Source organism: Fructobacillus papyrifericola (genome assembly GCF_018437235.1).
Classification (GTDB): domain Bacteria; phylum Bacillota; class Bacilli; order Lactobacillales; family Lactobacillaceae; genus Fructobacillus; species Fructobacillus papyrifericola.
This window is the reverse complement of the sequence record NZ_JAAMFJ010000002.1, coordinates 170,005-226,013: the sequence shown is the minus strand read 5'-3', so window position 1 is coordinate 226,013 and position 56,009 is coordinate 170,005. Positions and strand designations below refer to the sequence as shown.

Genomic DNA, 56,009 nt, shown 5'->3' with positions numbered 1-56,009 from the left:
TGATTCCAAACCGTTACCCAATCCTCTACATGGATTACGTTGAGGAAATGGTACCGGACGAATCAATCGTTGCCGTCAAGAACGTGACAATCAACGAACAGTTCTTCCAAGGACACTTCCCTGGTAACCCGGTGATGCCCGGTGTCTTGATCATTGAATCATTGGCTCAGGCAGCCTCCATCTTGATTTTGTCTTCGCCACAGTTTAAGGGTAAGACGGCCTACATGACGGGAATCAACGATGCCAAGTTTAAGAAGATGGTTGTTCCAGGTGACGTGTTGAAGTTGCACGCAACCTTTGGCAAGGTTCGTGAAAACATGGGAACCGTTGATGTTGTGGCAAAGGTCGATGGAAAAGTCGCAACCAAGGCGGAGCTGATGTTTGTGGTGGCTCCCGATGAAAAGGACTGAGCAAACGGGTACGGCCGTCGACTTTCAGACGGTCAACCAAACCCTGATTGACCTCCTGGCCAACGTCGTTTGGGTGGAAGAAGGAGCGTTGAAGAGCGGTCCTTTTTCCGCTTTAACGGTTAAGGACGTACACACGATCTACGCGATTTCGATGTACGAGGAGAAGACGGCTTCCCAACTGGCCAAAGCGGTGCACCTGTCGCCATCTGCGATGACGACGGCCATCGACCGCTTGGTTGAAAAGGGCTATGTCGAACGCCGCCGTTCCAAGTCGGATCGGCGGGTGGTTAAGCTCGGTTTAACCCACAAGGGACGGGTCTTGTACCGTGCCCACCAGGCCTTTCACCTGCAAATGACCAAAGCGATGTTTAACGGCTTTACCGATAACGCCGCGGCCATTTTGGAAAAGGCCTTAGGCAACCTGCAGACATACTTGCAGGACTTGCTAGACAAGTAAGCAAAAGGATTGATGATGGAAAAGATGAAGATTGTCGCGACCGCCCGGCAGGTGCCGGAACGGGTCGTTTCAAACGATGATTTAGCTGAACTGATGGATACGTCAGACGAATGGATTTACCCACGAACGGGGATACATAACCGACACGTTGTCGAAAATGAAAACACGTCGGACCTGGCCGCTGCCGTTGCCGAAAAGCTGCTTGCAAAAGCCGGCTGGGCTGCTTCTGATTTGGACTTCATCATTGTTTCCACCATGTCACCGGATGCCCTGTCTCCCCACACGTCAGCGATTGTGCAGGGAAAGATTGGTGCCGACAAGGCCTTTGCCTTTGACATTAACGCCGCTTGTTCCGGCTTTGTCTACGGGCTCTCGGTGGCCTCTTCCTTCCTTTCTTCTCGTCGCTACCAGAAGGGGATGTTCATCGGTGCCGAAGTTTTGTCCAAGTTGGTTGATTGGAAGGACCGGACGGTTTCCGTTCTCTTCGGAGACGGTGCCGGTGGCGTCTTGCTTGAGTCAACCGACGAGGAAAAGGGACTGCTTTCAGAAGAACTGCAGGCCTATGGTGATCGCGGCGAGGCCATCTTGACAGGCCGCTTTGCCAACAAGAACGCCTTTGCCGGTGAAATTTCACCACTTGATCCCTACTTCCACCAGGACGGCCGGGGTGTTTATTCCTTTGCCACCCGCGAAGTACCAAAGGTCTTAGACAAGGCATTGGCCAAGGCGGACTTGCAGGCCGACGACGTCGACTTTTACTTGGCTCACCAGGCCAACCACCGAATTATCGAATCGATGGCGAAGAACTTTGGCCAGCCGATGGAAAAGTTCCCAACCAACATGGTGGAATACGGGAATACTTCAGCGGCATCCACGGCCATCCTATTGGATGAGCTGCAGGAATCCGGTCAAATTAAGCCGGGGATGAAAATCGCCTTCGTTGGCTTTGGCGGTGGCTTGGCCATCGGTGCACAAGTCTGGCAGCTTTAACCAGCTAGCCCGGCTAGTGCCGGGCGTTTTAATAACATTAGTAAAATGCGGTGTAGTAGGCTGCACCGTAAAAATCAAACGTATTGCAATACGAAACCTATAGGAGAACGTGCTCATGACACAAGAAGAGATTTTTGACAAGGTAAAGGACATCTTGGTTGACCAATTCGATTTGGAAGACTCAGAAGTTTCAATGACGACGAACATGACGGACGACATCGATGCCGACTCATTGGACTTGTTCGAAGTTTTGAACCAAGTTGAAGACGAATTCGACATCAAGTTGGAAGATACTGAATCAGTATCAACGGTTGCTGACTTGGTTAACAAGATCAAGGAACAAACTGACAAGAAGTAATCACTACTTCTTATTAGGCGGCGCTTGTCGCCGCATACATAAAAGTTAAAGGTAAGGCAGAAATTATGACAGTTAAAGTGGGAAACGAGATTTTTGACAAGCTCGGCATGAAGTATCCAATCGTCGAAGGTGGGATGACTTGGGCCGGAACCGGTGCTTTGGCAGCCGCTATTTCCGAAGCCGGTGGACTCGGCTTCATCGGAACGGGCTACTGGCACGGTGAAGACGTGCGCAAGGAAGTTCGTCGTGCCAAGGAATTGACGGACAAGCCATTCGGTGTCAACGTCATGTTGATGTCCCGTCACATTCGTGAAGTGTTCGACGTCATCTTAGAAGAAGGTGTCAAAGTCGTGGCCACTGGTGCCGGCGACCCATCACCATTCTTGGACGAATTGCACGCTGCCGGCATCGTGGTCATGCCTGTTGTGCCATCCGTTTCATTGGCTAAGATGATGGAACGAAAGGGTGTCGATGCCGTAATCGCCGAAGGAATGGAATCCGGTGGACACATTGGACAGATGACGACGATGGCCTTGGTGCCACAGGTTGTTGACGCTGTTAACATCCCAGTCATCGCTGCCGGTGGAATCGCCGACGGCCGCGGTGCTGCCGCAGCCTTCGCCTTGGGTGCTTCCGGTGTTCAGATGGGAACCCGTTTCCTGGCTTCACCAGAATCCGAAGTACACGAAAACTTCAAGAAGAAGATTTTGAAGGCCCGCGATATCGATACGATTGTTACCGGAAACATTGCCGGTTCCCGTGCCCGTGTCTTGAAGAACAAGATGGCCAAGGAATACGTCAAGCGCGAAATCGAAGAGGCCCAAAAGCCAGCGCCTGATTACGAAACGGTTGAAAAGCTGGAATCCGGAACACTCCGTGCCGCCGTACAACAGGGTGACAAGGATGGCGGTGCCTTCATGGCCGGCCAGATTTCTGGAATGATTAAGGAAGAAAAGCCCGTGGCAGACATCTTGAACGATGTTTGGACGGAAGCCGCTGACATTCTCGGTTTAGAAAAGTAAAACAGTAAAGTAAGGAAGTTTCTATGCGCATCGGACTGCTATTTAACGGTCAGGGTTCACAGAAGGCTGGCATGGGCCAGGACCTTTACGATCATTTACCCGCCTTTAAGAAGCACATTGACCGAGCCTCAGCCATTCTTGGCTACGACCTGGTGGACGTGTTCAACAACGAAGAACTGATTAGTCAAACAAAGTGGGTCCAGCCCGCCATCGTTGCCTTTGATGCAGCATTGGCAGCCTGTCTGCTGGAAGCGGGCGTAAAAGACGTCGTTTCCGCTTTGGGACTTTCCCTCGGGGAATACCCAGCCCTGGTTGCTTCTGGCATGCTCTCCTTTGACCAGGCCATTGCCCTGGTTAAGGACCGTGGCGCCTACATGCAGGAGGTTGGGGATGCCAATCCCGGCAAGATGGTCGCCGTTTTGGATGACAATCAGGACATGATTGTTGCCACGGTGGAGAAGATGCAACGGGAAGGATTGGCTGTTTATGCAGCCAACTTCAACACCTTTGCTCAGTTGGTCATTGGTGGTGAAGCCCTGGCGGTTGATCAAGCCGTTCAGGTTTTGACGGTTGACGGCGTGAAGAAAATGGTTCCCTTGCCCGTTTCCGGTGCCTTCCACACCCCACTGTTAAAAGATGCAGCCGATAAAATGGCTAAGCGTTTGGCAGATGAAGACGTGGCGGACGGAACTTATCCCGTCTATTCCAACACAACCAAGGAGCCCTTTACAAAGGAAACGGTCAAGCACACCTTGGAAAAGCAGATTGTGTCACCAACCTACTTTGCCGACTGCTTGAAGAATATGGTGGAAGAACAAGGGGTTGATACGCTGGTCGAAATTGGCCCCGGCGTAACTTTGTCAAAGTTTGCCCGCAAGATTGTTTCAAAGGACATCGCCCGTTATTCCGTGACGGATTGGGCCTCCCTTGAAAAAGTCGTGGCCGAATTGAAGGAAGAAGGATAAATCATGGACTTTACAAACAAGACTGTTTTGGTCACTGGTTCCTCACGAGGAATTGGCCTGGCCGTTGCCCACGCTTTTGATGACGCCGGTGCAAACTTGATTTTGCACGGCCGTTCTCCCTTGAAGGAGGAAGTGGTCAAGAGCTTTAAGCAAACGCCACGGACTTTGCAATTTGACATTGCCGATGGTGAAGCGGCCGAAGCTGCTTTGAAGGCTTTGTACAAGGAAGATGACTTTGAAGGAATCGATATTCTGGTTAACAACGCCGGAATTACCAAGGACCAGTTGGCCATGGGGATGAAGTTGGAAGACTTTGCCGCCGTGGTGAACACGAACCTGACGGGAACCTTCAACGTGACGCAGCCGGTCTTTAAGAAGATGATTCGTCAAAAGCACGGCGTCATCATTAACATGGCCTCCGTTGTTGGCCAGATGGGCAACGTTGGTCAGGCTAACTACGCCGCTTCAAAGGCTGGTGTGATTGGCTTGACCAAGTCCCTTGCGAAAGAAGGGGCCCGTCGCAACATTCGCGTTAACGCGATTGCGCCGGGGATGATTGTTTCAGACATGACGGACGCCTTGTCCGACCAAGCCAAGGAAGCAATCTTGAAGGAAATTCCACTCTCCCGCTTTGGAAGCGTGGAAGACGTTGCCGACGTTGCCCTCTTCTTGGCGGGTAACGATTACGTGACCGGACAAACGATTACGGTTGACGGTGGCCTTTACATCTAAGGTTAACTTGGAAACACGAGCAGTTGAAAGGAAACAAAATGACACGAGTTGTAGTTACTGGAATGGGTGCCATTGCACCAAACGGAAATGATACGAAGGCGTTCTTGGACGCCATCTTTGCTGGTCAAAGTGGTATCAAGCCAATCACGAAGTTTGACCCAACCGAAACGGGAATTGCCGTTGCTGGACAGGTTGACGGGTTCGATCCCGCCGCCCGCGTTGGTAAGCGTGACGCCCGCAAGTTGGACTTGTTCTCACAATACGCAATCGATGCTTCGACTCAGGCGATGGAACAGGCCGGACTTTTGGCTGATGAAGATTCAGACGAAAAGTCAAAGGTTAAAAACCCGAACCGCTTCGGTGTTATCTTGGGAAACGGAATTGGTGGTTTGACGACCATTCAAGAACAGATCATCAAGATGCACGAAAAGGGCCCACAACGAGTATCCCCATTGTTCGTTCCCGAATCAATTGCCAACATGGTTTCTGGTAACGTTTCCTTGCGCTTCGGTGCCAAGGGAACCAACATGACCATTGTCACGGCCTGTGCCTCAGCCACAAACGCCATTGGTGAAGCCTTCTGGCGCGTGCAATCCGGTAAGGAAGACATCATGTTGACTGGTGGTGCCGAAGCCACGATCAACGAAATCGGAATCGCCGGCTTCGCTTCTTTGACGGCTTTGTCAAAGGAAACGGATCCGAAGGAAGCTTCAAAGCCATTCGACGCCAACCGTCACGGTTTCGTCATGGGTGAAGGAGCCGGAATCCTGGTGATCGAATCTTTGGAACACGCCCAGGCGCGTGGTGCTAAGATTTTGGCCGAAATCGTTGGTTACGGTGCAACGGCCGATTCCTACCACATGACCTCACCAGCACCCGATGGTGAAGGGGTAATCCGTGCCTTTGAAGAGGCCATGGACGATGCCCAAATGAAGCCAGAACAAATGTCTTACATCAACGCCCACGGTACTGCTACTGGTGCAAACGATTCTGGTGAAGCCGAAGCCATTGCCTCTGTCTTCGGTGAAAATTCAGTCCCTGTTTCCTCAACAAAGGGAATGACGGGTCACTTGCTTGGTGCCGCTGGTGCCGTTGAAGCCGTTGTTTCTGTCGGTGCCATTGACCGTGGTATCTTGCCAGAAAACGTTGGCTTTGACACGCCAGACGAACACACGAAGAAGGTCAACTTGGTCAACAAGGAAAACCAAAACGTGGCGCCTGAATATGTGATGTCAGCCAACTATGGATTCGGTGGCCACAACGCTGCCGTGATCTTCAAGAAGTTTTAAGGGGAGTGCACCGATGAATTTGAACGTCAAAGAAATTCGTGAATTGATGGCCGACTTGGAAAAGTCGTCACTGAGAGACATTGCAATTCAAGATGGTGACTTTTCACTGCACCTCTCAAAAAACGAGCAGGTGGCGGCACCAGTTGCCGCTGCGGCACCGGCTCAAGCAAGTGCACCCGTTCAGGCTGCTAGCGCCAGCGCACCAGCCGCTGCCACAACGCCTGCTGAAGCCGCTGCGCCAGCCGCTCCTGCCGCCGGTAAGGAAATCAAGGCGCCAATGGTTGGAACGGTTTACTTGAAGCCAAAGCCAGACGAACCCGACTTTAAGAACGTGGGCGATCACGTCGAAAAGGGTGAAACGGTTGCCATCATCGAAGCGATGAAGTTGATGACGGAAATCAAGGCCGATGTTTCCGGTACAATTGCCGAAATTCTGGTTGAAAACGAAGAAGTGGTCGATTACGACAAGCCACTTTACCGTGTGACAACGGACTAAGATTAATTGATTAACGGATTTAATCCGTACAGGCCCCCTGCTTTGTCAAAGAAGTAAGGGGCGTACATAGGGACAAAAGGAGAGTAAAAATGTCTTTAATGAACGCCCAAGAAATTCAAGAAATTCTACCCCACCGTTACCCAATGCTCATGTTGGACACGGTTGAAGAACTCGTTCCTGGTGAAAAGTGTGTCGCCATTAAGAACATTTCAATCAACGAAGAAATCTTCCAGGGTCACTTTCCTGGAAACCCAACTTTCCCAGGCGCTTTGACAGTTGAAGCACTGGCTCAGTGTGGTGCCGTTGCCCTGCTTTCAATGCCTGAATTTAAGGGGAAGACCGCTTACTTTGGTGGCATCAAGAAGGCCCGCTACCGTAAGATGGTTCGCCCCGGTGACCAGGTCAAGCTCGAAGTGACCTTGGATCGCTTGCGTGGCCCTGTTGGGTCCGGTAAGGGCATTGCCTGGGTAAACGGAAAGAAGGCAACGACGGCCGAATTGACCTTTATTATTGGAGAATAAAATGTTCAAAAAAGTATTGGTAGCCAACCGTGGTGAAGTCGCGGTTCGAATTATCCGCACCTTGAAGGAAATGGGCATCCAAACGGTGGCCATTTACTCAACGGCTGATCAAAACGCCCTCCACGTGCAAATCGCTGATGAAGCGATCTGTGTTGGGGGACCCAAGCCACAGGATTCCTACATCAACATGAAGAACGTCATTTCAGCGGCCGTTTTGACCGGGTCTGAAGCCATTCATCCCGGTTATGGCTTCCTGTCTGAAAACGATCTCTTTGCCGAAATGGTTGGCGATGTTGGCATCAAGTGGATTGGCCCCCGTCCTGAAACCATCGATTTGATGGGAAACAAGGAACACGCCCGAAATGAAATGCGTAAGGCCGACGTGCCAGTTATTCCTGGTTCGCTTGGCTACATTCACACGGTCGACGAGGCCCGGGAAGTGGCCGATGAAATCGGTTACCCGGTTTTGTTGAAGGCCGCTGCTGGTGGTGGTGGTAAGGGAATGCGCTTCATTTACAAGCCTGAGGAATTGAAGGAAAACTTCGAAAACGCCCAGGCCGAAGCTGAGATTAACTACGGCGACCACCACATGTACATCGAAAAAGTCATGCTCGACTGCCGGCACATCGAGATGCAGGTTATCCGTGACCAATTCGGCAACGTCGTTTGTTTCCCGGAACGAAACTGTTCCTTGCAGCGTCGTAACCAAAAGGTGATGGAAGAATCACCGGCTTCATCAATGACGCCTGAAAACCGGGCTGACATGATTGATGTCGTGACCAAGGCCGTCAACGCCATTGATTACGAAAACACGGGAACCATCGAGTTCTTGCAGGACCAAGAAGGTAACTTCTACTTCATGGAAATGAACACCCGTATTCAGGTGGAGCACCCCGTGACCGAAATGGTCACGGGCCTCGACTTGGTCCGCTTGCAGGTCTTAGTTGCGGCTGGTGAAAAGCTGCCGTTGACGCAAGCAGACGTTCAGATTAAGGGCCACGCCATTGAAATGCGTTTGACCGCTGAACGTTCCGACGCCAACTTCGCCCCATCTGCTGGAAAAGTCGACTTTGTCTTCTTGCCAACCGGCGGACCTGGGGTACGAATCGACTCAGCCCTGTACTCAGGCGACATGATTCAGCCCTTCTACGATTCCATGATTGCCAAGTTGATTGCCCACGATGATACCCGTGAAGAGGCCATCGCCAAGTTGTCACGGATGATTGAAGAAACCACGGTTTCCGGTGTCTCCACTTCCCAGGATTTCCAGTTAGAAATTCTGAAAGACCAAGGGGTCTTGAATGACGAAGTGACAACCAAGTACTTGGAAAACGTCTTCATGCCAAAGTGGGAAGCAGCCCAGGCAGAAAAAGAAGAAGCTGCTGAATAATTTCTTTTCAGGCAGGATTGCCAGTAAATGAGAGGAGCGGGCTTGGCCCAAACAATATGGATTTGTTTTCTTCGAATAAAACCGAAAATAATAAGATTAAAGTCACGGACGCCGTTCGCGACCGGATTCCTGACGGGCTCTTTTTGGCCTGCCCATACTGTGGCACGCAGATTTACAACAAGCAGCTCGGGGACTTTCGCGTTTGTCCAAACTGTGACTATGGTTTCCGCCTCCAAGCCCGTGAACGCGTTGCCCTTTTCGCGACGGACTTTACCGAGTTTGATGCGGATTTGACCATTGATCAGACGGACTTTCCTGGTTACCAGGGCAAGCTCGACCGGGCCAAGAAGCAAACGGATATGAACGAGTCTGTTTTGACTGGAACGGGCAAGATTGACGGCCAGGCAGTGGCATTGGGTATCATGGATTCATACTTCATGATGGGTTCCCTTGGTTCAAAGACCGGTGAAAAGATCACCCGACTCTTTGAATACGCCACCGCACACCGCTTACCGGTCGTGCTCTTTACCGCTTCTGGTGGTGCCAGAATGCAGGAGGGGATTAACTCCCTCATGCAGATGGCCAAGGTTTCTGGGGCAGTCGCTGCCCACCAAGAAGCCGGCTTGTTGTACCTGGTTGTCTTGACCGACCCAACGACCGGTGGCGTTACCGCTTCCTTTGCCATGCAGGGGGACATTACCCTTGCCGAACCACACGCCTTGGTCGGCTTTGCCGGCGCTCGTGTGATTGAATCGACGATTCACGAAAAGTTGCCAAAGGACTTTCAGCGGGTGGAAACGCTCTTGGAAAACGGTTTTGTTGACAAGATTGTGCCCCGTCAGGAACTGACGAAGGTGATTGGCCAACTTGTTGCCTTGCACCAGGGGGAGGTTGCCGATGTTTGAGTTTGTCAAAACCATCTTTAAAAAGGATGTGAACCCAGCCGAGGTCGTGAAAAAGTCGCGTGAGGATCGCTTCATGGCCCGTGAATTAATCAACGGCTTGGTTTCCGACTTTATCGAATTGCATGGGGACCGTTTGTCGGCCGATGACGCTTCTGTCATTGGTGGAATTGGTCGCTTGAAGGACCAGGCCGTAACCGTCATTGCCATCGATAAGGGAACGGACATCAACGATAAGTTGTCCAAGCGCAACGGGTCACCACAGCCATGGGGTTACCGAAAGGCCCAACGCTTGATGAAGCAGGCGGCCAAGTTTAATCGCCCAATCATTACCCTGATTAACACCCCCGGCGCCTTTCCAGGAATGGAAGCCGAGGCCCAGGGACAGGGTGAAGCGATTGCCCAATCGATTCTCGAATCAATGAAGTTGACCGTGCCAATGATTGCCATCATCTATGGTGAGGGTGGTTCTGGTGGTGCCTTGGCCTTGGCCACGGCCGACCAGGTTTGGATGTTTGAAAACGCCACCTATTCGATTTTGTCACCCGAAGGCTTCGCCTCCATTTTGTGGAAGGATGCCAAGCGGGCGGACGAAGCGGCCGGCATCATGGGGATTACCCCTGCCGACTTGTTAGAAAAGCAGGTTATTGACCTGGTAATTCCAGAAGGACGGCACCACGCCAAGATCTTTGAGGGCATGAAAAACAAGCTCGACCAAGAGTTTAAAGCCATGCAGAAAATGTCTGGACGTGAACTGGTTGAAGCACGGCGGGCCCGTTACCGTAAATTCTAATTCGTGATTGCGCTTTAGTAAGCGTAGTGACTTTGCTATAATAGTGCTAAGGAGACCACTCCTTAGCGCTTTTATTTTGGGCTCGTCTTGGAATTCGACAGGCTGTTACGAGCGCTAGCTGCATTCCGCCATCCGGGCGTAAAGCGGGCAGACTATTTAACTGCAAAAAACAATAACTCTTACGCTGTCGCTGCCTAAAAACCAGTGATACGTGGGCATGATCGTTAGGCTAACATGGTGATCTTGCTCTTATAAATGGTTAGCTCGGGTGCCTGACGATGTCGGCGCCAGGTTCCTTAAATCAATTCGATCCCAGCCAGAGTCAAGTTCTGGACAATGGCTGCTCTGGTTGCGGTAACAATGATTGCCCTATGAATGTAGACGCTAGCGTGGCGGGCGGTTTGGACAGGGGTTCGACTCCCCTCGGGTCCATAGCAGGTAAAAAGGCCAACAACAGTATTTGTAAGTACTGCTGTTGGACCTTTTTTTATAGCAAGAAAAGTTAAGAAAATGAAGATAAATGATTCTTCTGGAATTTGATGACAAAATAAAAAAGCCTAATGGCTTAGCTGTTATTACTCTGTTTCTTTTCGTTTTGTTTCTTTTGAACGTATAATCCAAGCGGAATTCCAACACCTAATCCAATCGCAATAATAACGAGACCAGGTACGCTGAACAATACGCCAAACACATCAGCGATAAACGATATAACTAACGCGGCGATGTACAAAATAATTAACCATGGAATCCATTCCGTCCAAAGTTTCCAAGTTATCCAAAACAAAATTATAAAAATCGCTGTAAATCCAATAAATACCATTATTTTTCTAACTTCCTTTCCAGCCTATCCAGCTTGTCGTTAATCTCGGTAAGTTTTTTATTTAGTTCTTCGTCTGATTTGTCTGCCTGTTGCTGTGTGAAGAATGATGTCACGGTACTGGTTATCGTTCCAATCAATCCGATACCAACAAACATCAATACAATAGCAACACCGCGGCCAATTGCAGTAGTGGGCGATATGTCGCCATATCCGACTGTTGTAGCCGTTACGATGGCCCACCATAAGGCGTTACCATATGAAACATTTTCGGCCAATGAATAGACACCTGCCGACATTAAGATAAGCACAACCGCAAAGGACATTAGATAGATGAATCCGTTTGTATTGATGAACTTAGCCACGTTTCGCTTGAATCGTCCAGCGAATCCAACAATACGGACAAACTTCAACAACTTTAAAAGGCGAATTGTTCGAGCGATTCGGAACATCGAAAATACCGAATCAAAGGGAATAATTGCTAACAGGTCGAAAACGTTTGACTTAACGAACTGCCACTTATTTTTTGACCTGGTTAATCTTGCGATGTAATCAATCCAGAAGAATAACAAGATGAACTTATCAATTAAAAAATAGGGTTCTTTGTTGATTGATATTAGTTCGCCAATATCTAGTCCGGCTAAAGCAACAGATACGATAGCGAATGTAAATACGGTTGCGTAGTATAGTTTTTTCATTCCTGTACCTTTATATTGCTCCCAATTTTATTCATCAGCCCTATAATTAACATACTAGCATAGTTTGAAAAATATCTAACTTACGTTCCTGTAACAGCACTTTTATCCTTATCGATATAAATCGATTCCACCACCGTTTTCTTTTTAAAAATTGCTTCCTAATTGCCTGTCAAAAGTGGTACACTATCCAGCAATAGAAGAAAGGTCGGTCGTAAATGTTTCTCTTTTCATTAATTATTCTCTGCATTTTCGCCATTGCGTTTTGCTTTTTGTTTTTGACTTGGATGCCAACGATTCTTTTTTGGCTACTCCTACTCCTGATTGTGCTCTTCCTCTTCACCCACATCATCCCAATCTTGATTATCATTGCCATCATCTGGGGGATTTCTTACTACCGCCGTCGACAGCGAACGGACAGGGTTGACCAGGCCTTTCAGCAAGCTACTGCGGGGCCTCGGGACGTTAACGAGGACTCACAGAAAACTGCGTCCCATGCGCCAAACAAGGTACACAGCCGCTCGCTGGAACGGGTGCAGGCTGACTTTGAAGAAAAGAAGGCCTTAAACCTTGGGGATGGTCTCTGGATCGATCAGGCCGGCCAGGAGCTGCTGTTGGTTACAGATGGTGAGCAAAAGTCAGGCTATCTACGAGCCTCTTTTTCAGACATTAGCACTTACTTTACAAAGTTTGAATCGGATTACAGCCAAACCTTTGCCATTCACTTTGATGGCATGGCAGAGCAGGACTTTGCCAACGTGACCCTGTCAAAGCAGGAAAATGAATTGCTGGGACAGAGTCCGGCGGCCTACTTAGCCTCCTTGCTTTCCCGCTACGGTGTGCCATTGAAAAAGAATTGATTGAAAGTTAGACAGAACCTAAGGGTTCTGTTTTTTTGTGCAAAGTTCGGGATTTTGCTTTGTTTTCTTTTTATTGATTAAAACGTTCGGGCCTAGTGCTGAAAAAAGGAACAAAGCTTCTTGTTGAATGACAGGAAATAAGCGATAATTTAATTAAGACGAACGATAAAATGATATTTATAGTTTAATTCGATTAAAAACGAATGTTCTTTATCGTTTTCTGTTAATAATTGAAAAAATGATGACTGGTCGGAATTTAACGCTTCGACTAAGCGTTGGACGGACGCAATCACTAGTGAAGAGGACAGTATGACTGCAAATAAGGGAAACATCGAACTGACGAAGGTTTCAAAAGTCTATCCAAACGGGGTAGTCGGCTTGAAGGATATCAACCTAAAGATTAACCGTGGCGAATTTGTCATGATTGTGGGTCTGTCAGGTTCCGGTAAGTCGACTTTGCTACGGGCCATCAACCGCTTGCATGACGTCAGTGAAGGGCAAATCCTGATTGACGGGCAAGACATTACCAAAGCCAGTGGCGACAAGCTCCACAAAATCCGCCGTTCGGCCGCCATGATTTTTCAAAACTACAACCTCGTGAAGACCTCTTCGGTTTACCGAAACGTTATGTCCGGCCGGGTTGGCTACTACCCAGCCTGGAAGGGGGCCTTGGGCCTTTTTACCAAAGAAGATCAGGAATTGGCTGCGGCCAACCTGGACCGGGTCAACCTCTTGGATAAGTACTACGTCAAGGCCCGTGACCTTTCCGGTGGCCAGCAGCAACGTGTCGGTATCGCCCGTGCGCTGATGCAGGAACCTTCCGTGATTTTGGCTGATGAACCGGTATCAGGCTTGGATCCAAAAACGACCAAAGTCGTCATGAACGACTTGAAGAAGCTGAATGAAGAAGACGGGATGACGATCATCTTGAACGTCCACTCGATTGGCCTAGCCCTGAAGTACGCCAGCCGAATCGTTGGCTTGAAGAACGGTCAAATCGTCTACGACAAGCCAATTGCAGAAGTCGACAAGCGGGACTTTAAGGAAATTTACCGAGAAGCTGGGGATGACAGCAGCGATGCGGCAGACGATGCGGAGGAAGCGTGATGAAAGAGTCCATTCCAAAACGACCCTTTGTCAAAGAGTGGCATTTAGTCGGTTTTACAATCTTTTTGCTCCTGGTCTTTGCCGTGATTTTATCGGCACAGGCGGCCGGGGTTGGGCAGGACTTTTCAGCCGATCAATTCTTTGATCTCTGGGTGAAGATGGCCAATCCGGACTGGTCTTATTTGCCAGACATTTTGACACCGCTGGTGCAAACCATTCAAATGGCCATTGTCGGGACTTTAATTGGCTGTGTGGCCGCCATTCCCTTTGCCCTGCTGTCCGCTTCCAACATTGTTAAAAACGGCTTTGTTCGCGGGATCATCCGCTTTATCATGAACCTGATTCGTTCAATCCCGGAAATGCTTCTAGCCGCACTCTTTGTGGCCGTTGTTGGAATCGGTGCCCTGTCTGGTGTTTGCGCTCTGTCCGTCTTCTCTTTTGGGATGATGTTTAAGCTGCTGTACGAAGCCATTGAAACGGTCGATCAGGGGCCGATTGAAGCCATGCGTGCTGCTGGTGGTAAGCAAAGCCAGGTCGTGGTCTTTGCCGTGATTCCTCAGGTTTTGAACCAGTACCTGTCCTTTTTCCTCTATACATTGGAAATCAACGTGCGTTCTTCGGCCGTTCTTGGCTATCTGGGAGCCGGTGGAATTGGGCTTTACTTGAACACGACACTTGAGATGTTCCGCTATGACCGGACGTCGATCGTTATTTTGGCCATTTTAGTCGTGGTAGTTTTCGTTGATGCCCTGTCGAATAAGCTCCGGGAGGCCTTGTCATGATGGTTAAAAAACGTTCTTTCTACCAACAAAGTCGCCCCTGGCTGATTGCCGCAATCGTCTTGATTGTCATTGTCTGGGCCTTTTCTGGCCTGCAGTTTGCTGGCGTTAAGGATTCTGCTGGCCAGATTCTTGGCTCGATTTTCTCCGGACTCTTCCATCCCGATTGGTCCTATGTCTATTCTGGCCACGGTGAGGATTTGCTCTCCGCTCTTTTGGAGACGCTGGCGATTGCCTTTCTGGGGACGATTATTTCCTCCTTCATTGCCGTTCCCTTCGCCTTTTGGGCGGCCCACACGACCAAGAAGTTTTCCCTTCGGTCAACGTCCGGTAAGTTCGTCCTGACCGTGATTCGGGTATTCCCGGAGCTGGTCTTGGCGATTATGTTCATTAAAGCCGTTGGTCCCGGCGCCTTTGCCGGTGTCTTGGCCATGGGCTTGCACTCGATTGGCATGATGGGGAAGCTCTTTTCCGAGGCAATTGAAAACATCGACCGGGGCCCGGAAGAAGCGATTGTGGCGGCCGGCGGGAACCTTTTGGACGCCCTTTCCTGGGCGACTTTGCCATCGGTTTTGCCGGAATTCATTAACTTCACCCTCTACCGCTTTGAAATCGCGGTCCGTTCCGCTTCGATTCTTGGAATCGTTGGGGCCGGCGGAGTCGGTGCACCCCTGATTTTTGCGCTCTCAACGCGTTCCTGGTCACGGGTCGGCATCATCTTGATTGGAATCGTCGTGATGGTGACCGCCATTGACTGGTTGTCCGGGACCATCCGTCGCCATTTGCTGAAATAAGGATTAAAAAAAGCAGGCGACCAACTGGCCACCTGCTTTTTGACTGGAGAAGCACATGAAATTACAGGTCTTATCAACCTCTGATAGCCACACCTTCTGGTGGGCCAACAACATCATTGATCAGCAAACATCCGCGCCCTACGGCCTTTTTAGAGCGGCCTCGGCCCTATCTGTGATTGAGGGCTTGGCCCGGACCGAAGGCGACTTTGTCATCAAAGTCGAGAATGGCGATTTTATACAGGGATCGCCTCTTGGTGCTTATTTGGCCAAGCAGGCACCGGAAATGGCGGACATCCTAAGGAAAATCCCTGAGGAAATTGGCTACGATGTCCGGGTTCTCGGGAACCACGAATTTAACTATGGCCGCAAATACCTAGAGGGGCTGCTGGCCCATGATGAGACTTTGTTAAACGCCAACGTTTTAGACGCCGTCAGCAACCAGCCCTTCATTGGCCAAGCCTATCGAATCTTCGAAAAGAAGGGCAAGAAGGTGGCCGTGATTGGTCTGACGACCAAGTACGTCCCCAATCGGGAGCAGCCGGCAAACATTGAAGGACTCTACTTCGACGATCCGGTCAAAGTCGCCCGGAAACTGGTGAAGAAACTGAGCAAGAGGGTGGATGCTGTCGTCATTGCCTACCACGGCGGCTTTTCCCGGAATCTAAGCACTGACGCCTTGCTAGAAGCCGAAACGGGTGAAAATCAGGGTAACGAGCTGCTGAAAATTCCTGGTGTCTCCGCCCTAGTAACCGGTCACCAGCACCGTTGGATTGCCGGTGTATACGACGGTGTTCCAGTTAGCCAACCTGGCTACCGAGCAGAGGCGATTGGTCAGTTGACGGTGGAATTGGATGATCAAGGAGAAGGGGTAGAGGCGGCGGACAACTTTAGCGAGAATGAAGCGGTTGCTGATGCCTGGGATGCCAAGCTGCCGGCAGCACGGCTGGTCAAAACCGACGACTGGCCGGAGAGTGCTCGTTATGTGAGCGAGCTGGCAGCGTTGCAGGTGGCCATGGACGAATGGTTGGACGAAGAAGTTGGCCGGTTAGGAGTGGATCTGACTTTGGCGGATGTGGCTCAGGCTAGGCAGACCGGGCATGGTTTTGTGGATTTAATCAACCAGGTCCAATTGGCGGCCACTGGGGCCGATTTAGCAGCCACTGCTCTTTTCAACGATGAGATGCCCGGCTTTTTGAAAAAAGTCAGTCGGCGGCAGCTACTGGGTAACTACCCCTTCCCCAATACCCTGGTAACCATTGCGTTGACCGGCGCTCAGGTGAAGGAGGCCTTGGAGGTCAATGCCGGCTACTTTGACCTTGAAAACGGCCAGGTTAGCGTTAACAAGTCCTATTCTTATCCGAAGAAGCAGGACTATAACTATGACCTTTGGGCGGGTTTGAATTACCGCTTTGACTTGACGAAGCCGCTTGGCCAACGGGTCAGAGTCGAGGATGTTGCTGGGCAGCCCTTTGACTTGAAAAGGACGTATCGGGTCGCGGTGAATAACTACCGGGCCACCGGGGCGGGCAATCCCGTCTTTGCAAAGGGAAAGATCCTGGAGCGCGGTAAGTGTCCCTTGACGACTTTGATTGCCGATTTTTTGAAGGAGCACGAGGGCTTTGTTCCTGAAAAGCAGGGCAATTTCCATCTAGATGTTTAAAAAGAAAAAAGTCATTGAACACAGTTCAACGACTTTTTAATTTAGGATTTTTTGCTCAGTTTCTTATCGAGGAAGTAGAAGGCATAGCCAAAGAGCAGGAAGAAGAGGGTCAGACCAATCACGAAGACGGCGACCATTCCCCAGCCAATCAGGTTGGCGTCAATGAAGAAGTAGGGATAGTGGTGACCGTTAACGGGATAAACGATGCCAAACTGTGCCGCAACAACCGTGAAGGCGTAGTAGACCAGGGGAATGAGCAACCAGTAGAGCGGTGCCTTGAAAGAAAAACGGCCCTTTTGATCAAAGAAGTACCAATCGAGAATGGTCATGACGGGTACCACCAGGTGAACCAGGTAGGTGCCGACATAGTCGAGTAAAGAGGTCATGTGAAAGGAATAGGGTGCGAGAACGCCCCAGTAAATGACCATGGTCACCGTGATGGCCAGGGTAACGGCCCCCTTGATGTTCTGGTTCAAGGCACGGCCGGCCTGGCTAAGGGCGAAGGCAAAGTAGGCGATGCAGAGAATGTTTGAAAGGGTCGTGTAGTAGAGAAACATGGCCGGCTTGAGTTCCGTGTTGATGGCCACACCAACGAGGCCGATGAGAACGAGGGCCAGTCGGTAAATGAAAACTTTTTTGCTTTTAGTCATCTTCTTTTCCTTTAAATATGTAAATTTAATTCGTATGAAAAATTGGCATGTATAAGTATACAACGTTTTGCAGAAAAAAGCCCAGCAGCCAAAACTATAACCGCTTTTGCATATAGCAGATTTCGTGTTTGATTTTAATTTAATTTAACCTTGGTATGCTTTTTTCTGTTTCTGCGACATATTCGTAATACTATGTGTTATATTGTAATAGTTTGTTTTATTTGAGTTGCTTACAGGCGTCATTTATACACAAGCAGCTCCTCAAGTGAAAGGGAGCCAAGCACATGAACATTTTAATTATTCAGGGTCATCCGGATGATCAGTCCTTTACGCATGCCAACGCCTTGCACAGTTATGAAACGCTGCGCAACGACAGCATGAACGTTCAGGTGATTGATTTAGCCCTGGTCGACTTTGATCCGGTCCTCCGTTATGGCTACCGTCTGCACATGCAGGACCGGGCCTTTATCGAACAGGCCCAGCAGAAGATTGCCTGGGCCGACCACATCTGTTTCTTCTTCCCCGTTTGGTGGGGAGCGGAGCCTTCCGTTTTGAAGGGGTTGTTGGACCGGACGTTGACGCCAGGCTTTGCCTACGAACGGAAGGGGCCTTTACGAGTGAAGGGCTTCTTGAAGGGCAAGGAGGCGTCCTTATACATGACGGCCGATGATCCAGCCTACTACCACAAGCGTTATGGTGGGGTTGTTTCCCGCTGGCGAAAGGACATTTTAGGCCTTTCTGGAATCAAGCTGGTGAAAACCATGATCATGGGCGGTGCCCGCTGGGTAGTTGATCAAGAAAAGCGTCTCGATTACATGGAACGTTGCAGCCAACAAATTCAGGCCTATGCCTACAAAGACCTTGAAAAACCAATGGTTGAATAAGCGGTTTTCCAGTTATTTAATCGTTAAAAAAGCGGTACCCTCAATTGAGGGTACCGCTTTTCTTTATGGCTTACATTTGTTGGTAAAAACTGTGTCGGTATTGACTGGAGAAGGAGGAGACGGGGGTGCTCTCCTTTTCAAAGCTGGCTTGCTGACGAGCGGTCAGCGAGCGGGGTCTTTCGGCCGTTCGGTTTGTTTCCTGTCTTTGACCGGTTGCCCTTAGTACGCCGGTTTCCCGTTCAATGTGAAAGAGCGGGCGGGCCTTGACTTCGGTGAAGACTTTACCAATGTAGGTGCCAATGACGCCAATGGCAATTAGGTTCAGTCCACCCAGCAACCAGATGGAAATCATGAGTGAGGACCAGCCGGCAGTGGGGTTGCCAATTAACTTCTCGATAATCGTGTAGGCAATTTCGATTCCAGCAATTGATGAAACGACTAGCCCAAGATTGAACAGCAGCTTAATCGGTTTGACCGAAAAGGAAGTGATGCCGTCAATGGCGAAGTTTAGCATCTTTTTTAGTGGATACTTGGAGGTGCCGGCCTCGCGCTTGGCCCGTTCGTAGTAAACTTCACCGGACGGATAGCCGAGCAGGGGAACCATGGCCCGGAGGAAGAGGTTCTTTTCCGGCATGGCGAGCAGGGCTTCCACCGCGACTTTTGACATGAGGCGAAAGTCGGCGTGGTTGGGAACCAGTTCGACGCCAAGCCAACCGGCCAAGCGGTAGAAGGCGAGGGCGGAGTTCTTTTTGAACCAGGAATCCGTTTCGCGTGAAGAACGAACGGCGTGGACAATTTCCTTGCCTGCTAAATACTGATCGACCATTTGCCCGATGATTTCCGGACTGTCCTGCAAGTCGGCATCGAGCGTGATGGTGATGTCGGCCAACTTGATTGCTTCTTGAAGGCCGGCAATTAGAGCCGGTTGGTGACCGTAGTTGCGTGACAGCTTGACGGTGAGAATGTCTTCGTTTAGCTGTTCTTGCTCTTCCATGATCGAAAAGGTCTGGTCTTTTGACCCATCATCGACAATCAAGATGAAGGAGCCGGTTGCGATCTTGTTTTCTTGAATCAAATCGGCCTTGATTTGCTCGAGTTTTGAAAGCGTGTGTACCAGCATTTCCTCTTCGTTATAGGCGGGGAGGATGAGTGCTAGCTTTGGTGCTTGTCTTCTTTCTGCAATCATGACGAACTCCTTTCAAGGGTTTTCTTACTTAGCAGCAGAGGAGAGATCATAGAGGGTTGAGTTGCCAGAACCGCCCATGCCGCCCATTTGCATGCCAGTTGATTGACTGCTGCTCTTCGATGAGCTGTAGCTGACTTTGGTGCCGTTTTTCTTGACCCAGGAAAGGATCTTTGAGATATCACCCGTCGATGCCTTGGTGTTGCCGATAACGAAGTAACGGAGTTGACCACTTTTGACAAGCTTTTTGAATTGAGCCAAAGTCATGGTAGGATCCGTACCGTTATAGCCACCGATTGCCATGACGGCCTTCTTTGACTTGATGATGTAGCCAGAAGCCGAGTTGGAATCCGTTGTGGCAAAGAGGTACTTTGCTGATCCTTGGTGCTTTTCGGTATAGGCAAGCAATTCGGAATCAACGGAACCACCCATGTCGGACGAGCCCTTCGAAGAAAGAAGGGATGGGTTGGCGTTTGGAATGGCTGCTGACGTGTGGGACAGCGTTGGGGTCAAGGCCCAGAATCCGGAGAGAAGGGCGACCACGATGATGGAGAGCACAATCTTTAGCTTGGTTGCGATGATCTTGTTCACGAACCAAAGGCCGGCAACGGCTAGGCCAAGCAAGACGATGATAACGCTTGCCAGAGGGTAGTAGGACCAAGCGTAGTAGGCCTGGAGAGCGGTTGTTGCGACAATTGTGACGGCGAGCAAGGCCTTTGCAATCATTCCTTGCTTTTCTCCGCCTTCTTTGACCATCTTCGCAATGGCAACGGCACCAATGGCCGTCAAGGCTGCGATAGCCGGTGCCAACATGATGGTGTAGTAAGGGTGGAAGAAGGAGGCCACGGAGAAGAATCCGTAGACTGGGACAAACCAGCCGGCCCAGAGGAGGACGTCGGACTGTTCTTCTGAAATGCTGTACCACTTGCCGCCCTTCTTACGGAAGGCCCACCAACCAGCGCCCATTCCGAGGAAGGCGAATGGTAGGAACCAACCGATTTGAGAGCCAAGATCGGACTGGAAGAGGCGGAATGGTCCGGCAGAACCAATAGCGAAGGCTGAGTTGCCACCGCCGGTCATGCCGCCTTTACCGCCCTTGCCTGGGTTACCCATCTTACCGTTAGGCTTGGTGCCGCTTGGGCCACCCTTCTTTGAACCGGAAGGCTTGGTACCCGTTGGGGCACCGTTCTTAGCGCCCGTTTGACCTTGGCCAGTTGGCGCAGTACCGGTTGGTGCATTGCCGGTTGGCGCATTACCAGTCGGAGCATTACCAGTGGTGCCGGTGCCCGTTGGTGCGGCCTTACTGTTGTTCTTTGTTCCGCCTGGCTTAGTACCGGCCGGTGCAGCGCCGTTGCCAGCAGTCTTCTTCGAAGACTTGCCCATGCCGCCAAAGGTACCACCAGTTCCAGAAGTCTGTCCCAGCAGTCGTTCGGTTCCGTTGTAGCCAAAGGCCAACTCCATCAAGGAGTTGGTTTGAGAAGAACCAATGTAGGGACGACTCGTTGAGGAAGCGGAGTCAACTGCTGCCGGGTAAGCAACGGTAAAGATACCAAGGGAGGCCATGGCTGCCAGGAGCCAGAGGACTTTTTTCTTCCAGGGAAGCTTGATGGCCACCCAGTAGAAGACGAGCATGGCAGGCAAGATCATGAAGGCCTGGAGCATTTTGATGTTAAAGGCGATGCCGACCAGGGCAAAGGCGATTAAGACGAGCCAGAACTTCTTTTTGGAAACGGCCTTTGTTAGGGTGTAGACCGCTAAGAGCAAGAAGAAGACCAGAATGGCATCCATGTTGTTGGTCCGCGAGTTAGCCACGACCGTCGGTGTTAACGTCATGACCAGGGCGGCCAAGCGGCCTGCCCATGGGCCAAACTTTGGTGTAATCAGCTTGTAGAGCAGAGCGACCGATCCGATTCCCGCCAAGACGGAGGGAAGGACGATCGACCAGCCGTGAACGCCGAAGACTTTTGCCGAAAGGGCCATGAACCAGAGGGCGATTGGGGGCTTATCAACGGTGATAAAGCCGGCCGGATCAAAAGCCCCGTACCAGAAATTATGCCAGGATTGGACCATGGAGGTAATCGCGGCGGTATAGTAGGAGTTGGCTGAACCGGCGTCCCAGATTCCCCAGCCGTATAAGAAGGCGGCGAGGGCTAGAATGCCGATTAAGTACCAATCCATTTTTTTCAAAGACAGTTTTTTCATCAAACTTGCCTCCTTCAATAGGATAAATATAGTTTAAATTGGAATGCCTATATTAAAATTAAATGAGTTTCAAACGAAGATTAAATTTTTAGGCCCCGGGGATGCTTTGGCGACGCTCTTTAATAAGGAAAAGTGATTTTTTCTTTGTTAAGGACTGTCCACCCATTCAAAAGAAAAAGAAGTTCCCCCTAAAGGAACCTCTTTTTAATTGCGTATCTGTTCGCCGGCTGCTGTCTTAGCCAAACCAGCGGTTTTCAATGGTCTTCATGTAGCCGTCCTTTTCCAACTTGGCCAGTTGCTCATTGACCTTCTTTTGCAGGGTCTTGTCGCCCTTACGGAAGCCAACGACAAAGTCGGAGGTGTCGAACTGACCGGTGATGATGTTGTAGTTATCGGCCGTTCCCTGTTGCTTAATAAAGTAGCGGGCGTAGTCTTCATCGACCAAGATGCCGTCGATGCGGTCGTTGTTCAAGTCGGTAAAGGCCTTATCGAAGGTATCATAGCCCACGGCCGTCTGGTTCTTGATGTACTGCTTTAAGACTTTTGGTTGGTCAGCCAGCGCTGATTCTGCCGAGGACTGCGTTTGCAAGCCAAGGGTCTTGTCCTTCATGTCCGAGTACTTGGTGATGCCCGATGACTTTTTGGTAATCAGGGCGATCGGTGCCTTGTGGTAGGAAGTCGAGAAGTTGACTTTTTTAGCACGCTCTGCCGTCTTGGTGTAGCCGTTCCAGATGGCATCGATCTTACCGGTCTTTAATTCGGTTTCCTTCATGGACCAGTCGATGGGTTGCCAGTTGACTTTGATGCCCAGGTTTGCAAAGACCTTGTCTGCCAGGTCAATATCAAAGCCGACGATCTTCCCGTTGGCATCACGGAAGCCCATTGGGGCGAAGGTGTCATCAAGTCCGATGGTGATGGTCTTCTTCTGTTCAATCTTCTTCCATTGGTCCTTGTTTTCCCCCTTGCCCGGTCCGGCGAAGGTGTAGGTCAGACCGGCCACCAGGGCGACAATGATTAAGGCAAAGAGCCCGTTAATAATGGTTTTCTTGCGATTGCTTTTTTTCATGAAATCCTCTTCTTATTTGAAAGTACTGTATGCTAGGTCGGAGTATAAATGATGGCTATGATGTAAGTTGGACCATCCATGCTTTTCTAGTCCGCCAAAGCGGCTGGTCAGGATTTGCTTCTTTTCTGCCATCTTTAGTCCTCCTTTTCAAATAAAAAAACCCCCTAAGCAGCAATGCTTAGAGGGCGAATGTTCGCGGTCCCACCTCATGGTTGTGACAGGATTTCTCCTGACACCTCAAAACGTTTACACGTTTAGTTGGGTAACGGCAACTAGTCGATGCGGGCTACTTGATTCACACGCACACTCGCAGGTGTGGTTCGCTTTCGTTCCATTACTGACTTTTCAGCAGCCGTCAGCTCTCTTTGAATGGATTGGAAGTTACTCTCCTGTTCAACGTTTTAATTTTCATTTATTATATGTCATCTCATTTTTTAATGCAAGTTTAATCTTTTGACAAATGAAAAAGTCGCCTCCGCAAGGAGACGACTTTTTAAGCTTAATCCTTTTGCTGTAACTTCGCGTGACGAATACTGTAAGTGAAGTAGACGAAGAAGCCGATGGCCAACCAAATCGAAACTGAAATCTGGGTCACGCGTGGCAGCATGAAGATGAAGAGAATCGAGCAGGAGCCGGCCAGAATTGGCAGGAATGGGTACCAAGGCATTTTGAAGCCCGTGTTTTTAATGTCCTTGCGACGGCGGAGCTTAATGATCCCAAAGGAGATGAAAGCAAAGGCAATCAGTGTACCGGCGTTAATCAGTGACGCTAGTTCGCTCAGCGGTACCAGTCCGGCAAAGACGGCTTGAACAATCGTAGCCACGATGATGGCCTTTTCGGGCACACCGTACTTCTTTGACACCGTTCCCATGGCCTTTGGCAGCAGGCCGTCACGACCCAGTGCGTAAACCAGACGGGATCCACCGATGAACATGGTTGTCATGGCGGTAAAGATACCAAAGAGGGCACCGACCGTAATCAGCTTGTTAAACATGGACAGGTGGATGACCTGCATGGCAAAGGCGGCTGGATCATCGACACCCAGTTGCTTGTAGTTGACGATTCCAGTCAAGACGAATGAAAAAGTCACGTACATAACAACAGCGATGGCAACCGTCCCCAGGATTCCCTTGATGACGTTCTTACCGGGATCGATGGTTTCGGCTGAGTTGGCAGCCAGGGCATCGAAGCCGATGAAGGCGAAGAAGACCGTAGCGGCTGCCGTCAGGATACCACCCATACCGAAGAGCCCGCTGTGGAATTCGGCTGGGTAGAATGGCGTGTAGTTATCGGACTTGATGTAAAAGGCCCCAACGACGATGAAGAGAATGATGATGGCGACTTTGACAACCACGGCAAAGTTTTCGACCTTGGTTGAAAGGGCGGAACCCTTCATCAGGATGGCGGCGATAATCAAGACGATGAGAACGGCCGTGATGTTAATCACGCCCCCTTCCATCGGCCCGGCCTGCAAAGCCTTTGGCAGGGTGATGCCAACTGCCGAGAGCAGGTTGTTGTTAAAGTAGGCGGCAAAGCCGGTGGCTTCCGCGGAAACCGCTAAGAAGTACTCCAGGATTAAAGACCAGCCCAAAATCCAACCGACGATTTCACCGTAGACCACTGAGCCGAAGGAGTAGGCGGAGCCGGCAACGGGCATGGCTGACGAAAATTCAGCGTAGGCCATGCCGACCAAACCGGAAACCAGGGCGGCCAACAAGAAGGCGATGGCAACGGCTGGGCCGGCGTGAGTGGCGGCTTCGTTACCTGGCAGAATGAAAATTCCAGTCCCGATAACGGCTCCGATTCCAAGGCCAATCAAGTCCTTTGTGCGGAGCGTTTTCTTTAGCTTTGCGTCAGCTTGCATGTAGGAGCTGACGGATTCCTTTTTGAAAATGTCCATAAGTCAATCTCAAACTTCCTTTATTGATACTATCTAGCATAGTTGATACACTATGATAAGTAAAATTAATAAATGAAATCTATATATAAGGAAAAACGATACAATGAACCGTTTGCTCGTTCTCGAAACAATCATTCAATTAAAGTCCTTTACCAAGGCCGCCGAGGTGCTTGGTTACACCCAGTCATCCGTCTCCCAAATGGTGGCTGGCCTGGAAAAGGAATTCGGCATCCAGATTTTGAAGCGCTCGCGAACGGGCGTGTCGTTGACGCCCGAGGGAGAAGAAATCTACCCCTACATTGTGCAGGCCCTGCGCCAGTACCAGGCACTGCAAGAACGGGCCGCATCATTAAAGGGCCTTGAAACCGGAACGGTTCGAATCGGGGCCATTACCTCGGTTTCTTGTTACTGGCTGCCCCCACTTTTTAAGGCCTTTCAGGAAAAGTACCCAAACATCGAATTTGTCTTACAGCAGGGAGACTTTGGGATGATTGTCGACTGGTTAAAACGGGGCGAAATCGACTTTGGCTTAATGACTTCGGAGTACGGGGATGGTTTGAATAAAGTCGTCTTACACGAGACCGAGATGAAGGCCTACCTACCAAGCAAGCACCCGCTTGCTAAGCTGGACAAGGTGCCGATTGAAAAGATGCAAGACGATCCCTTTATCCTGGTCGAAGGAGGGGGCTATTCCGAACCACTGGCCGCCTTTGAAAAAGCCGGGGCCAAGGCGGACGTCCGCTACCGCATCCAAGATGACTACACCATCATGGCCATGGTGGAGGCGGGGCTTGGCATTGCCATTCTGTCTGAATTGGTTGGGACACGAACCGACTTTGACGTGGTGGAAAAGTCCGTTGTCCCAGCGGTCAAACGACCGGTCGCCGTTGTCTACCGGGATAAGGAGACCCTGCCCATTGCTAGTCAGCACTTCATTGACTTTATGATCGAACATGAAAAAGATTTGATGTAAGTAAAAAAGCGACCGTTTGGTCGCTTTTATTTTTCATCAACGAAGAAGGCGTCGGGTAAGAAGTTGGTCACGATGTTCGCCATCTCGCTGGGCGATTCTGGTGCGTCTCGTTTCAACCATTCAAAAAGTATGGACGGTAAGGCCCCGGTGAAAAAGGGGATGAGGTAGGGCTCGTTCCAGGGGAGTTCGTCGGGCGTTCGACCGTTGTTAGCGGTGTCTCGAAAATAATTAAAGATATAGGCAGAAAGGCCACTGTTAAAGAGAAGTAAAAAACGCTCTTTTTGGCCGCGGAAAAAGACGAAAATGTCAGTTAAATCCGATTGGACGTCTATTCGAGTCCAGGAAAACTGTTTTGATTGCTGTCGTCGCTCGTTAACGAGTTCTTCTAGATAGTAATTTAAAATGTCTTCCTTACTATCAAAGTTTCGGTAATAGGAAGTCCGGCCAACACCGGCCGTCTTAATTAAGGAAGCAATCCGGATTTCTGAAAAGGGGTGTTCTTCTAATTCCTTAAAAAGGCCGTCAACGATTTGTTCTTTGACACGTGCGTTTTCTTGCTGACCGTAGTTCATGGCAATGCTCCTCGTTCTTCTTAGATACATTGTACCAGATATTTTTTAAGTGGAACATATTGACACAGTTAAAAATCCTGGTAAACTATATTCTGTTATTAAGTGGTACAAAATGTACCATATTAAGGAGAATACTTATGGAAACAAAACCAACCTATAACCGTGGGCTTGTTTTGGCAGTCATGTTGATTGCGGCCATTGCCGGTGCGTTAATGCAGACTTCTCTTGGAACGGCTTTGCCAACCTTGATGAAGGCCTTCGACATTGATCTCTCAACTGCCCAACAAGCCACCACTTGGTTCCTGCTCGCAAACGGAATGATGGTCCCACTGTCAGCCTACTTAGCCAAAAAGGTCAAGACCAAGACCCTGCACGTTGTCGCTTACATCATGCTGCTGGCCGGTGTCTTGATTTCAATGTTCACGCCTGAAAACGCGGATTCATGGTGGATCTTCGTGGCTGGACGAATTTTGGCCGCCATTGCCGTTGGAATCATGATGCCCCTTTTGCAAATCGTGATTGTCAACATGTACGGTCAAAAGGAACGTGGGGCAGCCATGGGAATGATGGGGCTGGTTGTCGGAATGGCCCCAGCCATTGGCCCTACCTTGACCGGTTGGATCCTGGATAAGGACCACAGCTTCCTTGGCTTGACTTTGTCAGCCCACTGGCAGTCCATCTTCGTCATTCCGGCCATCATCTTGGCCATCGCCGTGGTCTTGGCACCCATCATGATGAAAAACGTGGTGCCAAACCAAGAAGTTAGCCTCGATATCTTGTCGCTCGTGCTTTCAACGGTCGGCTTTGGCTTCTTCCTCTGGGGATTCACGAACGTTGCCACTGCTGGTTGGGGTGACTTTGGTGAAGTGATTGCGCCAATTATTGTTGGTGTGGCCTTCCTGCTCGTCTTTGTCTGGCGTCAATTGAAGTTGGACGTACCGTTCTTGGACGTTCGTGTCTTCAAGGTAAAGTCATTTACGATTCCAACGATTGCCTTGATTTTGGCGATGATGGCCATGTTCGGTGTTGAAATGATGTTGCCAACTTACCTGCAAAACGTTCGGGGCATGTCAGCCTTGCACTCTGGTTTGACTTTGATGTGGGGAGCGCTCTTCATGGGCTTCTTGTCACCAGTTGCCGGTGTTTTGTACAACAAGTTCGGTGTCAAGTTGCTCTCATTTGTTGGTTTCGGTCTCCTCTTTGTGGGAACCCTACCCTACATCTTCTTGACGGCCGAAACGCCTACCATCATCGTGACGGTGCTCTACGCCATCCGAATGGCTGGTGTGGCCTTGACTTTGATGCCGTTGACGACTGCTGCCATGTCCGCTTTGCCTGATGAAAAGGCATCGGATGCAACGGCTGCCAACAACACGCTGCGTCAGGTTTCAACCTCCATTGTTGTTGCCCTCATGACTTCTGTTGTTCAAAACATCATCAACAACCAAACGCCAGGTAAGGCGTTGAAGTTGTCTGATCCAATTGCCTATGCAAGCAAAGTCTTGAACGCATCGCTTGATGGTTTCCGAGCTGCCTTTGCCATCTCATTGGCCTTTGCAGTGATTGGCTTTGTCATCACTTTCTTCATTAAGAACCAAAAGGAGGCCAAGTAATGTTAATTTGGATTATCGCGCTACTTGCCGTACTGACCATGGTGTCCCTCTTCGCCCTTAAAATGAAGAGCTTGAAGATGATCTTTGGTGGCCTCTTTGCCATCTTGACGCTTGCTGCTTCTGGTATGCTTGCCGCCAACATGAACAGCCACTACGGAATGGAAAAGACGACCACAACGACTACCAAGCAGGTTTACTCAATCCTGCCTGCCCAGTCACCGGTCAGTGCCGTTGCGGTAAAGAAGATTGGTTCTGATAACTATGTCTTGGTTTACAAGGATGCCGCAACCGATGCACAGGGTAGCACACACTTTGTACCAAACACCAAGAAGGTTGTTGAAGCGGTCAAGCAACGGGCCACTTATCAAAAGGGAAACGTCACCACTGCAGAAGTGAAGACGAAGACCGTTAAGTGGACCTACAAGTCTGACTTCTACAAGTTCTTGTTTAAGCAAAAGGATGAAGACAACATTGTTTCTGTTCGCCACACGTTGATCGTGCCAAACACTTGGCGGGTTGTGGAAAAGTAATTGGATTTTATTGATTTATAAAAAGGACCTCGTGATAACTGGTGTACGCGAGGTCCTTTTTTACTTGCTAAATCCCTGACTTCTCATTTATTTATGACAATAAAAAAGGAGACCAGAAGGTCTCCTTTTTGACTTTTTAAGCTTCTGGTTTAACCAAGAAGTTTTCTTCGAAGTTACCATTCAAGGCGTTTTCAAAGTTCTTGTATGAGATGGAAATCATGTCGTGCAAGGCGTTTTCCGTGTAGGAACCAATGTGTGGCGTCACCACAACCTTTGGATAGAGCGCCTGGAATTCGGCCATGATGGAACCCTTTTCCTGCAAGGCTTCTGGCTTGACCTGTCCGAAGTAAGCACGTTCGTTTGAAATCACGTCCGTGGCAAAGCCCTTGATGTCGCCGGCCTTAACGGCTGCGATAATGGCTTCTTCATCCGTAATTTCGGCACGGGCCGTGTTAACCAAGACAGCCGATGACTTCATCAGCTTCAGCTGGTCAGCAGCGAAGAACTGGTCGTTTGAACCCTTGAAGTAAGGCACGTGCAAGGAAACGATGTCGGCTTCCTTCAACAAGTCTTCCATGGATGCATATGTCAGGATGTCTTCGATGCCATCCTTCGGGTATGGGTCGTAACCCAGCACCTTGGCGCCAACACCCTTCCAAAGCTTAGCTTCGGCCAAACCAATCTTACCGGTACCCAAGATACCAACCGTCAAGGATTGGAATTCAGGAACGAAGGAAGCGGGGTTTGGACGGAAGTCGCCTTCTTCTGATGAAGCAACGGCCCCGGCCAAGTTGCGGTTTTGCATGATACCCAAGCCAAAGGCCAAGTCGGCCACGGCGTATGGGGAATATGCTGGCACGTAGGCCACGATTTGACCGTTTGCCTTGGCAGCGTCCAAATCGATGTGGTTGTAACCAACCGTCCGAGTGAAGACATACTTGATGCCCCATTCAGCCATTTGGTCCAGGTTTTGCTTGTCGGCCACGTTGTTGGCACGGAGCAAAACACCGTCAAAGCCCTTGACCAAGTCGATGTTGTCATGGGTCAGGTTTTCGGACTTGTAGGTCATTTCGAAGCCTTCTTTGTTCAAGGCATCGAAGTGGGGAACTTCGTTATCACGAGTTCCAAAAGAAATAATCTTAAAAGCCATGTTGGCCTCCTTAGCGATTCTACTGAGTCAAATTTTATAGTTTACTTAAAGAGTGACAGGTCGCCCAAGAGTTGCACGATGATGATCCAGAATGGGATGGCCACCGTTGCAAAGATGGTTGAGATGAGTGACGTGTTTGACGCCATCAATGACTGGCGGTTGAAGGCCATGGCGTAGTTAACAGCCACTGTGGCAACCGGCGTTGCCATCATGATGACCATGGTTGCCAAGGCAATGTGGTCAACGGGCAGGATGCCGGCAGCAGAAGTCACAACAACGAGCAAAATCATGATGACTGGTACGATGACGACTTTGTTAAAGGAGTAGTACCAAGCCGTCTTGTTCTTCAAGGCTTCGCCGAATGACATCTGAGCCAAGTTGGCACCGATAGCCAACCAAGCAAGTGGTGAGGCCAATGATGACAAAGTCTTGAACCATGAGTTCAACCATGGCAAAGTCGCATCGATCCGGTAGAAGGCGACGCTCTTAGCCACCGTCTTACCAGTCGTGGCGTTTGTTACGTGAGCCACAACTTGTGGTGCGGCGTTTTGGGCCAACCAAAGGATCAACCCAAGGAAAGTCGCAATGACGATTGGGTTCAAGAACATCTTCTTGATGTGTTCACCCTTCAATTGCTGACCGGACATCTTGATGTAAGCGTATGAGTACAAGAAGATACGGTAACCGATGTTAAAGATGGACGAGTACATGATTCCCTTGGCACCGTAAACGGCCCCAACGATTGGCATTCCGAAGAAGGTCGTTGAACCAAAGGCCGTCAAAACACCCAGGACGTCACGTTCGTCCTTGTCGTACTTCACGTACAAGAAGGGCATCGTCACGATCAAGATGATGTAGATCAAAATTCCCCAAACCAAGACGCTCATGCCCTGGTTTAGTGTCTTCTGGTTCAAATCGGCCATAAATGACGTGAAGGCCAAAAGTGGCAAAGCAACCGTCATCGTTACCGTTGTTAAGGACTTAACAGCCCCTTCCTTCAAACGGTCCGTCTTGCGCAACCAGTAACCAAGCAAAATCGTACCAATCGTAGCAACGATGGCACCGATAATGGAGGCGTTAGTCACGACTTTTTGAATTGAATCTGCGATGTTCATAAAAGTCTCCTATCGATTCTTTGTTATTTTTTTATCATTCTCAGACATAAAATTTCTCATCATCATCTGAAAAAGTCAAGATAGAGGGGCTAAAAAGGTTGATTTGTTTAAAAATTTTAAGTTGAGAACACTTGTTTGTATTGGCAATTTCATGTATAATAGAATTATTCTTTATGAGAGAACGGAAAAATCCCGGGCCAATTGGTCCGGGACTTTTTCGTTGTCTTAATCGATATCCGCAAAAATCAAATGATAAAGGTCTAAGTGAGATTAAGCGCGATGAAAGCCTTGTTAAAAAGAGAAGCAAAAGGCTAGATTAGAATGAGCGTGGAGGGCGCAAAAAAGCAGGGGAACCAAGCGTTCCCCTGCTTTTTTCATTGTGATTAAGGTGTGGCTTTTTTCGCCCGGTTGGCGGATTCACCCGGACGACCGGCCTTGTTGTCTAGAATTAATTCGCGAATCAAGTTGACGACTTCGGGATTTTCGGGCAGCTTGGAGTGTTGGGCGTTGTCACCGGAAACCGTTGTCTGCGTGTACTTGGCGACTTTCTTCTGGAAGATGTACTTACCGGACAAGACAGACTGAACGTTGACCGTGCCATCATCCGTGTAGTCGTCCGATCCAGCCACGGAATAGACCGTCAAATCGGATGGCAATTCGTCGGACCCGTCGATAAAGTCGCTTAACATCGTCGTTTTCTTCGTTGTCGAGGATTCCGAGAAGTTAAAGGGGGTTCCCAGGGTCATCAGGGTCTTGATGTGGAAGGTGTTGGAAGAATAGTAGTTCTCCAGATAGTCGGTCCAAATCAAGCCCCCGTTAGAGTGACCAACGGCCGAGAAGTTACGGAAGTGGTACTTGGACTGCAGTTCGGTCATGACTGTCCCAAGCGACTGGGCGTCTGCTTGGATGGTTGGGTAGTTATCCTGGTTCTTTTCAAAACCAACCACAATAAAGGGCTGGCGGTTTGAAGAAGAAAGGTGACCGGAGTAAGAAAGCGAGCCATCGGAATTGACTTGGACCTTCAAAATGGAGTGCGTACCAGATTCCTTGGTTTCCGAATTCAACGTTGTAAAGAGGCTGTTGAAGCGCTGGATGGTGGCTGATGAACCGGGGACGAAGATGACGGGCTGCATCCGTGACTTTTGAATGGCCCGGTCGTTTTGGTGCTCGGTTAACATCCACATGCGACCAAGGATGGCGAGGACGGCCACTGCAAGGATCGTCAGTGTTAGGGCAATCTTTGATGAGCGGGCGGCGCCGTGCCAGAGCCGAATGGTGCGTTTTGGTATGGTAAGCACCTTTTTAACTGATTTAAACATTGAAAGCCTCCTGTTCGAGTCGCTTAACGAATGGCCAGTAGATGAGGATGGCACCGAGCATGATCACGAAGGTGACCAAAAGTGCATCTAAGGGTGTTTGCGAAGCAAAGAAGGAAAGCAGGAGGTGCGGCGTTCCCGTGGGGACGGTAAAGACCGTTGGTCGCAGTATTCCGACTTTAATGAAGAAAGAAGTCAAAACGGTGCCGTAGGTTGAAGTCAAAACCATTGGGACAAGCGTTAAAGGCCGGAAAAAGAGGGGCAGGCCGAAGGCCAAAATTTTGTTGGAATCAAAGACGGCTGGAACCAGGGACCAGAGGCCTAAGCGACGGTTGGGCCGACTTTTAAGGAAAAGCAGGCAGATGGAAAGGGCCAAAGTCGATCCGACACCACCAATCAAAGCCGAGGTGGTCAAAACGGAATAGGGGTTTTGCGGATAGGGCAAAACGGCCATGACCGCTTGGTAGACGGCGTTTAAATTGGCGTTGACCTGGGAGAGGTCGGTGGCTGCAGTTGTTAAGTCCGTTGGAATAGCAAAGCCAAAGGCAAAGGCGATTGGGGTGACAATGGCGGCAACAACCAGGCCGTACCAGTGGGAGAAAAAGTCCATGGAGAAGAAGCCGTTAAAGGAAGACTGGCTCACTTGGTTTGGAATAAAGGCACAAAGGGCAATGACAATGGTTAAGATGACGGCCGCCCAAAAGAGGTAGGCAAAGCCAAAGTCGGCCAGCTTTCCCTTGGTCCACTTGGTTAGGTAAACAAAGGAGAGGTTGGCCAAGTAGGTCAAAAGCAGGACGAAAACCAGGTAAATGGCCGACTGATTGGCGTAGGTGTAAGTCGTCAAGCCGTAAATCAAGGCGATGGCGAAGTTGACCAAGACGGGCAAGAGCTCGTCTTTGACCAGGCCAAGGTCGTCTAGTTTGGCTTCCAAGTAGTACTTGGTCCACAAAGCGGCCACGAAGGCCAAGATGAGGTAGTCAAAGGCCGAGGTCAAAAGCATCAGGTTTTGTGCAAAGAACATGAGCTTCAAACGAATGTGGAAAATAGCCGGTACGATGGCTGATGGATCGAAGAATAGTTTTCCGATTAGGTGTAAGTAGACGTTAATGATGACGAGGGGGACGACTTTTTTGAAAGCGGCGAAAAGGGTTTTAATCGGTAACTTTTCGGTCCACTTTGTATCAAAGTCGACGAGTCCTGTTAGAAAATTGTGTTTCATGAGTACCTTCTTAACTTCAAGCCAATTTTGACCAAGTATGCACTTGGTGAATTTGTGCTATAATAGGCGAAGTATTTTGATGTAGATTAGCGGTCAATCTGCCGCTAATTATACACTAATTGGAAAGAATTTGGGGGCATGTCGCGATGTTTCAACGCTTCATTAAACGGCCCTGGGTCACCTTTGTGGCGAAAACCTTGGCCTATTTTCTAATCATGTTGTTCTTGATTTATTTATACGGTTACTCTGGTGTAACCGGTGGTCACTTTATCTATAACGAGTTCTAAGAGGTTTTTCGATGATTGAAAATATTTACCAACACATTGATCAATACGCGGTTGCACATCCCGACCAAGTTGCATACAACGAAATGGGTGTTACCCACACCTACGGCGAATTGAAGGCTTACTCTGATTCCTTGGCCGCCTTCTTGGACGAACAGGGGATTGCTGAAAAGGCACCAATCATGGTCTTTGGTGGCCACCAATTCGAAATGGTCGCCGCCTTCTTGGCCGCCGTTAAGTCTGGCCACGCTTACGCCCCAGTCGACAAGGATTCAACCAACGATCGTATCGAAAACATCTTGGAAATTGGTCAACCGGCTGCAGTAATCGCTTTGGACGAACTGCCAATGGCTATCTCTTCCGTTCCCGTCTATCAGGGCGAAGAATTGAAGAAGGCCTTTACGGCTGGCAAGTCTTACGATGTGACCCACGGTGTTTTGGGTGATGACAACTATTACATCATCTTTACTTCCGGTACGACTGGTAAGCCAAAGGGTGTCCAGATTTCACACAAGAACGCCCTTTCTTACATTAATTGGATGCTCGGCGATGACTTTGACTTGAAGGACGGGCAAAACATCTTGGCCCAGACGCCATTCTCCTTTGACGTTTCCGTTATGTCATGGGCGGGTGCGCTCTTGACTGGTGGTGTGATGAAGGCCTTGCCAAAGCAAGTTGCCGACGACTTTAAGCAACTCTTTGCGGCTTTGCCAGCAATGGAATTGGACCGTTGGGTTTCAACGCCTTCCTTTGCCAACGTGGCCTTGTTGTCACCGGACTTTAACGCCGAAAACTACCCCCGTTTGAAGACCTTCCTCTTCTGTGGTGAAGTGCTGACGTCAGCCACTTCAAAGAAGCTCCGCGAACGCTTCCCTGAAGCAAAGATTTACAACACGTACGGTCCAACCGAAGCAACGGTTGCCGTTTCTGCTTTGGAAATCACGGATGCCGTCTTGGCCAAGTATGACAAGTTGCCAATCGGTTATATGAAAGAAGACATGGTCGCCACGATCATGGATAAAGAAGGTAATGTTTTGCCAGCCGGTGAAGCCGGTGAGCTGGTGCTTTCTGGTCCCGCCGTTTCAAAGGGCTACTTGAACAACCCTGAAAAGACGGCTGCTGCCTTCTTGGAAGTTGATGGTCAGCCTGGCTACAAGACCGGTGACCTCTGCTACGCCGATGCCGACGGTCTCTTGCACTACAAGGGCCGCATGGATTTCCAGATCAAGTTGCACGGTTTCCGAATCGAATTGGAAGAAGTTGCCCAGCACTTGACGCAATCACAGTGGGTTGAACAAGCAGCTGCCGTCCCTCGTTACGACCAAAACGGGGATGTTAAGCAAATGCTTGCTATCGTGGTACCGAAGGAAAACGACTTTGAAAAGCCTTTAGATTTGACCAACGCTATCCGCGAAGATTTGAAGGACATCATCATGCCATACATGATGCCAACCCGCTTTATCTACCGCGATAAGATGCCGCTGACGCAAAACGGAAAGATTGATTTGAAGGGCTTGATTGCTGAGGTGAACGGCAATGCCTAACTTACAACCCTACGCAGATCCCAACTACTTTGTTTACCTCTTGTTGGCCCTGGTGCCACTGGCGGTTGGTCTCTACTTTGGGAAACGCTTTGTGACTTATGAAATCCTAGTTTCCTTGGTCTTTATCTTCTTGATTTTTGATGATAAGGGCCACAGCGGACAGGGGATTGCCTTAATCCTTTATTCGATTTGGCAGTTCTGCTTGGCCTGGGGCTACATTACTTACCGGAAAAAGTACAATAATGGCCTTGTCTTTTATGGAACAGTGGCACTGTCGATCTTGCCGATTGTTTTGGTCCGGTTATCGGGCGCTGGTATTTTCCACGCCCAGCTGTCCCTGCTCGGTTTCTTGGGTATTTCTTACCTGACTTTCCGTTCAACCGGAATGATTATTGAAGCCCGTGATGGCGCGGTTAAGGACTTCCATCCCGTGATGTTCTTGCGCTTCATGCTCTTCATGCCGACTTTGTCATCTGGTCCAATCGACCGTTATTCGCGTTTTGCAAAAGATGCGGCGGTGGCGCCAGAACGTAGCCACTACATCGACATGCTTGGCAACGCAACGAAGAAGTTGTTTTTAGGATTTGTTTACAAATTTATTTTGTCTTACTACTTTGGTCAAATGGTTTATCCATATTTCCAAAGCATGGCCATGTCGGATGCTCACCATGGCATGATCTTGTCTTGGTGGCTGATTCCGGTTGCTTATTCCTACGGGATGTACCTCTTCTTTGACTTTGCCGGTTATTCACTCTTTGCCCTGGCAATTTCTTACGTCATGGGCATTGAGTCACCGATTAACTTTAACAAGCCATATGGTTCAAAGAACATCAAAGAGTTCTGGAACCGTTGGCACATGTCATTGTCTTTTTGGTTCCGTGACTTTGTCTTCATGCGCTTCGTTTTCTTAATGCTGAAGAAGAAGTGGATTAAGAACCGCAACACCGTGTCAACCATTGCTTATTTTGTTAATATGTTGGTGATGGGACTTTGGCACGGTTTGACCTGGTATTACGTGCTCTATGGTTTGATGCACGCCAGTGGAATGGCCGTTAACGATGCTTGGATTCGCTTTAAGCGTAAGCACAAGGGGCTGGTGCCACACAACAAGTTTACCGAAGGGTTTGCCGTCGTTTTGACCTTCCACTTCGTCTTGTTAACCTTCTTGGTTTTCTGTGGCTTCCTAGATACCTTCTGGTTCCACCGTTAAAAACAAGTAACTAAAGAATAGAATAGCGAGGAAATATAAAATGGATGTAAAAGCAGGTGTATTAGAAATTATCCAAGACGTAACTGGTGAGGACATGTCCAACCAAATGGATGAAAACCTTTTTGATTCAGGTTTGCTTGATTCAATGGCAACGGTTGAAATGCTGCTTGCTTTGGAATCACGTTTCAACATCCAAGCGCCAGTTTCTGAATTGGCTCGTGAAGATTGGGATACGACGAACAAAATCGTGGCAAGTGTTACTGCACTGATGGGATAAAACCTCATGTCGAACAAGAAAAAGCTTTGGCAGATTTTCGGCCCTGTGCTTGCGGCCTTTGTGTTGTTAGCCCTGGTCTTTCTTCTGCCCTTCTCTTTGACGAACTACAGTCAAAAGAGTTTACAAGAATCATCCGTTTCCTTTTCTAGCCAGCTAGTGAAGGGCGAAGCGGTCAAAAACGCCGCTTTTGCGGATAAAAAAGTCAATTACGTACCGTTCTTCGGTTCATCTGAACTTTCTCGAATTGACTCCTTGCACCCCTCTGTCTTGGCCGAGAAGTACCACCGTGATTACCAACCCTTCATGTTAGGGAAGGCTGGTTCCGATTCTCTGGTGCACTTCTTGAACATGCAGGAAATGCAGGGAACTTTGAAGACGAAGAAGGCCGTTTACGTGGTTTCACCACAGTGGTTCACTAAGAAGGGCTCGGACGCTGGTTTTGATCTTTTCTATTCACCACTTCAGGTGGTTGATTGGTTATTGAACCTTGATCAGAACCAACCAACGGAAACGGATAAGTTTGTGGCCTCACAGGTTCTGCAACGTTCCGTTGTTAAGAACAACGCCTACTACAACCGCCTTCTAACCAAGGTGGCAAATGGTGACAAGTTGTCGGAAACCAACTTGTCCACACTGCGGGTCAAGCACCGGCTACTTTCTCGTCAAGACGCCCTTTTCTCCCGTTTGGAAAAGACGTCAAACTACAAGAACCGGGTCTTGCCAGCCGCTAAAGCATTGCCTCAAAACTATGCTAAGAGTGCCTTGGACAAGATCGGTTATGAAGAAGGAATGAAGGGAACGTCAAACAACCCCTTCCACATCAAAAACTCCTTCTACACCACCCGTGTGATGCCAGAAAAGAAGGCCTTGAAGGGCGCTCAAAAGGATTATGATTACACCCAATCCGTTGAGTATGCTTACTTCCAGTCCGTTCTGGATAACTTTGCCAAGAACCACACGGACGTGATGTTTGTCATCACGCCGGTTAACCAACGGTGGGCAAAGTACACTGGTTTGAACAATACGATGTACCAAGAATCCGTTCAGAAGATTAAGTACCAGTTGCAAAGCCAAGGCTTTAACAACATTGCTGATCTTTCAAAGGACGGGGGGCAGGACTACTTCATGCAAGACACCATTCACGTCGGTTGGCGTGGTTGGTTGGCCTTGGATCAGTATTTGAACCCATTCTTGTCAGAAAAGGCCGACAAGAAGGATTACCAGATTAACGACCGCTTCTTGTCAAAGGATTGGCAGAATTTGAAGCCAAGTCAACAATCGGTTTCAAGCTTTCAATAAGCAATAAGAAAAGCGTTGCAGCGCGATTTATTCGCCCCTGCAACGCTTTTTTGTTAAAATAAAGGTATGATTATTGGCATCGGAAACGACATGGAATCGATCAGCCGAATTGAGGCAGTTCTCAATCGTCGGCCCAATTTCTTGTCGACAATCTTAACAGCAAAAGAACGGGCAGCCGCTTCAAAACGGACGGGTAAACACTATTTGGAGTTTGTTGCTGGTCGTTTTTCAGCTAAGGAGGCATACTCCAAGGCGCTTGGAACGGGAATCGGGAAAAAGGCCGCCTGGCAGGATATTGAAATTCTAAACGCGCCTTCCGGACGCCCGACAATTCAGGTACGCGGGCAAAAAGGCACCCTGTCCGTGGCCATCACCCATTCTGGTGATTACGTTTCGACCGTAGTGACGATTGAAGAACTAAGCTGGTATGAGAAGTTGAAAAGGAAACACTGGGAGAAGAAACGCTAATGGATAAAAAGGAAGCCCTAAAACGCCGTGGGCTGGCTTTTCTTCGTTCAAAAGAAGCCTTGGTTTCAAATGCAAGAAAAACGATGCAGGCAGCCGGGGCAAAGCGTTTAATTGCCGTTATCAAGGCCAATGCCTATGGCCATGGCGATACCTGGGCAGCGCGAACGCTCTACAAGGAGCTCCAGGTTAAGGACTTTGCGGTGGCGACTGTCGAAGAGGGCTTGCGGGTTCGAAAGGCCATGTCCGAAGAAGATGTTGCTATTCTCCTGCTTGGCGTACAGCCCTACGAACTTGCAGGCGAAATGGCCGAGCAGGGGCTTGCGACCATCGCCGGTTCCTTTGACTGGTTGGTGAAGGCCAAGGGAATTTTGGTTGAAGAGGGAACGAAGCGGCCGCTTGCCATCCACCTGGCCGTTGACACCGGCATGGGCCGTGTAGGTGCTAAGACGGAGGCCGAGCTGTCGTCCATGTTAGACTTTGTTCGTCAAGACGAGCACTTCGACTTGGCCGGGGTGATGACGCATTTTGCTACGGCGGATGAGAAGAAGCAGGCCTACTATGACCAACAGCTGGCCGACTTTATGCACATGGTGACCGACCTTGCCATTCCAAGAAAGTACTGGCACTTGGCCAACTCCGGCAGTGCGCTTTTTCATTCGGATCAGATTCCAACTGACACGATTCGGGTCGGGGCTGCTCTGTACGGTTTCAATCCGGCATTCGGCGCTTATGAATCGCCGGTTGAATTGGAAGCAGTTGGTCAATTAGTTGGCCGTGTTTGGGCCGTTCATCCTTTGTTGAAGGGCGAATCGCTTTCCTATGGTGCCACGTACACGGCCAAACAAGACCAGTGGGTTGGCACGGTGCCCATCGGCTATGCCGATGGTTGGAAGCGTAGCCTTTCTGGCATGACCGTGCTCGTAAACGGCACGAAACAGCGGGTCCTTGGCCGTGTGACCATGGATCAAATCGTCATTTCCTTACCTGGTCCAGTGCCGGTAAACACCGAGGTGACCTTTATTGGGCAAGATGCTGATGAAAAGATTAGCATTGAGGAAGTGGCGGACTTTGCTAAGACGATTCCCCACGAAATTCTGACGGGGATTTCCGACCGGGTCCCCCGTGTCAACATTGATTAGAAATAAGGGCTTTGCCCGTACATAGACAAGAGGATTAACATGACAGCAGATTATGAAAACGTTCGCCGCGGCGACGTCTTCTTTGCGGACTTAAAGCAGGGCGTTGGCTCTGAGCAAAGTGGCGTCCGACCGGTTTTGATCATTCAAAACGACCGGGGCAACCAAAACGCACCGACGACCATTGTGGCCGCCATTACGTCAAAGATCACCAAGGCCAAGTTGCCGACCCACGTTTTACTGCCAGAATCGGCGGGCATCATGAAGAAGGATTCAATTGTGTTGACCGAACAGGTGCGAACGGTCGATAAACTGCGCCTCCGTGATCGAATTGGCCACCTTGAGCCCAATCATGATACGATGAAGGCGGTGGAGAAGGCACTGTCGATTTCACTTGGGATTTCGGCTAGTGCGCTTTAATTTATCCTTAATCTAATCCTGGTAATTTGGTAGAAATAAGGAAAGTGGCTTTTAGAAGGGAAGGCAAACATGGCAAAAGCAATTAAGATTTTATTGATCGAGGACGATCAGAATTTAGCGGATAACATCGTTGGTTTCCTGGAGGACTTTGCCGATGTGACCGCCGTTACCGACGGCTTGGACGGTGAATTTGAAGCCAAGGAATCACCCTTTGATTTGATTATTTGTGATTTGATGCTCCCCGGTCAATCCGGCTTGGACATCATTAAAAACGTTCGTGATGCCAAAGTCGTCACCCCCGTCTTGATTTTGACTGCCAAGGCTTCCTTGGACGACAAAATTGAAGGCTTTAACGTCGGGGCCGACGACTATTTGACCAAGCCCTTCCACCGTGAAGAGCTCCTCGTTCGAGTTAAGGCACTGCTTCGTCGAACGGGTGTCTACTCAGAAGATAACACCATCACGGTTGGTGAATTAACGATTAATTTGGAAAACCGTGGCGTTCAAGTGCATGGGCAATCGGTCAAGTTAGTCGGAAAAGAGTTTGATATTTTGACCTACCTAGGTCAAAACAAGAACATCATCGTTACCCGTGACCAAATCTTTGACCGTGTCTGGGGTGTTGATTCCGATACGACCATTAACGTTGTGAACATCTATTTGAACAACTTGCGCCGAAAGTTAGAGGCCGTCGACCAGGGTGGTTTGATTAAGACCTTGCGAAACATTGGCTTTATTCTTGAGGTGCCAGATGACCAAGCTGATTAATCGAAAGCAGCAGATTGATAATTTTGCCACGCTGGCCTTAGGCCTCATGGTGATTTTTACCTTTCTAGCCGGTGTGATCTTCTGGATTTACACCTTCACCATTTACGACAATTCCGACCGGGTGATTAATCAGTACGTGTCCTACTACCAGCAGTCCGCCATGGATGATGGGGCCAGTGCGACCGAGCCGGCCAAAAAGACGGGCAAGTCCGTTACTATGGCCCACCCGGACGAGTTCCGTGGAAACATGATTTACTTCGATGAAAAGGGTAACCAAATCGAAGGACAGGCGACAACCGGTGCTAAAAACGTCTTAAACCGGAAGATTACCCTGAAGTTTGATAAGGATGACTTGGGGGAGAGTCCAAAAACGGTCTACAAGAACAAGACCTACCTTCGGATTCAGGCGGTTAAGTTCAAGAAGGGGACCGTTGTGGTTCCGGGCGGTACTGGTGTTCAGTCGGCTGCCTACGGCTACGTCTTTGTCGATGTAACCGACACGGTTGTCAACTTGAAGAAGTTCCAAGACGTCTTAATTTGGTCCTTTGTTTGGGCCTTCATCTTCGCCCTTTTCTTCGCTTACTTTGTCTCCCGCCAGTCGATGAAGCCAATTTTACGGGCCTGGCAGCAACAGCAAGACTTTGTTAACAACGCCGCCCACGAATTACGAACACCCATGTCCGTCATTCAAGGAAAGCTGGAAACGATGCTGACCAAGCCAACCGCGACGATTCGAGAGGAATCCGAAGCGGTGATCTTATCCTTGTCCGAAGTCCGCCGCTTGAATTCTTTGACCAACAACATGCTGACCCTGGCCAAGTCCGGTTCGAACATGACCAAGATTGAGAAGGAAAAGACCGACATCGAGGCCTTCGTGGTCAAAGTCCTTTCCCCATACGTCGAAATGGGCAGCCTTTCTAATAAGGAAGTCACCGTTGACGTGAAGGTCGAGCAGCCGGTTGCCATCGACAGGAAGCGGATTCACCAACTGCTCGTTTTGCTGATGGATAACGCCTTGAAGTATTCGGATGACGGGGACAGCATTAACGTTTCCGCCAAAGTCGAAAAGAAGCGCCTGGTGATTGCCGTAGCCGACACTGGTCGGGGAATCTCGGCCGAAGGTAAGAAGCATATTTTCGATCGTTTTTACCGAGAGGATAAGACGGGAAACCGGCAAACCGGTGGAACGGGTCTTGGGCTGTCCATTGCAGAATGGATAGTTCGCGCTCACAATGGTAAAATTGCGGTAATTGATAACAAGCCGAAGGGCACGATTTTCCGTGTGACCCTTCCGCTTTAATGAAGCCTAGCTTTTCTTAAGAGGGAAAGGAATTTCTTTGATGCAGCGGCATATTCATTTTATTAAAAGTAAATTCTGGCCAACGATTGCCGTGATCGTTGCCCTTTTTGTTGGGGCCGGGGTCGTGTTCATCTCGACTTTGCCAAATTCTTGGTACCAAGCGCGCTTGGCCAAAGCCACCCACACAAACGCATCGGGAACGGCAACCGTTGCTGCAGTGGCCTACACGTCAAACGACAAGGCCAAGACAGCCTTTGCCAAAGTCAAAAACGCGGTGGTTACGGTCCAAAACTTGCAAAAGTCGGCCTCTCTAGAAGACGGGGCCGACGCCTTTGACAGCCAAAACAAGGACACGGATTCTAATAATTACAGCACGGCCTCGCAGGGATCTGGCGTGGTTTTGAAGATCAACAAGAACTCGGCTGATATCATCACCAACTATCACGTGATTGAGAATTCGGCGGCCATTCAAGTCGTCGATGCCAATGGGGACAAGGCCACGGCCTCCATTCTAAAGACTGACAGCAGCCAAGATTTGGCTTTGATTCGGGTCAAGTCAACCGCTTTCAAGCAGGTGGCTACTTTGGCTAACTCGGATCAGGTGAAGACTGGACAAAATGTCTTGGCCATTGGTTCGCCTTTGGGAGCCGCCTACTCGTCAACGATGACCAGTGGGATTGTTTCACAAGCCAAGCGGTCATTGACGGCAACGGAAACGAACAACAAGACCGTTTCGGTCATCCAAACGGATGCGGCCATTAATCAGGGAAACTCAGGGGGTGCCCTGATTAACGAATCGGGTCAGGTTATCGGCATTGCCTCGTCGAAGATTACGGCTTCGGCACAAAACACCAACATTGAGGGAATGGGTTTTGCCATTCCATCCAACCAGGTGGCGGCCTTTATTAAGAGCTAAAGAAAAACGGTGGGTTCGAAATGAACCCACCGTTTTTAAATGGTCTTTGTTAAAATAGGGTGATTAACCAAGGGTTTCTTGGTACCAGTCTTGAATCTGCTTTGGATTCAGACGTTCACCATGACCGATTTGTGCGACTTTTTGACCATTTTCAAAAAGGACGAAGGCTGGAATTCCCTTCAAGCCAAACTGGCTGGCCCAATCGAGGTTATCATCACGATCGGCATCCATCCAATCGGCCGTCTTTTCAACTTCTTCGCGAATGCCTTGAACAAATGGCTTGATGGCCTTACAGTCGCCACACCAGTCGGCCGACAGGAAGACTAGGTGACGGCCGGGCCGGTTGATAAAGGCCGTTAATTCATCGTTTGAATGTGCTTGTGATTGATACATAATTCACCTCCAGTTGCCCTTATTTTAGCACAGATCATTAAATTGGTCTACTTGATTTTTAACAGTGAAAGAACAGCCAATGAAGAAGATTATTGATATTTTAAAGAGCGATAAAAAGCCGGTTTATTCAAAGGAACTCAGCAGCAAACAGGCTGAAAAAGTGCTCCTTGAAGGCCTTTCGGAAGGCTCTTTAAACTGGGCCTATTTCTCATTGGTCAACCAGGCGCGCAGCAAAGCAGAATGGCTGGACTTGCTGGGATTAGCCGAAAGGCTCCAGGAAAAACATGGCTTGCCGGTGTTGGTTCACCTGCGGGCGGGCGATTTATCCATAGACAGCCTGTTGCCCTTTGTGGCACTAGCAGCAGAAAAAGGCTTGAATAACTTTTTGGTGGTTGGGGGCGACTTTCGCTTGGAAGAGGAAGGTTTTGCTTCGGCTGTGGACTTACTCACGGCCTTGAAAAAAGCGGGCGGGGACAGCCTTTGCCTAGCGGCGACGGTTGATCCGACAAAGCCGGATCAGGAGGCTCTGTTGCGGAATTTTTTGGCAAAGCAGGCGGCTGGAGCGGACTTTTTCATTAGTCAGGTTACCTTTGCAAAAGAGCCCTTGTTGGATTTAAAGCGGTCGGTTGAATCAAAAAAGCGCCTCCTTCCACCGGTGACGGTCGGGATGCTGCAAAATCCGAGCGAGGGTCAGCTGGCCTTTGCTCGAGAAAGGCTCGGTCTCTTTGTTCCGACTGCTTTTCAAAAAAATGCGCGTGAACAGGGGCAACTTGTGGAAAAAGCACTCTTACAGGCTGGCTTTTCCGCCTTTCATTTTTTCACTTTGCCAAATAAGTAAGAACTTTTAAAAGAGGCGTCAAAAGGACTTTTCTCTTCTAGAAAAGTCCTTTTTTTCTAAATTTAAAAGCGGTACAATAGGATTCTATTAAGAGAAAATTTTGGAGAGAAACCATGTTTCGAAACCTGAAGCGCGTCATTATTGGAAAACCCTTGAAGAGTTCGGAGGCGGCGGGTCAATCGCTGACCAAGTCTAAGGCTTTGGCCCTCCTTTCATCGGATGCCCTTTCGTCCGTTGCCTACGGAACGGAGTCGATTACCACCGTTCTGATTACGGCTGGGGCAATGGCTCTTTGGCTGCAACTGCCAATCGCCATGATTATTTTAGTTTTGCTGGCAGCAATCGTTTTGTCCTATCGGCAGATCATTAAAGCCTATCCCAACGGAGGAGGCGCCTATACGGTAGCCAGCCAAAACTGGGGGGCAAAGGCCGGCCTGATTGCCGGTGGTTCCCTGCTCGTTGACTACATGTTAACGGTGGCGGTTTCTGCTTCGGCTGCCGCTGATGCCATTACGGCAGCGGTTCCCGCCTTGCTGCACTTTGCCGTTCCCTTGTCTTTGATGACGATTTTGATTTTGACGGCTTTGAACCTTCGTGGCCTTCGTGAATCGGCCAACTTCTTGATGGTGCCGGTTTACTTCTTCATCCTGGTCATGACCATCACCATTGTTTGGGGATTGATTCAGGCTGCAACCGGAGGCATTCCTGCCCACCAGGCAGCTAAAATCGGCACGGACTTTTCCGGCTTAACGGTGATTTTCTTCCTCCGTGCTCTGTCTTCGGGTTCCTCATCCTTGACCGGTGTGGAAGCAATCTCTAACGCGGTACCAAACTTTAAGGAACCAAAGGAAAAGCATGCGGCAACGACTTTGACGATGATGGCCGGTGTCTTGGCCTTCTTCTTCCTCGGCATTACCTTCCTGTCCTACTGGTATGGCATTCAGCCAAATGCCCACTCAACGGTGCTGTCACAGATTGCTGCTGAAACCTTTGGTGGCCACAACCTCTTCTTCTACTTGGTCCAATTGGCCACGGCCTTGATTTTGGCAGTGGCTGCCAACACCGGGTTCTCCGCCTTTCCAATGCTGGCCGTGAACCTGGCAAAGGACAAGTACTTGCCCCACCTTTATTTGGATAAGGGGGACCGTTTGGGTTATTCCAACGGGATTTTGTCCCTCTCCATTGGGGCAATGCTGTTGACGGTTATCTTCCACGGCAATACGGATAACTTGATTCCGCTATACGCCGTTGGGGTTTTTGTTCCCTTTACCCTTTCACAGTCTGGCATGATTGTTCACTGGAAGCGCAACCGGCACGAGGAACCTTACTGGTGGGTTAAGTCCATCATTAACTTTATCGGGGCAGCGATGTCGGCTGGTTTGGTTGTGGTCCTTTTCGTGACCCGGCTCAACCACGTTTGGCCATATCTTTTGATTATGCCTTTGGTCATGTTTGTCTTCTTCAAGATTCGTCGGCACTATGAAGCAATTGCTCGTCAGCTCCGCTTACAGTACGTTAAAAACGTTGGTTCGGTGCGTCACGAATACGATGGGGCAACGGCCATTGTCTTGGTCTCAAACCTGACCCGCGTGACTTCGGAGGCCGTTGACTACGCCCAGTCAATTGCGACTAAAGTCGTCGCCATGCACGTTTCCTTTGACGATAATCCGGGGCGGGAAGAAAAGATTCAGGCCCAGTTCCGAAAAGACTTTGGCGACGTCCGCTACGTCGACGTGCACACCTCTTACCGGTCGATTGTGAAGCCGGTTGTTGGCTTTGTTTCAAAGGTCTCTAAGCAGTCGGAAAAAATCAACCACTCGGTAACGGTTATCATTCCACAGTTTGTGCCTAAAAAGCCTTGGCAAAACATTCTGCACAACCAGTCGTCGCTGCGTTTGCGGGCGGCTTTGTCGGCCATGGATAACATTTCCATCTCGACTTATTACTACCACTTATCAGAGTAAGTTAAAAAGACCGGGTTCGATTCGAATCTGGTCTTTTGATTTTCCTGGAGCAAAGGAATGCAAAATAAAAAGCAGCCGTTAAAGGCTGCTTTTTAAGATGACGCTTAGAAGGTTTCAGCGGGTACTGCTTCCAACTTCTTGGTCCAATCAACTTCAGGGTACTTGCGTTTCAGGGCCGTTGCTAAGACTCGCTTAGCGAGGTTCCCGTTACGCGTAAAAATGGGGCCGTGGAAGTAGGAACCATAGACGTTGTGATAAATCACGCCTTCGGATTGGTCCATTCCGTTGTTTCCCTTTCCGGAAACAACCGTGCCGAGCGCCTTTTCACCCTTTCCTAAGAAGGTGCGGCCTTGGTGGTTTTCAAAGCCGTGGTAGGTTTCACCCGTTTCGTTGTTCTTGATAACGATGTCACCAGTCAGACGGGTGCCGCTGTCGACTTTGACGGAAGGGTCGGTCATGTTGGTCGTGTAGTGATCCATCACACCGATGCCGTCAACCTTCGTGCCATCGGCCATTTCCATGTAGTGACCGAGCAGCTGGAAGCCACCACAAACCGCCAAGAGGGGACCGTCGTCTTCGATGTATTCGCGAAGGGCTTCCTTCTTATTGACCATGTCTTTGGCCACAATCGTTTCTTCGTAGTCTTGGCCACCGCCAAAGAGGACAAAGTCGTAGGCCTTTGGATCAAAGTCATCGTTCAAGGAAACGAGCTTGTCGTCAATTTCCACACCAATTTGCTTGGCGTAGTAGCGCAGGGCGATGATGTTGCCATAATCGCCATAAGTGTTCATTAAGTCGCCGTAGAGGTGGGCGAGTGAAAGCGTGTAGTCTGCCATTAGAATTCCTCCTTAATGTAGCCTTTGGCTTGCAAAACGGCCCGAACCTGAAGCATGGCCGTGTAGGTGGCGGCCAGGTAGACTTTGTCGGTCGGAGCGGCTTCGATTGCCTGGATGATTTCTTCGGTCTTTGGGAAGGTCTCTTTGATATCAAAGCCGGCCATCTTCAAGCGGACGGTGATGTCCTTGTAGCGTTCGCCACCGGTCATCACGGCTTGGAGCTGGCTGTCGTGCAGGCGTTCGAATTCGGCATCCCAAATCCAGGAGGTGTCAATGCCGTCGGCGTAGTTGGCGTTTAGCATGGCAAGCAGAGTGAAGGGGTCCTTTTCGGTCTGCATCATGTCGATCACCGTGTTGGTTCCAACCGGGTTTTTGATGAGGAGAATGGTCAGGTCCTTGTCGCCAATCTTCAAAGATTCCTGACGGCCGAAGACCTGCTTGTTCTCTTCAAAGGCGGTCTTCATCTCTTCGGGCTGTACCCCGAAGGCCTTTCCAACCGTGTAGGCGGCCAGGGCGTTGTAAATGTTGTAGAGGCCACCGATTTCGATCCGCAGGGGTTGTCCATCAATTGAAAAGCGGGAGAACTTTGGCGTTAATTCATCAACGGAAGTTACCGCCGTGTTCAAAGCCGGGCGGACAAAGGTATCGGTGACGGAGAAGTACTTGCCCAGGTTGGCGTAGGTAATGAAGTTGTAGTGCAAAACCGAATGGTCTGTTGGGCTCAAAATACCGTCGGTGTTGTTCGGCGCCTTCAGGTCCTCAAACTTTGCGGCCGGCACGTTGTCGAAGCCGTAGTAGAGGCGCTTGTTTTGGTAGTCTCCGCGGGCAAAGATTGGCGAATCGGCGTTGGTGATAACCGTTGCGTCGGGTGCCTGGTGAATCCCGTCGATAATCTTTTCATAGGTCGAATAGATTTCCCCGTAGCGGTCCAGCTGATCGCGGAAGAGGTTGGTCAACACGAAGTACTTAGGCTTGATGGCCTTGGTCAGAGACAAAACGTTGGCCTCATCGACTTCGAGGACGGCTACCGGTTTCTTACCGTTTGGTGAGGGTTCGACTTTGGTGGTGAGGAGCGTGCCGGCAATTCCCTGGACCATGTTGGAACCGGAGGGGTTCGTGATGACGGAGTAGCCACCGGCCTTCAAAATCCGCGTAATCAAGGCCGTGGTCAGCGTCTTGCCGTTCGTTCCCGTGACAACCACCAGGTCAAAGTCGGCCGAAACGGCCGACAAGACGTCGGGGTCGATGGCAACGGCTAGCTTACCTGGTAGGGATGTACCCCCTCGCTTTAGAATGTCTCGTAGGATAAAGTGCGATGATTGGGCCGTGAATTTGGCCAATTGGCTTTTCAAAGACATGAACCGTCCTCCTTTTCTAAACACCTATTTTACCACGACCTAGGCCCTTTTTGACAAATTGGTCTGGGCCATCGTCAGAAGGGGCAAAAATTGCTATAATAGACAGGATATTAAAGAGAAAACGGGTGAGTCTTTTGGCACAGTTATACTTTGAATACGGAGCAATGGGCTCCGGTAAATCCATTGAAATTTTAAAGGTGGCACACAACTACGAATCACAGGGCAAGGAAGTCTTGCTCTTGACGCCAATGATTAACGACCGGGACGGCGTTGGCATGATTGCCTCTCGAATCGGTTTGAAGCGTCCGGCCCGGGTCATTGAACCCGATGCCGACCTCTACGCCATGATTCAAAAAGAGAGCGCCAGCCGTCAGCTTGCTGCCGTTTTGGTCGACGAAGCCCAGTTCTTAAAGAAGGAACAGGTCGATCAGCTGGCTCAAGTGGTCGATGCCTTGCGCTTGCCCGTGATGACTTTTGGCTTGAAGCAAGACGCCTTTAACGAACTCTTTGAAGGGGCCAAGCGCTTGATTGAGATGGCTGACAAGCTAGTCGAGATGAAAACCATTTGTTCTTTTTGTGGCCGTAAAGCCACCACGCAGTTGCGCTTTGCCGATGGCAAGCCACAGTACGAAGGCGCCCAGATTCAAATCGGGGGCGACGAAGCCTATAAGCCGGTTTGCCGTTACCACTGGTACCACCCGGACATGGCCATGCTAAGAAAACAAGGGGAAGCGTAATGGATCCAATTTTTGCCCAGATTCAATCGGTCGTTGACCGCTATGATGAACTGAATCAAATGCTCGCCGATCCGGATGTGATGGGTGACTCACAAAACTACATGAAGCTGTCTAAAGAAGCCGGTCAGATTCGCGAGACGGTCGAGACTTACCAGCGCTATCAAAGCGTTGTGTCCGGCATTGAAGAGGCCGAATCGATGCTGGGTGATCCGGAAATGGATGACTTGGCCAAGGAAGATTTGGCGACTTTGAAACCCGAAAAAGAAGAATTGGAAGAAAAGCTGAAGATTCTGATGCTGCCAAAGGATGAAAACGATGATAAGAACATCATCATGGAAATCCGTGGTGCGGCTGGTGGGGATGAGTCCTCGCTCTTTGCAGCCGATCTGCTTGGCATGTACCGCCGCTACGCCGAAAACCAGGGCTGGCAGCTACAAATCATCGATGAAACGACAACCGAAGTCGGCGGTTACAAGGAAGTGGCCGCGATGATCACTGGTGACAAAGTCTTCTCCAAGCTCAAATTTGAATCCGGTGCCCACCGGGTGCAGCGTGTGCCAAAGACCGAAACGCAGGGCCGGGTGCACACCTCAACGGCCACGGTCGGTATCATGCCAGAATTCGAAGAGGTCGATGCCGATGGCTTGATCGATCCAAAGGATGTGCGTGAAGACGTTTACCGTGCCTCTGGGGCTGGTGGTCAGCACGTTAACAAGACGTCTTCAGCCATCCGGTTGACCCACGAACCAACCGGCATCACGGTTGCCATGCAAGACGAACGCTCCCAGCAGCAAAACCGGGCCAAGGCCTGGAAAGTCTTGAACGCCCGCGTCTACGATCACTTTGCTCAAGAAAACCAGGCCGAATACGCTGAACAGCGAAAGACGGCCGTTGGTTCCGGGGATCGTTCCGAGCGAATTCGGACGTACAATTATCCACAAAACCGGGTGACCGACCACCGAATCGGCCTAACTTTGAACAAGTTGGACCGAATCATTGCCGGAGACTTGGGCGAGATTATCGACGCTCTGGTTCTGGCCGAACAGACAGCCAAGTTGGCTGCCTTGAACGAAGACTAATGGTTGAAGAAGAAAAAAGAAGTCTGCCGGAACTAAACGAGGTTGGCAAGGGCCGTTTTGATTACTGGGCTGGCCGGTCAGCCCACGCTGCTTCTGCCAAGCAGCCCAAGATTGCCCTGTTGGAAGCACGAAAATGGGCACTGGCCGAATTGACGGCTGCCGGTCTTGATGAGGGGGAGTCGCTTGATAACATCGACTTTCTCTTGACCGGTGCTTTAAAAGTCAACTACGGCATGCTCCGGGCTAATTTGACCCGAACCATGCCAGACTGGCTGGCTGAACGCTGGCCGACCTGGATTGCTGGCCTTTTGAAGGGCCGGCCAGCCCAGTACCTGCTTGGCGAAGCGCCCTTTTACGGTCGGGACTTTCTCGTTGATGAGCGGGTCTTGATTCCAAGGCCGGAAACGGAGCTCTTGGTGGACTGGGTTCTAAAAGACTTGAAAAAAGAGCCGTTCTTAGTCGATCGGCCGAGCCTTTTAGATGTTGGAACTGGTTCAGGTGCAATTGCCTTGACTTTGGCAGGGGAGGCTTCCAGGCTGAAGGTAACGGCGGCTGATATTTCGAGGGAGGCCTTGGCCGTATGCTGGGAGAACCGGAAGCGACTCGATTTGACTGAGCAAGTTGACTTGGTCGAGTCGGACCTGCTGGCAGCCTTTGCCAACCAACGCTTTGACATCATCGTGTCCAACCCGCCCTACATTAGGCGGGATGGGCAGGCTGAAATGGACGAATCGGTGGTTGCCTATGAGCCGGATTTGGCCCTCTATGCCGATCACGAGGGTTTGGCTTTATATGAACGAATGGCCCTTCAGCTGGAAGACCATTTGAACGAAAATGGTCGGGCCTACTTTGAGATTGGCTACGACCAGGGGCCGGCTCTCGTCAAAGTATTTGAAGATGCCCTGCCAGGGGCCCAAGTTGATTTGAAACAGGACCTGTCTGGCCTAGATCGAATGATTCGAGTGAAATTGAATGCAAACGAAACACTTTAACAATCAAAATGAAGACATCAAGGCGGCCGCCGAGCTCTTGCGGGCCGGTGAAGTGGTTGCCTTTCCAACCGAGACGGTTTACGGCTTGGGGGCTGACGCCACCAACGAAGAAGCGGTGAAGAAAGTCTTTGCTGCCAAGGGCCGGCCGGCCGATAATCCGCTCATCATGACGGTTGGTGACGAGGAGCAAATCGAGCCCTTCGTTATGGTGACCAATCAGGCCCGAAAGTTGATGGCCGACTTTTGGCCGGGTTCTTTGACGATGATTCTGCCGATTAAGGAGGGGATGGTTTCGATGCTTGTGACCGGTGGCTTGCAAACGGCTGCCATCCGCATGCCTAAAAACGAACCAACCCGTGAGTTGATTCGGCAGGCCGGCTTTCCAATCGTTGGTCCTTCGGCTAATACCTCTGGAAAGCCATCGCCAACGACGGCCGCCCACGTCAAACACGACATGGCGGGCAAGATAGCAGGCATTCTAGACGACGGGCCAACCCAGATTGGCGTTGAATCCACGGTCATTGATTTGACTGCTTCAGTTCCAACTATTTTGCGGACGGGGGCAGTGACCGAAGAGGAGCTGAGTCGGTCACTGGGTCAAACAGTTGTTGATGGGACCAGTAAGAAGGCCCTGGCCGCTGACCAGACGCCAAAGGCGCCGGGGATGAAATACCGGCACTATGCACCGGACAAGGACGTTTTGGTCTTTGACCCACTGGACTGGTTTGACCTGCAGGAAAAGCTGGGGCCAGCAGATGCGGTAATGGCCGATGAGGCCCTGCTAAGCGAGTTGAAAAACAAGGAGCAGCCGTCTTGGTCCTTGGGTGAAAGTCTGGAACAGGCTTCCGAAAACCTCTTTGCCGGCTTGCGTTACTTTGATGACGATAAGACCGTTGACACCATCTACGTCCAATCGATGCCAGAAATCGGCTTGGGCAAGGCCTACAACAATCGACTAGCCAAAGCGTCCGGCGGTAGACTGTTTCAAGGGCCTGCAAGCGAATAATCCTTGCTATTTTGTAAGCGCTTTGATAAACTTAAATCGATGATAAGACTTTTCCAAAAGGAGAAAGAACATGGCAGAAACAAAAGAATTTAACATCATTTCAGAAACGGGTATTCACGCTCGTCCAGCCACTCTCTTGGTACAGGCAGCTTCAAAGTTTGCCGCCGAAGTGACGCTCTCTTACCAAGGTAAGGAAGTCAACTTGAAGTCCATTATGGGTGTGATGTCACTTGGTGTTGGCCATGGCGCAGACGTAACGATCAAGGCCGATGGCGACGACGCGAAGGATGCCATCCAAGCTGTTTCGACTGTGATGAAGAACGAAGGTTTGGTCAAGTAAGACCGGTTCGAACCCTCGATTAGAAAAGACCGCGCTGAGCGGTTTTTTTATTTGAAATGAAGTCCTCGTTTAGTAAAATAAAAGAAAAGCCCAGTGCGTGTGGAGGCCCTATGAAAGTTTTGGCAATTGATACAAGTAACCAACCACTTTTAGTGGCACTTTTTGAAAACGGTCAAGTTGTCGGTTCCTTTCAAACCGATAAGCCCAAAAACCATTCGGTTGACCTCTTACCAGCAGCCAAGCGCCTCTTAGCAGAACAAAACTGGCAGCTCCAAGACATCGACCAAATCGCCGTTGCCAAGGGTCCCGGGTCCTTTACCGGCCTGCGCATCGGTTTGACGGTTGGAAAGGTGCTTGCGGACACGCTGAAAAAGCCGCTTTACGCCATTTCTTCCCTGCAGGCCCTGGCCCGTCAGGTCCAGCTGGCAAAGCCAACCAAGGCCATTGTCTTGGCACTTTTTGACGCCCGCAACGAGAACGTTTTTGCCGGGGCTTACCTGGCTGACAAAGTCGTCTTAGAAGACGGCCATTACCCGATTGACGAAGTCTTGCCACTGATTGCGCAGATGAACGAACCGGTCGTCGTTGTCGGTGACGGCGGTCATTTTAAAGAGGCCATCGAAGAAGAATTAGGCCGCCAACCGTTGACCATTTTGCCTGAAGAAGCCGCACTACCAACGGGAACTGGCCTGGTTGACTTGATTGCAACCAATCAACCGGTCCAAGACGTCGCCAACTTAACACCGGCCTACTTGCGCAAGACCCAAGCCGAACTCAATTGGGAAAAGGCGCAGCATGGAAAATCACTGGACAAGCCCTATGTTTTTGAAGTTTAAGAGAAAGAAAAAAGAAAAGCCGGTCGCCCAGACCTTAATCGACTTTCCAACCGAACGCTTTGAAGCGGCCGGGGACGTGCTCACGCTCCGCCTGGCAACTGTGGCCGACATTCCGGGCCTAGTGGCCATTCAAGAGGCCGTCTATAACGGCTATGCCCCCTGGGTTTCCCGGGACTTTTACCATGAATTGACCTCGGAAAAGGACCGGCTCTACCTCGTTGCGGTGAAGCGGGACCAAGTCGTTGCCTTCATTGCCCTGGTCCGTCGGGAACAGGTGCCGGATTTGCACATTGCTAACATTGCCGTTTTGCCAGTTTGGCAGGGCCGTTCGGTCGGCACCTACCTGATTAACACGGCCAAGGCCGTGGCCTGGGAGATTGGTCTGCCAATGCTCTCCTTGGAGGCCCGCCGTTCAAACACGGGGGCCTTGGAACTCTACGACCGGCTCGGCTTTACCGTTCAAGACGTGATTGAACACTATTACTTGGACAATAAGGAAGACGCGATTTCAATGGTGCAGAACCTTGAGGGCTAGGCGAGCAACGGAGGCTGACGCCCCTGCCATTAAAAGGATTGCTAAAGCGGCCTTTTTAGACGAGAACCCCTTGCCTGATCAAGCAGTTGACCAGCAGTTGACTGGCGGTCGGACCGTCTTTTTAATGGATGAGCAAAAGCGGGGCTTTTTGTCATATAGCCGGGTTTTGGACGAGATTGAAATTGGTGATTTGGCCGTTTTACCGGACTTTCAGGGGCAGGGGATTGGCCGGGGCTTGCTGGCTGACTTGCTCGAAAAACAGGCCGACTGCCACTTCTTTTTAGAGGTTAAGGAAGGCAATGGGGTCGCCCGAAAACTCTATGAGCGAGTTGGCTTTAGCACCTATCGAACCCGCAAACACTACTACCAGGACGGGCAGACCGCTATTCTAATGGAGAAAAAAGCATGACAACATTGATTGCATTTGAATCGAGTGCTGACGAAACCTCGGTGGCCGTTGTAAAGGACGGCCGCGAGGTGCTTTCAAACGCCGTCGCCACTCAAATCAACTCCCACCAACGCTTCGGCGGGATTGTTCCAGAAGTCGCCTCCCGCCACCACCTGGAATGGATCACCAAGACTTTGGACATTGCCTTAGAAGAAGCCGGTGTTTCGCCCGCTGACTTGGACGGGGTGGCCGTGACCTACGGGCCGGGCCTTGTTGGCTCGCTGTTGGTCGGGTTAATGGGGGCAAAGACTTTTGCCATGGCCCATGACCTGCCGCTGATTCCGGTCAATCACTTGGCTGGACACATTGCGGCTGCCAACTTTAACAAACCGATTGAATACCCGGCCATCGCCCTCATGGTTTCCGGTGGGCACACTGAATTGGTTTTGATGGAGAAGGAAAATTCCTTTGAAATTTTGGGTGAAACCTACGATGATGCGGCGGGCGAGTCCTATGACAAAGTCGGCCGGCTCATGAACCTGAACTACCCTGCTGGAAAGGCCATCGACGAATTGGCCAGCCAGGGGGAGGTGACGATTAACTTCCCACAGGCCATGGCCCACGAGGAGGGCTACGACTTTTCCTTTTCCGGTCTAAAGTCAGCCGTCATCAACCAGGTTCACAATGCGGAACAACGTGGCGAAGAAATCAACCAGGCCGACCTGGCGGCCTCCTTCCAAGCAGCGGTTATCAAAGCCTTGATTGACCGGACCCGCCGGGCCTTGACCGACTTTCCGGTCAAGTCCCTGGTGTTGGCCGGGGGTGTTGCGGCCAACAGTGGCCTGCGAGCTGCCTTAAAAGAACTGATTTCGGCCTTTCCGCAAACCGACTTTATCCCGGTACCTAAGCAGTACACGGGGGATAACGCGGCCATGATTGGTGCGGCTGGTTACTGGAATTACAAGGATCAGATCTTTGCAGACTTGGATTTGAACACCCATCCGGGACTGGACTTTCCACTTTACGAAGAAAAATAAAAGACAAACGGGCGCTAGCCTGTTTTTTTATTGCAAAAAAAGCGAGCGACTAGTTGAGAATGTGACAAAACAAATGTGAATTTTTATCAAAGTCGTTTCACAAAGTCTGATATTATGGTATGATTTAAATACTATAGTTCACAAAGAACGAATCTTTCACAATGAACGAAATGGAGAAAGCCATGAACGAACAAGCACGAATTCCTCGTGCAACTGCTAAACGGTTGCCGATTTACTACCGCTATTTAACCTTCTTAGAAGACGCCGGAACAAGCCGCATCTCTTCTGCCGAATTGGCCGAAGCAACGAAGTTTGACGCCGCGACCATCCGGCGCGACTTTTCCTACTTTGGTGCCCTTGGAAAGCGTGGCTATGGCTACGACGTCAAGGCTCTTTTGTCCTTCTTTGCCAAAGTCTTGGACCAAAATTCTCTGATTAACGTGGCCTTGATTGGGGTTGGAAACTTGGGGCAGGCCCTTTTGAACTTCAACTTCCACCAGTCATCCAACATGCGGATTGCCGCCGCCTTTGACATCAATGAGCACCGCGGAAAGATTCTGTCCGGTGTGCCAATTTATGACATGTCCGAATTGGAAGAACAGATTAAGGCCCAACGCATTAACATCGCCATTTTGACG

60 protein-coding genes, 1 other RNA gene and 1 other annotated feature (2 of these 62 only partly in view) are annotated in these 56,009 nt (G+C 50.0%); of the genes, 46 read left to right on the top strand and 15 right to left on the bottom strand.

Features of this window, described 5'->3' with window-relative positions; translation table 11 throughout:
* From fabZ (G6R28_RS04700) to ssrA, 14 genes are all read left to right on the top strand, one after another.
* Positions 1-410, top strand: partial view of a 3-hydroxyacyl-ACP dehydratase FabZ gene (fabZ, locus tag G6R28_RS04700; protein ID WP_213793085.1) — the 3' portion only. It extends 34 nt beyond the left edge of the window; only the last 410 of its 444 coding nucleotides appear in the window; its start codon lies beyond the left edge, outside the window; its stop codon occupies positions 408-410.
* Positions 397-867 carry a MarR family winged helix-turn-helix transcriptional regulator gene (locus G6R28_RS04695; RefSeq protein ID WP_213793084.1) on the top strand — a complete coding sequence of 157 codons (471 nt, stop codon included), beginning with the start codon at positions 397-399 and terminating at the stop codon, positions 865-867. The genes fabZ (G6R28_RS04700) and G6R28_RS04695 overlap by 14 nt, the downstream gene beginning before the upstream one ends.
* A 15-nt stretch (positions 868-882) precedes the next feature.
* Positions 883-1,857, top strand: coding sequence for a beta-ketoacyl-ACP synthase III (locus G6R28_RS04690; RefSeq protein ID WP_213793083.1), 975 nt, complete (start codon positions 883-885; stop codon positions 1,855-1,857).
* 115 nt (positions 1,858-1,972) lie between these two features.
* Positions 1,973-2,215 carry an acyl carrier protein gene (locus G6R28_RS04685; RefSeq protein ID WP_213793082.1) on the top strand — a complete coding sequence of 81 codons (243 nt, stop codon included), beginning with the start codon at positions 1,973-1,975 and terminating at the stop codon, positions 2,213-2,215.
* A 65-nt stretch (positions 2,216-2,280) separates the two neighbouring features.
* The gene (locus G6R28_RS04680) at positions 2,281-3,237 is read left to right on the top strand and encodes a DUF561 domain-containing protein (RefSeq protein ID WP_213793081.1); all 957 of its coding nucleotides are present in this window, start codon (positions 2,281-2,283) and stop codon (positions 3,235-3,237) included.
* A gap of 23 nt (positions 3,238-3,260) precedes the next feature.
* Positions 3,261-4,202 (top strand): ACP S-malonyltransferase, encoded by a 942-nt coding sequence (locus tag G6R28_RS04675; protein ID WP_213793080.1) that lies wholly within the window; start codon positions 3,261-3,263, stop codon positions 4,200-4,202.
* The gene (gene fabG / locus G6R28_RS04670) at positions 4,203-4,934 is read left to right on the top strand and encodes a 3-oxoacyl-ACP reductase FabG (RefSeq protein WP_213793218.1); all 732 of its coding nucleotides are present in this window, start codon (positions 4,203-4,205) and stop codon (positions 4,932-4,934) included.
* A gap of 38 nt (positions 4,935-4,972) precedes the next feature.
* Positions 4,973-6,223: a beta-ketoacyl-ACP synthase II gene (gene fabF, locus G6R28_RS04665; protein ID WP_213793079.1), complete on the top strand. Its 1,251-nt coding sequence runs from the start codon at positions 4,973-4,975 to the stop codon at positions 6,221-6,223.
* Between the two features lie 13 nt (positions 6,224-6,236).
* The gene (gene accB, locus G6R28_RS04660; protein ID WP_213793078.1) at positions 6,237-6,719 is read left to right on the top strand and encodes an acetyl-CoA carboxylase biotin carboxyl carrier protein; all 483 of its coding nucleotides are present in this window, start codon (positions 6,237-6,239) and stop codon (positions 6,717-6,719) included.
* Between the two features lie 89 nt (positions 6,720-6,808).
* A complete protein-coding gene (fabZ, locus tag G6R28_RS04655) occupies positions 6,809-7,240 on the top strand; it encodes a 3-hydroxyacyl-ACP dehydratase FabZ (protein ID WP_213793077.1) in 432 nt (143 codons plus the stop codon).
* Position 7,241: 1 nt separating this feature from the next.
* Positions 7,242-8,630, top strand: coding sequence for an acetyl-CoA carboxylase biotin carboxylase subunit (locus tag G6R28_RS04650; RefSeq protein WP_213793076.1), 1,389 nt, complete (start codon positions 7,242-7,244; stop codon positions 8,628-8,630).
* A 56-nt stretch (positions 8,631-8,686) separates the two neighbouring features.
* Positions 8,687-9,535: an acetyl-CoA carboxylase, carboxyltransferase subunit beta gene (accD, locus tag G6R28_RS04645; RefSeq protein WP_213793075.1), complete on the top strand. Its 849-nt coding sequence runs from the start codon at positions 8,687-8,689 to the stop codon at positions 9,533-9,535.
* Positions 9,528-10,325, top strand: coding sequence for a carboxyltransferase subunit alpha (gene accA / locus G6R28_RS04640; RefSeq protein ID WP_213793074.1), 798 nt, complete (start codon positions 9,528-9,530; stop codon positions 10,323-10,325). Before accD ends, accA begins: the two co-directional genes overlap by 8 nt.
* 78 nt (positions 10,326-10,403) lie before the next feature.
* Positions 10,404-10,760, top strand: a transfer-messenger RNA (tmRNA) gene (gene ssrA, locus G6R28_RS04635).
* A gap of 130 nt (positions 10,761-10,890) precedes the next feature.
* Here ssrA and G6R28_RS04630 read toward each other — a convergent pair.
* Together G6R28_RS04630 and G6R28_RS04625 are read right to left on the bottom strand one after the other, a co-directional pair.
* Entirely contained in the window at positions 10,891-11,145 is a 255-nt protein-coding gene (locus G6R28_RS04630) for a hypothetical protein (RefSeq protein ID WP_213793073.1), read from the bottom strand.
* A complete protein-coding gene (locus tag G6R28_RS04625) occupies positions 11,145-11,840 on the bottom strand; it encodes a potassium channel family protein (RefSeq protein ID WP_213793072.1) in 696 nt (231 codons plus the stop codon). The genes G6R28_RS04630 and G6R28_RS04625 overlap by 1 nt, the downstream gene beginning before the upstream one ends.
* A gap of 284 nt (positions 11,841-12,124) precedes the next feature.
* On the opposite strand from G6R28_RS04625, the gene G6R28_RS04620 reads away from it, so the two are divergent.
* From G6R28_RS04620 to G6R28_RS04600, 5 genes are all read left to right on the top strand, one after another.
* A complete protein-coding gene (locus G6R28_RS04620) occupies positions 12,125-12,697 on the top strand; it encodes a hypothetical protein (protein ID WP_213793071.1) in 573 nt (190 codons plus the stop codon).
* Positions 12,698-13,006: 309 nt separating this feature from the next.
* Positions 13,007-13,804 carry a phosphonate ABC transporter ATP-binding protein gene (gene phnC, locus G6R28_RS04615; protein ID WP_213793070.1) on the top strand — a complete coding sequence of 266 codons (798 nt, stop codon included), beginning with the start codon at positions 13,007-13,009 and terminating at the stop codon, positions 13,802-13,804.
* Positions 13,804-14,586 carry a phosphonate ABC transporter, permease protein PhnE gene (gene phnE / locus G6R28_RS04610; RefSeq protein ID WP_213793069.1) on the top strand — a complete coding sequence of 261 codons (783 nt, stop codon included), beginning with the start codon at positions 13,804-13,806 and terminating at the stop codon, positions 14,584-14,586. The genes phnC and phnE (G6R28_RS04610) overlap by 1 nt, the downstream gene beginning before the upstream one ends.
* Positions 14,583-15,377 carry a phosphonate ABC transporter, permease protein PhnE gene (phnE, locus tag G6R28_RS04605; protein ID WP_213793068.1) on the top strand — a complete coding sequence of 265 codons (795 nt, stop codon included), beginning with the start codon at positions 14,583-14,585 and terminating at the stop codon, positions 15,375-15,377. The genes phnE (G6R28_RS04610) and phnE (G6R28_RS04605) overlap by 4 nt, the downstream gene beginning before the upstream one ends.
* 55 nt (positions 15,378-15,432) lie before the next feature.
* A complete protein-coding gene (locus G6R28_RS04600; RefSeq protein WP_213793067.1) occupies positions 15,433-17,037 on the top strand; it encodes a bifunctional metallophosphatase/5'-nucleotidase in 1,605 nt (534 codons plus the stop codon).
* A gap of 41 nt (positions 17,038-17,078) precedes the next feature.
* Here G6R28_RS04600 and G6R28_RS04595 read toward each other — a convergent pair whose 3' ends face one another.
* On the bottom strand, positions 17,079-17,687 hold the full coding sequence (locus tag G6R28_RS04595; RefSeq protein ID WP_213793066.1) for a Pr6Pr family membrane protein: 609 nt from the start codon (positions 17,685-17,687) through the stop codon (positions 17,079-17,081).
* A 284-nt stretch (positions 17,688-17,971) separates the two neighbouring features.
* Between G6R28_RS04595 and G6R28_RS04590 the strand changes: the two genes are divergently transcribed.
* Entirely contained in the window at positions 17,972-18,571 is a 600-nt protein-coding gene (locus G6R28_RS04590; protein WP_213793065.1) for an NAD(P)H-dependent oxidoreductase, read from the top strand.
* Positions 18,572-18,641: 70 nt separating this feature from the next.
* On the opposite strand, the gene G6R28_RS04585 is transcribed toward G6R28_RS04590, so the two are convergent.
* The 4 genes from G6R28_RS04585 to G6R28_RS04570 all read right to left on the bottom strand — a co-directional run bounded on the left by G6R28_RS04585 (position 18,642) and on the right by G6R28_RS04570 (position 24,922).
* Positions 18,642-19,757: a glycosyltransferase family 2 protein gene (locus G6R28_RS04585; RefSeq protein ID WP_213793064.1), complete on the bottom strand. Its 1,116-nt coding sequence runs from the start codon at positions 19,755-19,757 to the stop codon at positions 18,642-18,644.
* A 24-nt stretch (positions 19,758-19,781) separates the two neighbouring features.
* Positions 19,782-21,956, bottom strand: coding sequence for an ArnT family glycosyltransferase (locus tag G6R28_RS04580; protein WP_213793063.1), 2,175 nt, complete (start codon positions 21,954-21,956; stop codon positions 19,782-19,784).
* 235 nt (positions 21,957-22,191) lie between these two features.
* Entirely contained in the window at positions 22,192-23,022 is an 831-nt protein-coding gene (locus G6R28_RS04575; RefSeq protein ID WP_213793062.1) for an amino acid ABC transporter substrate-binding protein, read from the bottom strand.
* 178 nt (positions 23,023-23,200) lie between these two features.
* Positions 23,201-23,428: a binding site (T-box leader), on the bottom strand.
* A gap of 93 nt (positions 23,429-23,521) precedes the next feature.
* Positions 23,522-24,922, bottom strand: coding sequence for an APC family permease (locus G6R28_RS04570; protein ID WP_213793061.1), 1,401 nt, complete (start codon positions 24,920-24,922; stop codon positions 23,522-23,524).
* A gap of 103 nt (positions 24,923-25,025) precedes the next feature.
* Between G6R28_RS04570 and G6R28_RS04565 the strand changes: the two genes are divergently transcribed.
* Positions 25,026-25,895 carry a LysR family transcriptional regulator gene (locus G6R28_RS04565; protein WP_213793060.1) on the top strand — a complete coding sequence of 290 codons (870 nt, stop codon included), beginning with the start codon at positions 25,026-25,028 and terminating at the stop codon, positions 25,893-25,895.
* A gap of 26 nt (positions 25,896-25,921) precedes the next feature.
* On the opposite strand, the gene G6R28_RS04560 is transcribed toward G6R28_RS04565, so the two are convergent.
* Positions 25,922-26,467 (bottom strand): TetR/AcrR family transcriptional regulator, encoded by a 546-nt coding sequence (locus G6R28_RS04560; protein WP_213793059.1) that lies wholly within the window; start codon positions 26,465-26,467, stop codon positions 25,922-25,924.
* Between the two features lie 137 nt (positions 26,468-26,604).
* Between G6R28_RS04560 and G6R28_RS04555 the strand changes: the two genes are divergently transcribed.
* On the top strand, positions 26,605-28,080 hold the full coding sequence (locus G6R28_RS04555; RefSeq protein ID WP_213793058.1) for a DHA2 family efflux MFS transporter permease subunit: 1,476 nt from the start codon (positions 26,605-26,607) through the stop codon (positions 28,078-28,080).
* On the top strand, positions 28,080-28,610 hold the full coding sequence (locus G6R28_RS04550) for a DUF4811 domain-containing protein (RefSeq protein WP_213793057.1): 531 nt from the start codon (positions 28,080-28,082) through the stop codon (positions 28,608-28,610). Before G6R28_RS04555 ends, G6R28_RS04550 begins: the two co-directional genes overlap by 1 nt.
* Before the next feature lie 136 nt (positions 28,611-28,746).
* Here G6R28_RS04550 and G6R28_RS04545 read toward each other — a convergent pair whose 3' ends face one another.
* From G6R28_RS04545 to G6R28_RS04530, 4 genes are all read right to left on the bottom strand, one after another.
* Complete coding sequence (locus G6R28_RS04545; RefSeq protein WP_213793056.1) at positions 28,747-29,760, bottom strand: NAD(P)-dependent oxidoreductase; 1,014 nt, start codon at positions 29,758-29,760, stop codon at positions 28,747-28,749.
* A gap of 41 nt (positions 29,761-29,801) precedes the next feature.
* The gene (locus G6R28_RS04540) at positions 29,802-30,875 is read right to left on the bottom strand and encodes an AEC family transporter (RefSeq protein WP_213793055.1); all 1,074 of its coding nucleotides are present in this window, start codon (positions 30,873-30,875) and stop codon (positions 29,802-29,804) included.
* 383 nt (positions 30,876-31,258) lie between these two features.
* Positions 31,259-32,194 carry an alpha/beta hydrolase gene (locus tag G6R28_RS04535; RefSeq protein ID WP_213793054.1) on the bottom strand — a complete coding sequence of 312 codons (936 nt, stop codon included), beginning with the start codon at positions 32,192-32,194 and terminating at the stop codon, positions 31,259-31,261.
* The gene (locus G6R28_RS04530) at positions 32,187-33,410 is read right to left on the bottom strand and encodes a hypothetical protein (RefSeq protein ID WP_213793053.1); all 1,224 of its coding nucleotides are present in this window, start codon (positions 33,408-33,410) and stop codon (positions 32,187-32,189) included. Before G6R28_RS04530 ends, G6R28_RS04535 begins: the two co-directional genes overlap by 8 nt.
* 146 nt (positions 33,411-33,556) lie before the next feature.
* On the opposite strand from G6R28_RS04530, the gene G6R28_RS04525 reads away from it, so the two are divergent.
* The 11 genes from G6R28_RS04525 (at position 33,557) to G6R28_RS04475 (ending at position 43,032) form a co-directional block, all read left to right on the top strand.
* The gene (locus G6R28_RS04525; protein WP_213793052.1) at positions 33,557-33,697 is read left to right on the top strand and encodes a teichoic acid D-Ala incorporation-associated protein DltX; all 141 of its coding nucleotides are present in this window, start codon (positions 33,557-33,559) and stop codon (positions 33,695-33,697) included.
* Between the two features lie 11 nt (positions 33,698-33,708).
* Positions 33,709-35,238, top strand: a complete 1,530-nt coding sequence (gene dltA, locus G6R28_RS04520) for a D-alanine--poly(phosphoribitol) ligase subunit DltA (RefSeq protein ID WP_213793051.1) — start codon at positions 33,709-33,711, stop codon at positions 35,236-35,238.
* On the top strand, positions 35,231-36,448 hold the full coding sequence (gene dltB / locus G6R28_RS04515) for a D-alanyl-lipoteichoic acid biosynthesis protein DltB (protein WP_213793050.1): 1,218 nt from the start codon (positions 35,231-35,233) through the stop codon (positions 36,446-36,448). Before dltA ends, dltB begins: the two co-directional genes overlap by 8 nt.
* A gap of 40 nt (positions 36,449-36,488) precedes the next feature.
* Positions 36,489-36,725, top strand: a complete 237-nt coding sequence (gene dltC / locus G6R28_RS04510) for a D-alanine--poly(phosphoribitol) ligase subunit DltC (protein ID WP_213793049.1) — start codon at positions 36,489-36,491, stop codon at positions 36,723-36,725.
* A gap of 6 nt (positions 36,726-36,731) precedes the next feature.
* A complete protein-coding gene (dltD, locus tag G6R28_RS04505) occupies positions 36,732-38,024 on the top strand; it encodes a D-alanyl-lipoteichoic acid biosynthesis protein DltD (RefSeq protein WP_213793048.1) in 1,293 nt (430 codons plus the stop codon).
* A 66-nt stretch (positions 38,025-38,090) separates the two neighbouring features.
* Complete coding sequence (acpS, locus tag G6R28_RS04500; protein ID WP_213793047.1) at positions 38,091-38,492, top strand: holo-ACP synthase; 402 nt, start codon at positions 38,091-38,093, stop codon at positions 38,490-38,492.
* Positions 38,492-39,631 carry an alanine racemase gene (alr, locus tag G6R28_RS04495; protein ID WP_213793046.1) on the top strand — a complete coding sequence of 380 codons (1,140 nt, stop codon included), beginning with the start codon at positions 38,492-38,494 and terminating at the stop codon, positions 39,629-39,631. Before acpS ends, alr begins: the two co-directional genes overlap by 1 nt.
* 39 nt (positions 39,632-39,670) lie before the next feature.
* Complete coding sequence (locus tag G6R28_RS04490; protein WP_213793045.1) at positions 39,671-40,048, top strand: type II toxin-antitoxin system PemK/MazF family toxin; 378 nt, start codon at positions 39,671-39,673, stop codon at positions 40,046-40,048.
* 69 nt (positions 40,049-40,117) lie between these two features.
* Positions 40,118-40,816, top strand: coding sequence for a response regulator transcription factor (locus tag G6R28_RS04485; protein ID WP_213793044.1), 699 nt, complete (start codon positions 40,118-40,120; stop codon positions 40,814-40,816).
* The gene (locus G6R28_RS04480) at positions 40,800-42,116 is read left to right on the top strand and encodes a sensor histidine kinase (RefSeq protein WP_213793043.1); all 1,317 of its coding nucleotides are present in this window, start codon (positions 40,800-40,802) and stop codon (positions 42,114-42,116) included. The genes G6R28_RS04485 and G6R28_RS04480 overlap by 17 nt, the downstream gene beginning before the upstream one ends.
* Positions 42,117-42,156: 40 nt before the next feature.
* Positions 42,157-43,032, top strand: coding sequence for a S1C family serine protease (locus tag G6R28_RS04475; RefSeq protein WP_213793042.1), 876 nt, complete (start codon positions 42,157-42,159; stop codon positions 43,030-43,032).
* Positions 43,033-43,095: 63 nt separating this feature from the next.
* Here the strand turns inward: G6R28_RS04475 and G6R28_RS04470 are convergent, their stop codons facing one another.
* Complete coding sequence (locus G6R28_RS04470; RefSeq protein ID WP_213793041.1) at positions 43,096-43,425, bottom strand: thioredoxin family protein; 330 nt, start codon at positions 43,423-43,425, stop codon at positions 43,096-43,098.
* Positions 43,426-43,504: 79 nt separating this feature from the next.
* Here G6R28_RS04470 and G6R28_RS04465 point away from each other — a divergent pair, with 79 nt between their 5' ends.
* Positions 43,505-44,263, top strand: coding sequence for a methylenetetrahydrofolate reductase (locus tag G6R28_RS04465; RefSeq protein ID WP_213793040.1), 759 nt, complete (start codon positions 43,505-43,507; stop codon positions 44,261-44,263).
* Positions 44,264-44,376: 113 nt separating this feature from the next.
* Entirely contained in the window at positions 44,377-46,227 is a 1,851-nt protein-coding gene (locus G6R28_RS04460) for an APC family permease (RefSeq protein WP_213793039.1), read from the top strand.
* 104 nt (positions 46,228-46,331) lie between these two features.
* On the opposite strand, the gene G6R28_RS04455 is transcribed toward G6R28_RS04460, so the two are convergent.
* Complete coding sequence (locus G6R28_RS04455; RefSeq protein WP_213793038.1) at positions 46,332-47,063, bottom strand: type 1 glutamine amidotransferase; 732 nt, start codon at positions 47,061-47,063, stop codon at positions 46,332-46,334.
* Positions 47,063-48,421: a Mur ligase family protein gene (locus G6R28_RS04450; RefSeq protein WP_213793037.1), complete on the bottom strand. Its 1,359-nt coding sequence runs from the start codon at positions 48,419-48,421 to the stop codon at positions 47,063-47,065. Before G6R28_RS04450 ends, G6R28_RS04455 begins: the two co-directional genes overlap by 1 nt.
* A 134-nt stretch (positions 48,422-48,555) precedes the next feature.
* Between G6R28_RS04450 and G6R28_RS04445 the strand changes: the two genes are divergently transcribed.
* From G6R28_RS04445 to G6R28_RS04400, 10 genes are all read left to right on the top strand, one after another.
* A complete protein-coding gene (locus tag G6R28_RS04445; RefSeq protein ID WP_213793036.1) occupies positions 48,556-49,158 on the top strand; it encodes a thymidine kinase in 603 nt (200 codons plus the stop codon).
* On the top strand, positions 49,158-50,237 hold the full coding sequence (prfA, locus tag G6R28_RS04440) for a peptide chain release factor 1 (RefSeq protein WP_213793035.1): 1,080 nt from the start codon (positions 49,158-49,160) through the stop codon (positions 50,235-50,237). The genes G6R28_RS04445 and prfA overlap by 1 nt, the downstream gene beginning before the upstream one ends.
* Positions 50,237-51,229 (top strand): peptide chain release factor N(5)-glutamine methyltransferase, encoded by a 993-nt coding sequence (gene prmC, locus G6R28_RS04435; RefSeq protein WP_213793034.1) that lies wholly within the window; start codon positions 50,237-50,239, stop codon positions 51,227-51,229. The genes prfA and prmC overlap by 1 nt, the downstream gene beginning before the upstream one ends.
* On the top strand, positions 51,210-52,235 hold the full coding sequence (locus G6R28_RS04430; RefSeq protein ID WP_213793033.1) for an L-threonylcarbamoyladenylate synthase: 1,026 nt from the start codon (positions 51,210-51,212) through the stop codon (positions 52,233-52,235). Before prmC ends, G6R28_RS04430 begins: the two co-directional genes overlap by 20 nt.
* Before the next feature lie 70 nt (positions 52,236-52,305).
* Positions 52,306-52,575, top strand: a complete 270-nt coding sequence (locus G6R28_RS04425) for a phosphocarrier protein HPr (RefSeq protein ID WP_213793032.1) — start codon at positions 52,306-52,308, stop codon at positions 52,573-52,575.
* A gap of 110 nt (positions 52,576-52,685) precedes the next feature.
* A complete protein-coding gene (gene tsaB / locus G6R28_RS04420; RefSeq protein WP_213793031.1) occupies positions 52,686-53,411 on the top strand; it encodes a tRNA (adenosine(37)-N6)-threonylcarbamoyltransferase complex dimerization subunit type 1 TsaB in 726 nt (241 codons plus the stop codon).
* Positions 53,395-53,946 carry a ribosomal protein S18-alanine N-acetyltransferase gene (gene rimI, locus G6R28_RS04415; RefSeq protein WP_213793030.1) on the top strand — a complete coding sequence of 184 codons (552 nt, stop codon included), beginning with the start codon at positions 53,395-53,397 and terminating at the stop codon, positions 53,944-53,946. Before tsaB ends, rimI begins: the two co-directional genes overlap by 17 nt.
* Positions 53,947-54,016: 70 nt before the next feature.
* Entirely contained in the window at positions 54,017-54,355 is a 339-nt protein-coding gene (locus G6R28_RS04410) for a GNAT family N-acetyltransferase (protein ID WP_213793029.1), read from the top strand.
* Positions 54,352-55,371 carry a tRNA (adenosine(37)-N6)-threonylcarbamoyltransferase complex transferase subunit TsaD gene (tsaD, locus tag G6R28_RS04405; RefSeq protein WP_213793028.1) on the top strand — a complete coding sequence of 340 codons (1,020 nt, stop codon included), beginning with the start codon at positions 54,352-54,354 and terminating at the stop codon, positions 55,369-55,371. The genes G6R28_RS04410 and tsaD overlap by 4 nt, the downstream gene beginning before the upstream one ends.
* Positions 55,372-55,553: 182 nt before the next feature.
* Positions 55,554-56,009 carry the 5' portion of a redox-sensing transcriptional repressor Rex gene (locus tag G6R28_RS04400; protein WP_213793027.1) on the top strand. The gene runs 192 nt beyond the window's last position, so the window shows 456 of its 648 coding nt (coding positions 1-456); its start codon is at positions 55,554-55,556; its stop codon lies off the right edge, out of view.

Coding starts and splice junctions, on each gene's coding strand:
- G6R28_RS04695 (WP_213793084.1), top strand. CDS start 397: ATGAAAAGGACTGAGCAAACGGGTACGGCCGTCGACTTTCAGACGGTC.
- G6R28_RS04690 (WP_213793083.1), top strand. CDS start 883: ATGGAAAAGATGAAGATTGTCGCGACCGCCCGGCAGGTGCCGGAACGG.
- G6R28_RS04685 (WP_213793082.1), top strand. CDS start 1,973: ATGACACAAGAAGAGATTTTTGACAAGGTAAAGGACATCTTGGTTGAC.
- G6R28_RS04680 (WP_213793081.1), top strand. CDS start 2,281: ATGACAGTTAAAGTGGGAAACGAGATTTTTGACAAGCTCGGCATGAAG.
- G6R28_RS04675 (WP_213793080.1), top strand. CDS start 3,261: ATGCGCATCGGACTGCTATTTAACGGTCAGGGTTCACAGAAGGCTGGC.
- fabF (WP_213793079.1), top strand. CDS start 4,973: ATGACACGAGTTGTAGTTACTGGAATGGGTGCCATTGCACCAAACGGA.
- accB (WP_213793078.1), top strand. CDS start 6,237: ATGAATTTGAACGTCAAAGAAATTCGTGAATTGATGGCCGACTTGGAA.
- fabZ (WP_213793077.1), top strand. CDS start 6,809: ATGTCTTTAATGAACGCCCAAGAAATTCAAGAAATTCTACCCCACCGT.
- G6R28_RS04650 (WP_213793076.1), top strand. CDS start 7,242: ATGTTCAAAAAAGTATTGGTAGCCAACCGTGGTGAAGTCGCGGTTCGA.
- accD (WP_213793075.1), top strand. CDS start 8,687: ATGGATTTGTTTTCTTCGAATAAAACCGAAAATAATAAGATTAAAGTC.
- accA (WP_213793074.1), top strand. CDS start 9,528: ATGTTTGAGTTTGTCAAAACCATCTTTAAAAAGGATGTGAACCCAGCC.
- G6R28_RS04630 (WP_213793073.1), bottom strand. CDS start 11,145: ATGGTATTTATTGGATTTACAGCGATTTTTATAATTTTGTTTTGGATA.
- G6R28_RS04625 (WP_213793072.1), bottom strand. CDS start 11,840: ATGAAAAAACTATACTACGCAACCGTATTTACATTCGCTATCGTATCT.
- G6R28_RS04620 (WP_213793071.1), top strand. CDS start 12,125: ATGCCAACGATTCTTTTTTGGCTACTCCTACTCCTGATTGTGCTCTTC.
- phnC (WP_213793070.1), top strand. CDS start 13,007: ATGACTGCAAATAAGGGAAACATCGAACTGACGAAGGTTTCAAAAGTC.
- phnE (WP_213793069.1), top strand. CDS start 13,804: ATGAAAGAGTCCATTCCAAAACGACCCTTTGTCAAAGAGTGGCATTTA.
- phnE (WP_213793068.1), top strand. CDS start 14,583: ATGATGGTTAAAAAACGTTCTTTCTACCAACAAAGTCGCCCCTGGCTG.
- G6R28_RS04600 (WP_213793067.1), top strand. CDS start 15,433: ATGAAATTACAGGTCTTATCAACCTCTGATAGCCACACCTTCTGGTGG.
- G6R28_RS04595 (WP_213793066.1), bottom strand. CDS start 17,687: ATGACTAAAAGCAAAAAAGTTTTCATTTACCGACTGGCCCTCGTTCTC.
- G6R28_RS04590 (WP_213793065.1), top strand. CDS start 17,972: ATGAACATTTTAATTATTCAGGGTCATCCGGATGATCAGTCCTTTACG.
- G6R28_RS04585 (WP_213793064.1), bottom strand. CDS start 19,757: ATGATTGCAGAAAGAAGACAAGCACCAAAGCTAGCACTCATCCTCCCC.
- G6R28_RS04580 (WP_213793063.1), bottom strand. CDS start 21,956: ATGAAAAAACTGTCTTTGAAAAAAATGGATTGGTACTTAATCGGCATT.
- G6R28_RS04575 (WP_213793062.1), bottom strand. CDS start 23,022: ATGAAAAAAAGCAATCGCAAGAAAACCATTATTAACGGGCTCTTTGCC.
- G6R28_RS04570 (WP_213793061.1), bottom strand. CDS start 24,922: ATGGACATTTTCAAAAAGGAATCCGTCAGCTCCTACATGCAAGCTGAC.
- G6R28_RS04565 (WP_213793060.1), top strand. CDS start 25,026: ATGAACCGTTTGCTCGTTCTCGAAACAATCATTCAATTAAAGTCCTTT.
- G6R28_RS04560 (WP_213793059.1), bottom strand. CDS start 26,467: ATGAACTACGGTCAGCAAGAAAACGCACGTGTCAAAGAACAAATCGTT.
- G6R28_RS04555 (WP_213793058.1), top strand. CDS start 26,605: ATGGAAACAAAACCAACCTATAACCGTGGGCTTGTTTTGGCAGTCATG.
- G6R28_RS04550 (WP_213793057.1), top strand. CDS start 28,080: ATGTTAATTTGGATTATCGCGCTACTTGCCGTACTGACCATGGTGTCC.
- G6R28_RS04545 (WP_213793056.1), bottom strand. CDS start 29,760: ATGGCTTTTAAGATTATTTCTTTTGGAACTCGTGATAACGAAGTTCCC.
- G6R28_RS04540 (WP_213793055.1), bottom strand. CDS start 30,875: ATGAACATCGCAGATTCAATTCAAAAAGTCGTGACTAACGCCTCCATT.
- G6R28_RS04535 (WP_213793054.1), bottom strand. CDS start 32,194: ATGTTTAAATCAGTTAAAAAGGTGCTTACCATACCAAAACGCACCATT.
- G6R28_RS04530 (WP_213793053.1), bottom strand. CDS start 33,410: ATGAAACACAATTTTCTAACAGGACTCGTCGACTTTGATACAAAGTGG.
- G6R28_RS04525 (WP_213793052.1), top strand. CDS start 33,557: ATGTTTCAACGCTTCATTAAACGGCCCTGGGTCACCTTTGTGGCGAAA.
- dltA (WP_213793051.1), top strand. CDS start 33,709: ATGATTGAAAATATTTACCAACACATTGATCAATACGCGGTTGCACAT.
- dltB (WP_213793050.1), top strand. CDS start 35,231: ATGCCTAACTTACAACCCTACGCAGATCCCAACTACTTTGTTTACCTC.
- dltC (WP_213793049.1), top strand. CDS start 36,489: ATGGATGTAAAAGCAGGTGTATTAGAAATTATCCAAGACGTAACTGGT.
- dltD (WP_213793048.1), top strand. CDS start 36,732: ATGTCGAACAAGAAAAAGCTTTGGCAGATTTTCGGCCCTGTGCTTGCG.
- acpS (WP_213793047.1), top strand. CDS start 38,091: ATGATTATTGGCATCGGAAACGACATGGAATCGATCAGCCGAATTGAG.
- alr (WP_213793046.1), top strand. CDS start 38,492: ATGGATAAAAAGGAAGCCCTAAAACGCCGTGGGCTGGCTTTTCTTCGT.
- G6R28_RS04490 (WP_213793045.1), top strand. CDS start 39,671: ATGACAGCAGATTATGAAAACGTTCGCCGCGGCGACGTCTTCTTTGCG.
- G6R28_RS04485 (WP_213793044.1), top strand. CDS start 40,118: ATGGCAAAAGCAATTAAGATTTTATTGATCGAGGACGATCAGAATTTA.
- G6R28_RS04480 (WP_213793043.1), top strand. CDS start 40,800: ATGACCAAGCTGATTAATCGAAAGCAGCAGATTGATAATTTTGCCACG.
- G6R28_RS04475 (WP_213793042.1), top strand. CDS start 42,157: ATGCAGCGGCATATTCATTTTATTAAAAGTAAATTCTGGCCAACGATT.
- G6R28_RS04470 (WP_213793041.1), bottom strand. CDS start 43,425: ATGTATCAATCACAAGCACATTCAAACGATGAATTAACGGCCTTTATC.
- G6R28_RS04465 (WP_213793040.1), top strand. CDS start 43,505: ATGAAGAAGATTATTGATATTTTAAAGAGCGATAAAAAGCCGGTTTAT.
- G6R28_RS04460 (WP_213793039.1), top strand. CDS start 44,377: ATGTTTCGAAACCTGAAGCGCGTCATTATTGGAAAACCCTTGAAGAGT.
- G6R28_RS04455 (WP_213793038.1), bottom strand. CDS start 47,063: ATGGCAGACTACACGCTTTCACTCGCCCACCTCTACGGCGACTTAATG.
- G6R28_RS04450 (WP_213793037.1), bottom strand. CDS start 48,421: ATGTCTTTGAAAAGCCAATTGGCCAAATTCACGGCCCAATCATCGCAC.
- prfA (WP_213793035.1), top strand. CDS start 49,158: ATGGATCCAATTTTTGCCCAGATTCAATCGGTCGTTGACCGCTATGAT.
- prmC (WP_213793034.1), top strand. CDS start 50,237: ATGGTTGAAGAAGAAAAAAGAAGTCTGCCGGAACTAAACGAGGTTGGC.
- G6R28_RS04430 (WP_213793033.1), top strand. CDS start 51,210: ATGCAAACGAAACACTTTAACAATCAAAATGAAGACATCAAGGCGGCC.
- G6R28_RS04425 (WP_213793032.1), top strand. CDS start 52,306: ATGGCAGAAACAAAAGAATTTAACATCATTTCAGAAACGGGTATTCAC.
- tsaB (WP_213793031.1), top strand. CDS start 52,686: ATGAAAGTTTTGGCAATTGATACAAGTAACCAACCACTTTTAGTGGCA.
- rimI (WP_213793030.1), top strand. CDS start 53,395: ATGTTTTTGAAGTTTAAGAGAAAGAAAAAAGAAAAGCCGGTCGCCCAG.
- tsaD (WP_213793028.1), top strand. CDS start 54,352: ATGACAACATTGATTGCATTTGAATCGAGTGCTGACGAAACCTCGGTG.